Genomic DNA, 57,671 nt, shown 5'->3' with positions numbered 1-57,671 from the left:
TGATTGTTCGAAAATCAGATCAAAAAGGAGTTCGGATTACTAAAATTATTGGTGCCGATCTGCCTCTTGAAACCGAGAAAAACGTTTCGGGTGTGGCGGCTTTGGCAATGTTGGCAACTTTACCCGAACTGGATTTTGGATTTGAAATCGAAATTTATAAAAACATCAAAGCCGGAAGCGGAATCGGAAGCAGTGCTGCCAGTTCTGCGGGAGCGGTTTTCGGAATTAATGAATTATTAGGAAGACCTTATTCCCGTAAAGATCTGGTTCAGTTTGCGATGCAGGGCGAAAAATTAGCCAGCGGAAACGCACATGCTGATAACGTTGCCCCTGCCCTTTTAGGCGGATTTACTTTGGTAAGAAGTTATGCTCCACTTGATATTATCAGAATTGACAGTCCTGAAGAATTATACGCAACCGTGGTTCACCCACAAATCGAATTAAAAACATCTGATGCCCGTTCGGTTTTAAAACAGAATGTTTCCCTAAAAAGCGCCATCATGCAATGGGGAAATGTGGGCGGATTGGTAGCAGGGCTTTACACCAAAGATTACGAGTTGATTGGAAGATCGCTTCATGACGAAATCGTAGAACCTTTAAGAAGTGTTTTAATCCCGGGATTTGACCAGATCAAACAAACAGCTTACGAAAACGGCGCTTTAGGTTCCGGAATTTCTGGTTCCGGTCCGTCGATTTTTGCTTTAAGCCGAGGAAAAGAAACCGCTGAAAAAATCGCAAAAGCCATGAGCGAGGTTTACGAAAAAATGAATTTACCGTATGAAATTCATGTTTCGAAGATTAATCCGGATGGAGTAAGAATTTTGTAGAACAGTATTAAGTACGAAGAATTAAGTATTAAGAGTTATACGAGGCGTTTGTCAGGCTGAGCGAAGTTGAAGCCTACGCCAAGTACAGACACAAAACATAACCGTTCAGTTTGTCATTTCGACGGAGGAGACCCGAGCGATAGCGAATAGGCGAAGCAAATCTCCGCTAGAAGCTCGACAAAGTACAGACGCAAAGCATAACCATAAAGTTTGTCATTTCGAGGAACGAGAAATCTTCGCAAGAAGCTCGACAAAGATTGGACTTTCGTTGCGGAGTTACTTGCGAAGATTTCTCCTCCGTCGAAATGACAAAAAAGCGATTAAAATAGTAAAACATAATTTATTGGAATTTAGAATTTTAGTATTGGAATTTACTTTCTAAAAATCTAAAAATCTAAAGTCTAAAAATCTAAAATAAAAATGAAATACTACAGTTTAAACCATAATGCCCCAAAAGTTTCTTTTCAGGAAGCTGTTATACAAGGATTAGCGAGTGACAAAGGATTATATTTCCCTGAAAATATTACTGCTTTAGATCCGTCATTTTTTGATAAAATCGAAAGTTTGAGCCACGAGGAAATTGCTTTTGAAGCGATCAAACAATTCGTTGGCGACGAAATACCGGCAGAAAAACTAAAAGAAATCATTGCTGATACTTTGGTTTTTGATTTTCCGGTAGTGAAAGTGGAAGACGGAATCTATTCATTAGAGTTATTCCACGGGCCGACAATGGCGTTTAAAGACGTTGGAGCGCGATTTATGTCACGTTGTCTGGGCTATTTTAATAAAGATAAAAAAGACGCTAAAAACACCGTTTTAGTAGCCACTTCCGGAGATACAGGCGGAGCCGTTGCCAGTGGATTTTTAGGCGTTGACGGCGTAGATGTTGTGATTTTATATCCGTCAGGAAAAGTGAGCGATATTCAGGAAAAACAATTGACTACTTTAGGACAAAATATTAAAGCTTTGGAAGTTGACGGTGTTTTTGACGATTGCCAGGATATGGTAAAAAAAGCGTTTTTAGATGAAACTTTAGCGCATAAAAACCTGACTTCGGCAAACTCGATTAATATTGCGCGTTGGTTACCGCAAATGTTCTATTTCTTCTTTGCTTACAAAGCGTTGAAAAGCCAAAACAAACCGTTGATTTTCTCTTGCCCAAGCGGAAACTTCGGAAATATCTGCGCCGGAATTATGGCAAAGAAATTAGGTTTGCCAATTGAGCATTTTGTTGCTTCGACAAACGTAAACGACACCGTACCAAGATTCTTAGAAAACGGAAAATACGACCCGAAACCTTCTAAAGCCACCATCTCTAACGCAATGGACGTTGGAAACCCAAGCAACTTTATCAGGATTCAGGAATTGTACAATAATGACTTAAAAGCTTTCGAAAAAGACTTCTCTTCTTATAGTTATACTGATGAAGAAACTTTAGTTGCTCTAAAAAATATTTATAACACAGACGGTTATATCGCAGAACCGCACGGCGCTGTTGGTTATTTAGGTTTGAAAAAAGAACTTGAAAAACACCCAAATGCAATTGGTATTTTCTTAGAAACAGCGCATCCTATTAAATTCTTAGATGTTGTTGAACCTGCTTTGGGGATTAAACTTCCTATTCCTGCTCAAATTGAGAGTGTTATTAATGAGGAAAAAGTTAGTGTGAAGATTGGGACTTATGAGGAGTTGAAGGATTTCTTGGGGTAATAATTTTATTTATTATAAAAGAAAACCACAGATTAATACTAAAATAATTAGTATTAATCTGTGGTTTTCTTTTTAATTGGAATTAGTTTTTTGTAAGATAAATTATTATGTTTGAAATGACCAAAAAACTAAAAATATCTAATCAAAATAATACAAATTAATGGCTAATATAAAATTACCTGAAAGATTTAAAAATGCACTCGAAAAAAATCAAGAATTAGATGGAATTATAAAAACAACACTTGCTACTTTTGGCGAAATATTAGAAGAAAATAAACTATTCTTTTTTTATGAATATACTAATCATGGGATTAAACACATTGAAGATGTTTTAGCTTCATCCGACAATTTAATTACAGATGAAACTTTTACAAATGTATTAAGCGTAAATGATATTGGCTATTATATTTTATCTGTCATACTTCATGATATTGGGATGCATTTAGATTTGGAAGGTTTTAAATGCCTTATAAATGGTGACCATGATGACATTTTGATAACAGAATTAGACTCACAAAAATGGTCAGATTTATGGTTGGACTACGTGAATGAAGCTCGAAAGTTTAGCGGTAAACAACTAATTTCAATTTTTGGAGATGACGATACTATTATACGCCTGCCTCCCTTTTCAAAACCCGGTGAAATCACTGAAAATGATAAAAGACTTATTGGAGAATTTATTAGAAGGCACCATGCAAGAATTGCACATGAAATTGCTATCAAAGGTTTTCCTGCAAAACCTAACTCGATTAATTTTGCAAATTCGTTAAACTTAAAAACACGATCAATTATTGGCTTAATTGCAAGAAGTCATGGGATGAATCTTCGAAAATGTTTAGATTACATAGAAAATACGTTTGGAAGGGAAAGCAAAAGATTTCCAAATGGAATTCACGCAACATATCTTATGATTCTTTTAAGAATTGCCGATTATATTCAAATAGATAGTTCACGTATCTCAAAAGTTCTTCTAAAGTCTAAAACTTTTTCCAGTCCGATTTCTAAAATGGAAAATTATGCGCATTATTCTATAGACAATGTTGATGATAAATGGCACGATGATCCTGAAAGAATCTTTGTAACTGCATCTCCTGAAGACAGTAAAATGTTTATAAAATTGAAAAAACTTTTTAAGGATATTCAATATGAATTTGACATTTCCTGGGCGGTACTTGGTGAACTATATGGAAATTCAGAAGGAAGAGATAAGCCAAAGATAAAATTTAGAAGAATTACTTCAAATTTAGAAACAAATTCATTTATCGATAAACAAAGCTATGTTGCTGATAGTTTTTTATTCAAAACAAATGACGAAATAATTAAATTATTAGTTGCTCCTCTTTATGGAGATAATATTACGTATGGAGTTAGAGAACTATTACAAAATTCAATAGATGCATGCAAAGAAAGGGAGTTTGTAGAGAAAAAAAAAGGTGTAAATAATTATGAATCCTTAATTAATATCAATATTGAAAAAGAAGAGGATGGTTTCACATATTTTAAAATAAGAGACAATGGCTTGGGAATGGATATAGAAATAATAAAAAACTATTTCTTAAGTGCTGGTGCATCCTATAGGAAAAGTCTTGAATGGCGTAAAGAATTTCTAGACGAAAAGGGAAAAGCAAAAGTAAGAAGAAGTGGTAGATTTGGTGTTGGCATTCTTTCAGCTTTTTTAATTGGTAAAGAAATACACGTAGAAACAAAAAAAAATAAAGGCCATCAAGGATATAAATTCAGTGCCAATCTTAATACTGAACTAATTAATGTTTTGAAAGACTCTAACGTAAATGAAGGTACATATATAAAAATAAAAATCGACAAAAATAAATTAAAAGAATTTGAAAAGACAGATTTTGAATGGACTAAATGGTATACACTGTCTAGACCAATAATTAAATATTCATTACATAAAAAGGTATTAATTCCCTACAAAATCACTAATCCTGAAAATAGTGATCCATTACCAATTGAATGGAATTCAATAGATTCCGTAGGCTATGATAAAATACTTTGGACATATAGTAATGATTTCGCTAATGTGCCATTTACTTGTAATGGAATTTTAATTCCTTCAAAATCGTATAATTTTCCTGGATTATATGTTAATTTAATGTATAGAATTCCTCAAGTAAGTGTTTTTGACAATAATGCGGTCTTACCATTAACTCTTGATAGAAATTCAATTTCGGAAAGATTGAGTTTTAATTATGACTTGCTAGTGGATGTGTATAAAGATTTTATTGCCTATTTGTTAGTTTTTAATAAAAATAGTTCTATAGATGATGATAAAATTTTTCTAAATAGCTCAAAATTGAACCACCCAAGTGTTAATGATTATAGCGGAGTAGCTTCATATGAATTCTTATATGGGATTAATAGATATTCCAATAATAATTTTAATTTAAAAGAATTTTTAAACACAATTCTTATTTCAAAAAAAGGTTTTATAATTAATTATAATTATTTTATTCAAAAACTAAAAAAAATTAATGTTGCATTAATTCAACTTAATACCTATCCAGAAGAGGGACTAATATTAGATATTGATGATCGATTTATTTTATTCTCAGAAATAAAAGCAAACTCAATTCCCGATTATTTATCTGCAATTGAGCCTAATACTCCATGGAATGAAAAAACTCAACAAATAGATCCTTATGATTCAAGAATTTTTATTAAAACAGAAAAATATAATTATTTATTTAATTCAAAAATAAAAAGAGCATCAACTTGGTTAAAAAATAAATGTAAAGTACAATATGAACAAGATGGTTTTACATGTTTACATTTAGACAGTCCTCCATCAAGTATAATTAAAGAAGAATTTTTAAGCAAAAATTCTAATAACATTCATTTTATAAGAGAATATGAAATAACATGTTCTGATGAAGGAGATGAAATATTAAACACTCTTTTGCAAAAGTATATTGGAGATGATATTGTCATACCATTTTCTTTAGAGGAAAGAAAGAAAAAATACCCATTAGCCTTTGTAGAATTGGCAAGATATATGGAAAAATACTCTAATAAAAAAAATGATATTGGAGAAGAAGTTTAAAATTATTTTTTTTTTATATAACAAATCTCAATTAAAAAAATAATTGTAGCATTCGCATACTATGATTGAAAAAGAAATTCAATAAATTGGAACATGCAAAAGCGAGACGCTCTCGCTAGCAATTGAAATAAATAAAAAAAGAGACCTTAATTTAAGATCTCTTTTTTATTTTATATATTTCTAAAAACGCTTACTTCCCACTTAATAACTTCTCCAAATACTCAACCTTATCTTTTTCAGCTTGCACCAAACGTTCGTAAAGTTCAACAACCTTATCTAAAGGATTAAAAGTGCAATTTGTGGCAAAAATACTGCCTGTTGTAACAACATTATCATGAAAACTATTAAAGTAATTAATAACGCCTTCATCTGAAAAGCTTTTAATTGCTTCAACAGAAACTTCAAGAGCTTTTGCCACTTCAATTAGTTTTTGTTCGTCTACAGTTTCGCTGTTTTCAATAGCAGAAACTGCCTGCTGACTTATTCCTAAAGCCTGTGCCAGTGCTTCCTGTTTCATATCTTTAAGCTCTCTGATACGGCTTATATTTCTGCCGATATGTTTTGGTTTTGTTGCTGTACTCATAATTCAAAGATATTTAAAATTCTTAAACGAAACTCAATTTTGGTAAAAAACAAAGCTGTTTTTGTAAGATACTATTTTCGTATTTTATGTCAATTATTGTTTATCAAGTTTACAATTAAACAAATCTAAAAATTATTTCCACGTCCCAAACAAAAAATTGAATGTGTTATTAATAAACAAAAAGTAAGTCCGAAGATTAGGACTTCATTAGTTAAATATTTAATACATTTAAAAAAAAAATTGTCCCCTTCCAATTGATTATAAAATGAAAAAAACTGCTTTATTATTTTTAGCCACGGTCTTATTCTCCTGTTCTGAGAAAAATAATAATTATAAGAAAGTCGATTTAGAAACATATTCAGAATATAAAACTATCGATACTTTATTGAGTAAAGAAAATTTATTAATTACAATGGGGCAAAATTCGAGATATCCGCAGATCAGTCAAATATTGTGCAAGAAAGATAAATCCTATTTTGTTTTTGATACAAATTGTTATTTAGAAAATGATTCTGTAATCATTGCTTACGCGCCACCATTAAAATCAGATTCAGATACTGGCAGCTTTCAGAAAAATGGTATTTGGTTTTATTCTGAACATTATGAAGATAATAAAAAAGGGAATTCTGTGTATTCAGTTTCTGATGTAGGGGCAAAACTTAGTGTTGATTCTGTACCCAAAAACTTAAAAATAAAACAACTTCCAAAATCTGAAGGTATTTACTTTTTTGAAAACAATACGCTTAAGCAAATTTCTTCTATTCAGTCTGAAGATGCTTTCTACAAACTCAATAAAAATGGATTCTACTTTTTACCCAATACAGGAAGGTTATTTGAGCATATAAAAATCAGCTCGATTGAGTAATATTCATTTTGTCCGATATAAATTTGATGTTTTTCTATAAATTTAAAACCACCATTACACCGATTATCTTAGTGTAGTTTATGGTTTTTATTTAGGAATAGTTTCTTATGTTTGACCCTAATTGCTTTAATCAAAAAATAAAACATTAAACCAAATTATGAACATAAAAATTCTCGTTCTTATAGCCGTAATACTCATTTTAATTTTAAATTATAAAAAAATCCTATCGTACATTGAATATATTAAAGAGCAAAGAGTAATCGAGTTTAAGAAGAGAACCAATCTTAATTTAGATGAACTTTACAGACTCTCTGCTCCTCCTGCACTTTTTTTATTTGGTTTAGAAAAACGTTTATTTCCAAAACCGGTTCTTTACTTTGATGCAAATAATCTGTATAGCATTACATTAAATTTACCCGTAGTTCAACATCCATTATCATCTATTACTGAGGTTCAAAGAACTGCTGTAATGATAAACGAAAAAAGGGTTTGGAAAATATTTGTAAAAGATAATGATAAGCAAAGGGTTTATAAATTTAGAACTTATCGTAATCTGAACCTCTTTTTAGAAAAAGTAAAAGAGAATCCAAATGCAATTGTAGACGATAGGTATATTTTGGGGATATTTGAGTAACACACTATATAAAAACCTAAATAAATAATTTAAAAAAAATATAATATGAGATTATCCCGAATAACATTATTGATATACACTATTTCATTATTATTGTTTTCATGCGATAGAAAAGACCCAAATAAACAAGTTGACGAAGGAACTTTAAAAGGAGAAATATATAAAAGTAGAGAAATTGGCTGGGAGATTCGAGTTCCAACTGGTTGGTCAATTGTTTCAAAAGATATCACAGAGCAACAGGAAGAAAAAGGGCAAAAAGCAATAGAAAAATCATCAGGACAAAAGATGGATTTGAAGTCTTTAAAACACTTAATTAGTTTCCAAAAAAATCAATTTAATTTGTTTGCTTCAACATCAGAGCCATTCAAAGAGGATTTTTCCGGGCAATATGAACAAACTAATAAAGATTTAAATGCATTAATTTATCAAACCTATGTTGATCAGGGTATAAAAGTAGATTCTTCATCAGGAAAAGAAATAATCCAAGGAATTAAATTCAGTACTTTTTACACTACAATTTATGCTCCGGACGGAAAAGTAATTCTTAATCAAATTTTATACAGCAAACTGATAAATGGTTATGATTTTGGTGTGAATATTAATTATAATAATGAGGAAGATAAGAAAACAATGATTGATGCCTGGAAAAAATCAAAATTTGAGAACAGATTAAAGAAACAGTAGTTTCAATTTTACTTCATCGTCCCCAACTTTTGTATAAAATCGAACTCGACATCTGACATTTCACAATTTACATTTCACAAAAAAATGATTACAAAAGCATCACTAGAAGATATTCCGGCATTAGTATCTCTAATCAACTCCGCTTACAGAGGCGAAACTTCCAAAAAAGGCTGGACAACCGAAGCCCATTTACTCGAAGGAAAAAGAACCGATGAACAAGAAATGACCGAAATTTTTCTGGATCCAAAAAATACTATTTTGAAGTTTACAGAGAATAATACGATTATCGGTTCGGTTTTATTAGTCGAAAAAGGATATCAATTGTATTTAGGAATGCTGACCGTATCGCCAGAACTTCAAAACAGCGGCATCGGGAAAAAGCTTTTGGCAGAAGCCGAAAATCAGGCGAAAGCTTTGGGATTATCGAGTATTATTATGACCGTTATTTCGGTTCGTGAGGAACTTATTGCCTGGTACAAACGCCATGGTTATGTGGATACTGGTGAGCGTGAGGCATTTCCTGAAAGTAAAATTCATGTTACGGTTTCTGATGAACCATTGGAGTTTATATTTTTAGAGAAGAAACTTTAGAGTTTTACCGCAGAGATTCGCAAAGGGTTACTCAGAGATTCGCAAATTTTTTTTTAATCTCGCAAAGGCGCAAAGTTTTTTCACGCAGATTTAAAAAAGATTTAAGCAGATTATCTTTTTTAAATCTGCTCAAATCTGCAGAATCTGCGTGAAATAAAACTTTGTGACTTCGCGGGATTTTTTTATATATAAAAACTTAAACTAATCTGTATATCAAAAACTTAGCATCTTTTCTTAATCTTTGATAAAAACTCATGAGAGACTCCAAGATACGAAGACAAATTTTTATTATTTATTTTCTGCACCTTGTGAGGATAACGCTCCTTAAAATCAAGATAACGCTGTTTGGAAGTTTTATTTAAAACATCAAGAAGGCGCTCCTGAATAGCTACATTGGCACTTTCGATCATTAGTACATGAAACTGAAAGAGTTTAGGTACTTTTGCAAATAACTGTGCTTTTTCTTCTTTATTGATGACTACTATTTCGCTATCTTCAATAGCTTTAATATTATACGTGGTGGGCTTTTGATGATAAAAACTCTGCAGGTCACACATCCATTCGTTTTCAAACGAAAAGAAAATAACACTTTCTGTTCCATTTTCGTTTAACGCGTACGTTTTAAACAGTCCTTTTAAAATAAATCCCTGATAACTGTTGTAGGAATTTTGAATTTGAAGAAATTGATTCTTTTTTAGTTTAATAAGTTGTGTTTTTGAGACAATAATGTCCCATTCCTGATCAGTGAGCGGAATTTTTCGCTCAATGCTTTTTCTTAGTAGGTTGTACATGTTTATATTTTTTTAAGTAAACGTGGTTTTTCGATGACTGTCAGATTCGGGGGAAAAAACAGTGTAATCGATTACGCAAAAGTATATTATTTGTTCTTTTTTGTAAATCAAAAATTGTTAAAAAAACCATTTAGCTTATTTTTTTTACAAAAGTTTGAACTTATTCATTTTTTTTACAAAACAATATATAGAGATTTGTACTGTTAAATATTTATAAACCCCCAAATTTACATTATGAAATTTAAATCAACATTATCCATTTTTTTAACTGCAGTAGTTTTCTGTTTTACAGCGTGTAATTCTGAAGAAATTGCTTCATCAAATGAAGCAGCAACTATTGAAGGAAACATTGAAACAGGTAGTATTTCGACATCAAAAATCGGAAATTGCTCAGAAGTACCTGGCTGGGCTTCACAAAACGGAAACACAACCGGAGGAGGTTCTGCAGCTGAAACAACTGTAACAACTTATGCACAGTTAAAATCTGCTATTGAAAGCAGTTCTGTAAAAGTTGTTAAAGTTTCCGGAACTATTACCGTTACAACACGATTATCATTACAGGATCAAACCGGAAAAACTATTTACGGAGCAAGCGGAGCAAAATTGGTTTCTAATAATCAAACTAAAGACGGTTCCGGTATTATTAACATTAAAAGATGTAAAAATCTAATTATCAGAAACTTAATTTTTGAAGGTCCTGGTGCTTATGATACAGATGGCTGGGACAATGCCATCTTAGACGACTGCCAAAACGTATGGGTTGACCACTGCGAATTTAGAGATGGTGTTGACGGAAACTTCGACATCAAAAACAAATCTGATTATATTTCGGTTACATATTCTAAATTTCATTATCTAAAAGCGCCAAAAGCTGGTGGATCAGGAGGTTCTGATGATCACAGATATTCAAATTTAATTGGTTCAAGCGATGGTGCAACAGCCGATCGTGGAAAATTAAGAATCACTTTTGCAAGATGCTGGTGGGCTCCGGGATGTAAAGAAAGAATGCCTAGAGTTCGTTTTGGAAAAGTGCATTTGGTTAACAATTTCTTCAATAGTACTGTAAGCAACAAATGTATTGCTGCCGGTGTTGAAGCTGATATTCGTATAGAAAGTAACGTTTTTGAAGGTGTAAAAACGCCAATCGATTTAATGAGTGGTTATACTGCTGTTACTGAAACCGACAATGTTTTCACGAATACAACAGGAAATAAAGCAGGTAACAAAACAGCTTTTACACCTCCTTATACTATTGTAAAACTTAATAAAACAGCTGTCAAAGCAGATATTTCTTCTAATGCAGGAGCTACTTTAGGCGGTAACATTTGCGGTTCATTCTAAGAAACCAAAATAGAAAAAATTTAGTTTCGTTTTTAACCACGGATTGCAGTTGTGCAGTTCGTGGTTTTTTTGTTTAGCTGGAAATCAAATAAGTTTCTTATGTTTATTTTACAGTTTATAGTATTTTAAGTGCTTTTTTGTTTAACGCAGGATTTTAAAAAGATTTAATCTGATGAAATAAAGCCATTTTTATCCATTAATATGTAGATAAAAAACTTTGCACGATTTTAAAATATTGTATCAGACGGAAAATACCTCTTTGAAGAAAACGTTTGAACCTTTTAATCTCAAAAGCTAAAGAACCAAATCCTCGAACAAACGCTGAATCGTTTTTTCCAGATCCTCACACATTCCGGGATGTGGCCTTGAGGTTTGAATGGCAGAACTTCGAATCGCTGTCAGCCATCTAAAACGTGACGGAATATCCATTTCTCCAATGGGTCCGCCGTCTTTGTCACCTGTTGCAATTTTCTTAAGTGCTGTTATATTGCAGTGCAATTGTTCTACATCAAAATCATTCGAAAGGGCTTGTATTTTGGCATCATCAATATGTGACAATACTTTTATAAATTTGGCTTTTTTGCAAAACAAAATGATTCCAATATTCAGGAACTCTTCGCGCTCTACCCTTGGCACCACACGAATTACGGCGTACTCATATAAGTGACTATCTTGCATTTTGAGCCTGATTTACAAAGATTTCTGAATGATTTAATCGGGTCTGCAAAAATTGTAAATACACATTTCGCAAGGCTTCAGGTGTTTCATCTGTGTCTTCCCATTGCAGCCATTCCAGCGGAATCGTATTGACTATTTCTTCAACTATTTGCGGAGTTAAAAGTGCTCTGAATTCGGCATCAACTTCTTTTAAAAGTGAAGCCTGAGGCAATAATACATGATCCTTAATTAATGCAAACGGACTTTTGGCATGCTGTTCCCAGTTATTCCAGGAATGATGAAAATACAAACACGCACCGTGATCGATCAGCCATAGTTCTTTATGCCAGATCAGCATATTGGTATTTTTAAAAGTACGGTCGACATTGGTAATATAAGCGTCCAGCCAAACAATTTGCGAAGCCAGCTTATCGTCAACGGTTGTTACGACCGGATCAAAAGTAATGGCGCCTGATAAAAAGTGAAGTGCCAGATTTAATCCCTGACTTCCCTGCAGTAAATCCTGAATCTCCTCATCGGCTTCGGTACGTCCAAAAGCTTCGTCGAGATTCGCGAAAACCAATTCCGGGAGCTGTAGTTTTAAGGCTTTTGCAATCTGCCCACCAATCAATTCGGCAATCAAAGCTTTTACACCGTGACCTGCCCCTTTAAATTTCAGGACATATTTAAAATCGTCATTAGCTTCTGCCAAAGCAGGCAAAGAACCTCCCTCGCGCAAAGGCGTGATATAACGCGTAACATTTACCGTTCTGAGATCGAAATTGTTTTTCATATAAGTACAATATATTTCATAAGCAGTATTTCCTATTCTACAAACTTAGTCTTTTAGATCATTAGATTTTTTATACTTAATCAAATTTTCGATTTCAAAATTCCCACAAAACGAATGAAAAGCATTAAAAAGCAAAAGCTCCATCAGGAGCTTTTAAAATATTAGAGTAAATTATCAAATTGACAAATTGCCACATTATCTAATTATTCCTCCACATCCTCAACATGATGTGATTTCGAATAATTACGCCATTTTTCAAGGCAATCCTGAAAGTCCTGCGGCAATTCGGTATCAAAACGCATCAGTTCTTTTGTATTCGGATGCACAAAACCAAGCGTTTTCGCATGTAAAGCCTGGCGTGGCAAAGCTTTAAAACAGTTTTCGATAAACTGTTTGTATTTGGTAAAAGTAGTTCCTTTTAAAATTAAATGACCTCCGTAACGTTCATCATTAAATAACGGATGCCCAATGTGCTTCATGTGCGCACGAATCTGATGCGTTCTACCTGTTTCCAGTTTACATGAAATCAAAGTCACATAACCAAAACGCTCCAGAACTTTATAATGTGTTATGGCAGGTTTTCCAATTTCAGGATCAGCAAAAACCGCCATTTGCATACGGTCTTTTAAATGTCTGGCCAAATTTCCTTCAATGGTTCCGCTTTCTTCAGCAACATTTCCCCAAACAAGAGCGACATATTCACGTTCCGTCGTTTTAGCTTCAAACTGTTTGGCCAAATGTGTCATGGCTGCTTCCGTTTTGGCTATAATCAAAAGTCCTGATGTATCCTTGTCAATTCTGTGAACCAGACCAGGGCGTTCACTGCTGTTCATTGGTAAATTTTCAAAATGAAATGCCAAAGCATTCACCAAAGTTCCTGTATAATTTCCATGTCCAGGATGCACTACCAATCCGGGTGGTTTATTGATAAGCAAAAGCGCCTCATCCTCATAAACGATATCCAACGGAATATCCTCCGGATCTACTCTGTTTTCAAACGGAGGATGCGATAACATCACCGTAATGATATCAAAAGGTTTTACTTTATAATTTGATTTTACCGGAATCTCATTAACAAAAACACTTCCTTCACTGGCAGCATTCTGAATTTTATTCCGGGTTGCATTCGGAATCATATTCATCAAATATTTGTCAATACGCAACAGCGCCTGACCTTTAGGCACATCAAACCTGAAATGTTCGAATAACTCGTCTTCCAGATCTAAATTTTCTTCACTATTATTGTTCATCAGCTGGGGTTTCTTCAATTGGCGCAGCAGTACTGTCTACAGCCTCACTTTCATCTACATAAGTTGCTTTTCCGTCACCTAAAACCAAATCAATTTTAGACGCTTTTAGTACACGATCACCTGCTTTCAGGTTTCTACCTTTATAACGAAGTTCCAAAACCATATCTTTTCCAAGGTTCGGGATATACGTAATCGTTCCTTCCTGAAGTCCTAACGCTTTCAGTGTTGGAACTGCTTCACGATACGTTTTATCAATTAAATCAGGAATTCGAACAGACGAAAATCCCGATGCATTAATTTTTATATATATTTTTCTTCCTACTTTTACCATCGTTCCCGGCAATGGATCCTGCTCTACTACGCTAAATTTAGGAAACTCGCTTCTATAATCAACACTATCCAAAAGCACATAATCCAGATCCAGCTCATCCAGTTTTTCTTCTACTTGTTCTTCCGTTAGTTTAGCTAAATTCGGAACTGTAATTTCATGTCCATGATCTGTTGTAAACGTTAGCCAATGCATAAACAAATAACCCAGAACCGCAATAATAGCAGCTGCACCCAACACTTGTAAAAAAAACACACGGCTCGTTAAATACTTACGTAAACTCATAAATTTATTTTTAGATGAACGCAAAGATAAAGCTATTTCGTTTGAAAAAAAATGATAATTTTGTTTTAAGCAAGAAAGTAACACGATGTTATTAATGTTGAAAACAAAGATTATTGGAATTTCAATTTTCAGAAGCTGTTTCCTGCTGTCCGCTGTATCTTTTGCGCCGAACCCCGGCACAAAAGGATGCCGCTACCATCAGGGCTAGGGCTTTTGGTTTCATAAGAGCATTTTCGTCACTATTATTGACAAAAAAGAAATTGTAAAACATGACACGAGGCTTTAGCCGAATTGGCGTAGCAAACAAAGAAAACCTGAAACCTCAAACAAAGAAAATTAACGATTAAACACATAAACACCAAAAAATGAAAAACATAGCCATCATCATGGGCGGATATTCAAGCGAATATAAAATCTCTCTAATCAGCGGAAACGTAGTAAAACAATACCTTGACAAAACAAAATACAACGGATTCCGAATTCATATTTTCAAAGAAAAATGGGTTTATGTAGACGAAAATGATGCTGAATTCCAAATTGACAGAAACGATTTTTCCGTAACTGTAAACGGCAAGAAAATCAAATTTGACTGTGTTTTCAATGCTATTCACGGTTCTCCGGGCGAAGACGGACTCATGCAGGCATATTTCGAATTGTTAGGAATTCCACAAACTTCCTGCGATTATTATCAGGCAGCTGTAACCTTCAATAAACGTGATTTATTATCCGTTCTAAAACCATACGGAATCAAAACAGCCATCTCTTATTACCTAAATAAAGGAGACGAAATCAATACAGCCGAAATCGTAAAAAAAGTAGGTTTGCCTTGCTTCGTAAAACCAAACAAAGCAGGTTCAAGTTTCGGAATTTCAAAAGTAAAAACCGAAGCTGAATTGCCAATCGCTATTGAAGTAGCCTACAAAGAAGACAACGAAATCATCATCGAAAGTTTCCTTGACGGAACTGAGGTTTCTGTTGGCGTTATCAATTACAAAGGAGAAATCATCGTTTTGCCAATTACCGAAATCGTATCAGACAATGATTTCTTTGATTACGAAGCCAAATACGAAGGAAAATCTCAGGAAATCACACCAGCGAGAATTTCAGATGAACTAACACAAAAAATAGGCGAAACCGCCAAACGAGCTTACGAAGTGTTGAAAATGAAAGGATTCTCACGAAGCGAATTCATTATCGTAAACAACGAACCGCACATGCTGGAAATGAACACCATTCCGGGATTAACAACAGAAAGCTTAATTCCGCAGCAAGCCAAAGCAGCCGGAATTTCTTTGGAGGATTTGTTTACGAATGCTATTGAGCTGGCTTTAGCGTAAGCTTGTCAAGATATTAGAGGTGCTGAAATTTTAGAATCTCAGCACCTCATTTTTTTAATAAAATGTCACACATTAATTTATGATGATTTTAGTTGGAACACGGGATTCAAACATAAAAAATGGAACAATTTTAAACGAAAAATGTCCAAAATGTAACGAAGAAAACACATTACATTTTAGTATTTACAGAAAATATATTTCTCTTACCTTAGTTCCTTTGTTTCCGGTTGGTAAAACGGTCTTTATTAATTGTAATCATTGCGATGAAAATTTAGATTACGAAGATTTAACTGAAAGTATTCAACTAAAACTGAGAAATGAAAAATTAGATGCTACACCCTGGATGTTTTTGGGTTCCATTATTTTAATTGCATTCATTATTTTTTCAATCAGTAATTATTTTGAAGAAAAGGACGAGACCAGTATTCTAATAAAAAATCCAATTGAGGGAGACGTTTATAATTTAAAGTTCTCTAACGGTTATTATTCGAACATGAGAATTGACAAAGTAACCAAAGACAGCATTTATACTACCCATAATGATTTTGAGGCCTATATGCCATACGAAATCGATGATTTGGATAAACCAGAAAATTTTTCAGATCAAAAAGTGTATTATTCCAGAAAAGATATTTTAAAACTTTATCAGGAAGATGAAATAATAAAAATAAGGCGAAAATAATAGTTTAATTTTCCAATAAAAACTCAGTAACTTAGTTCATCATAACCTTAGCACCTCAACAAATGAAAGAAATCTTTGAATGGAACAGAGTCTTATTTAACGAACTGCCGGGAGTTTTCCTTCTGGAAGTAATCTTTCGTTCAGCCGTAATGTTTACGGTTTTATTACTGACTTTAAAACTAGCCGGAAAAAGAGGCGTAAAACAATTGTCGATTTTCGAAACCGTAATTGTAATTGCTTTAGGCTCTGCAGCGGGAGATCCGATGTTTTATGAAGATGTCGGGATTGTACCGGCTATTATTGTTTTTGCCGTTATTATGATTTTGTATCGGACTGTAACCTGGCTGACCGGAAAAAGCAAAAAATTTGAAGAATTTATTGAAGGTAAAACTGAGTGCCTTATTAATGATGGGAAATTTTCTGTAACCAGTTTTAGAAAAGAGACATTGGCCCAGGATGAATTTTTCTCTGAACTTCGTGTGAAATCAATTGAACATCTGGGACAGGTTAAACACGCTTTTATAGAACCCAGCGGTGAAATAAGTGTCTTTTTTTACGAAGATAAAGAAGTAGGATACGGATTGCCGATCTTACCCGCTTTATTTACTGAAAAAAACAAAATTATTCCAAAAGAAGGAACTTACTCCTGCAGTTTCTGTGGACATACTGAAAAACAAAAACCAGGAACTGCAAAATGCAAAATCTGTCAAAAGGACGAATGGGTTGCTTCAATAAATACGTTGCGAATAACCTAGATTCAATATCAATTTCAAATATCAATTTCAATATCAAACTCAAAATTCAATAAAAAAATTGGGCTCTGTTTGCCGAAACCTGAATTTCAAAAATAAAAAAATGAGAAAAGCTATATTTCCGGGATCGTTTGATCCTATTACTCTTGGACACGAAGACATTATTAAAAGAGGAATTCCATTGTTTGATGAAATTGTAATTGCAATTGGTGTGAATGCCGAAAAAAAATATATGTTTTCACTTGAAGAAAGAAAACGTTTCATTGAAGAAACTTTCAAAGATGAGCCAAAGATTTCTGTAATTACTTACGAAGGTTTAACAATAGATTTATGTCATAAACTAAAAGCAAATTTTATTTTAAGAGGATTGCGGAACCCGGCCGATTTCGAATTCGAGAAAGCAATCGCCCACACCAACAGACGTTTATCTAAAATTGAAACCATCTTTTTACTGACCGCTGCACAAACTTCCTTTATCAGTTCAAGTATTGTTCGTGATGTATTGCGAAATAACGGTAAATATGAAATGCTGGTTCCGGATGCAGTCAGGATTAAGAAATAATTTCAATATGCAGTAAGTTTACTTTTGTTAGTGTTATTGCTTCGTTCCTGGCAATGACAAACAAAATATAAATTTGTAAACCATACAAATTAAAACTAATTTCGCCTTCTCAAACAAACACCAAACAATGAGCATCGAAAGAGAATTAAATAAACGCAGCGGATCTAAATGTGAACTTTGCGGAGCCCAAGAAAACTTAAAAGTATATACCGTTTTACCCACTCAAAAAGGCGGTATTGATGAAGCTGTATTAGCCTGTAGCACTTGTATTGACCAAATAGAAAATCCGGATAATGTCGATTTAAATCACTGGAGGTGTTTAAACGACAGCATGTGGAATGAAAATATTGCTGTTCAAGTCGTAGCTTGGAGAATGTTAAGCCGTATGCGTTCAGCTGGCTGGCCACAGGAACTGCTTGATATGATGTATTTAGACGAAGATACACTTGCATGGGCAAAAGCAACCGGTGAAGGCGAAGATGACGAAAACAAGATTATTCACCGTGACAGCAACGGTGTTATTTTAGAACATGGAGATTCTGTAGTTTTAATCAAAGATTTAAAAGTAAAAGGATCAAGTATGGTGGCCAAACAAGGAACTGCTGTTCGTAACATTCGTTTAGACCATGAAAATGCAGAATATATCGAAGGAAAAGTCGATGGTCAGCAAATTGTAATCATTACCCAATACGTTAAAAAGATATAACTAAAAAAAGTCACCCTTTTATTGTATTAACAAAAGGGTGATTTAAAAATTTGTAAAAAATCTATTTAATTAACCTTATTATAGTTTTTACATTTTTGGCAACAATACAGTATCTACTACATGTATTACACCATTTGACTGATTAACATCTGCAATGGTAACTTTCGATTTATTTCCGCTTTCATCAGAAATATACAAATCTTTCCCGTCCATCCAGGCAGTTAAAGTTCCGCCGCTAACTGTTTTAAGAGTTGCTTTTCCTTTACCCATTTTTATTGCTTTTGCAATATCCGAAGCATTCATTTTTCCTGCTACAACATGATACGTCAGGATAGTTTGTAATGTTTTGATGTTTTCAGGTTTCAATAATGTTTGAACAGTTCCTTCAGGCAGTTTGTCAAAGGCTTTGTTTGTAGGCGCAAAAACGGTAAAAGAACCTTTGCTTTGTAATGTTTCTACTAATCCCGCTGCTTTTACTGCAGCAACCAAAGTAGTGTGATCTTTTGAGTTCATCGCATTTTCAATAATATTTTTATTTGGATACATTGCTGCTCCGCCTACCATTACTGTTTTTTGAGCATTTGATGTAAATGCAAATCCTAAAGCTAAAACTGCTGTTGCTAAAAATTTTCTAGTTTTCATAATGAATGTTTTAAGTTATAAGGTCATTTACGGAGATAAACCCATTTTGGTTTTCAAAAGAAAAATACCTGATAACAAAAAATGCAAAAAACCAGCAGTAAGCCTTGTAAACAAGGCATTAATAAATTATTTTGTTTTTTATTAAATTTCTAAAGATGCATCATTTTTATATTCATTTTATTATTAACTTTAGAATCAAAACATATCATTTATGGAAAATATGCCTAAAAAAGTCAGAAGCCGAAAACTAAATACCAAAGTTGATTTAACCGCTATGGTTAGTATTTCTTTTTTACTGATTATATTTTTTATGGTTGCAGCTGAATTAAGGAAACCAAAAATAATGGATTTAGGTTTGCCTGATTATGATGCAGATATATCCAGATTTGGTTGTGGTGCCGGTTTACCAAATCGCACTTTAACTGTTTTACTTGATGATAAAAATAAAATTATATCCTATTTTGGTCTGCTAGGTTTTTCTCATGAACCACCAAAAAAAATAAACTATGGCAAAGAAGGTATTCGAAAAGAGTTAGTAACTAAAACTAAACAAATTCAGGAATACACTGGAGACTACAGAAAAAGCATCATAGTAATCATAAAGCCCAGTAAAAAATCTAATTACGGAAACTTAGTAGATATTTTGGATGAAATGGCAATAACGAAAATTGATACTTATGTAATCGTAAATGATTACACTCCGGAAGAAACAAAACTATTAGCATCCAACTAAATTCTTAAAAATATGGAAATTAATAGAAAAGTCAGAAGCAAAAAACTAAATACAAGAGTTGATTTAACAGCAATGGTCAGCGTTTCATTTTTACTAATTGTATTCTTTATGGTTACAACTGAATTGGCCAAACCGAAAATTATGGACTTAGATTTTCCTGATCACGGATGTTGTGACTGTCGACCTTATAGGGATCATGGAGAAAATAGATCTCTAACTATTTTATTAGGTGAAAATAACAAGCTAATATATTTTGTAGGTCTTTTAGATAACCCAATAAAGAAGCCTCAAAAAATTGCATATGGAAAAGAAGGAATACGTAAAGAGTTATTAATTAGAAATAAATTTCTATTAGACCATTCTGCAAAAGCAGGTAAATTAGGAAGAGGAATCACAGTAATAATAAAACCCAGCAAAAAATCTAATTACGGGAATCTGGTTGATATCCTTGACGAAATGAATATTACCGGAATAAATAATTATTCGATTATTGATGATTTTATGCCAAAAGAAACTGAATTATTAGCTGCTAATTAATTAATTTATTTATTCTAAAAAAAATTATCTAAAATTAAAACAATAAAAAAGTCCTACACTGCGTAGGACTTTCTATTTAATGAAATATTCTTTTATTTCTTTATAAACTTCATACTCGAACTTCCTTTATCTGATTTAACTTTTATAAAGTAATTCCCCGTTCTAAGCTTAGAAACATCAATATTAGAAACTGATTTTGCATTTGGAACAGCAATTACCAATTGCCCCAAAATATCGTAAATCTCTAATGATTGTAGTTCTATATCCTGTTTAGCATTAATATTCAAAACATCATTTACAGGATTTGGATATAAGGAAAAGTAATTAGAAAATTCAAAATCAGGATTACTTAAAGTCGTTTGAAATTTTGATGTGGCTTTATTGGTCAGTATCGGGAAATTATAATCAAAATAAATATTAGCCTCGTTAGCAAATGTATCTCCAACTTTTAACGTTGGCTTAGTTTTGATTTTAAAAGCAACATAACCGTCATTATTAGCATCATCAAAAGGAAGATTGATGTTTTCGAATATAAATTCTACTTTATTACCTTCTGAAATTTTAGTTACAAAAGAATGGTTTGAACTGGTTGGAATTAAACTTGAAATATCAAATTTTGATAAATCAATCATATCTTTTACGACGATATTTTGTGCAGCATACGTTCCTGTATTCTCAAAGCGGATCATGTAATGTACATACTCACCTATTAAACTTGGCGTAATAACCGAACCTTCTAAACAGGTTTTGTCATTTGGATCGTAAGAACCAACTACTGTTTGGTTCAAAGTAAATGTATTGTCATTTGGGGTTTCGTCCGTTTCTTGTGAGGCAATCGTTGTTTTTAATTTTAAAATATCCCCATTATTCGCAGCTGGATTATCAGTTGGTTTATTCACTTTTAATGTAAATATAATTTCTCTGAGTTCAAATGGTTTTAAATCACTAAAATTCCATGATAAATTACTTAATGTTTGAGTTGTAATTACTGAAGTGGAAGAAATAAAATCTAAAAGGTCATCATTAAAATTTACATTTATATTTCCTGATTCAGTTGTATTTCCTTTATTTTTATAGACAATTTTATACTTCGATTCAAACCCTGGTCTTGCTGGATGTAGTGGAATTAAAGTAACTTCTAAATCTGAATGAATACCATTGGGAGTAAAACAAAAATCTTGAATAAAGGGGCTGGTTTGTGTTGGAAATGTAACTGAAGCATTTGTTGGGGAAACTAAAAAATAGCTAGGATTTTCTAAAACAGGAGTTATAATATAAGTATTTTCCTTTAAAGGAATACTCAATGATCCCGTACCGTCAGAAACTACACTTCCTGTATTATTAACTTCTTTAATATCATATTTCATGTTGCGATAAACATTATCGAGTAAATCACATCCATTTTTATCACTATCAATCTTAGCAATACATTTAATTTCATAACTTGTTCCACCCGGCTTAAAACTACAATAGGAATTAATTTCAACAGAAGACAAAGGCAATTCACTACCCTGAACTCTAGATTTGAAAAAATCATATTGATCATTTTCAACACAAATGTATTTTAAATTAGGATTAAGGTGAAAAAAAATATCTGGTGATTTCCATTCATAGCCATTTTTTACTATTAAACTAGTCAAATTGTTGCTCCAACAATGTAATAATGTTAAGTATTTCTTGTCCGATACATCTAAAACTCCACTTAATTTATTACGAGAACAACTAAGTTTTTTAAGTTTAGTACAGCTAGATAAATCTAAACTAGTAATTTCATTATAGGAACAATTCAATTCTTCCAGATTATTTAATCCTGATAACTCAAGTTTTGATATGTAATAAGGTGTAGTTTGATATACATCTGAACCACAATTTAATACCTTTAACGATGGTAGGTTTTTCAACGACAGATTCTTTAATATAGTTCCTTTAATTAAAAAATTTTCCAATTTATTCAAGCCTGCTACGGATAAGCTTTTCAGACCGGTTCCATCTAATATAAAATCTTTTAGATTAATGCATGGTGATAAATCCAAAGCAGATTTAATTCCTAGGCTACAATTCAAATATTCTAAGTTTGTTAAACCTGTAAGGTCAATGGAATCAAAATTAGTTCTTTGACAGCTTAGTTTCTTAAGATTTTTCAATCCTGCAACATTTAAACTCTCCATGTAGTTCTCATCACAATTCAACTCTTGAAGATTTTCTAATTGCGTAACATCAAGATACCTAACATTACAATCCCTACAATTTAAATAGGTTAAATTCGTAAAAGCTTCAATACCATTCATTCTACCATATGTAAAAAAAACTTCTCCTTTATACAAATCATCGATATTGAGTTGATAAACATTTAGTGCCTCGGTAACCTGTATCTCTCCATCACCATTTATATCAACCTTGATATTTTTTCCATTTTTATCTTTTGCTATACTTGAATTTGTAGATGTTTTATATACCAATATATCCTTAAACTCCTGACTATAACTAAAAAAAACATTTTGAGCATTTCCATTAAAACACATTAATAATATCAAAACCAAAAAGTAAATTTTCTTCATATATATAAATTTTCACACAAAAGTAACTTTTCAAAACAATAACACAACTTTATTTGTTAAAAAAAGAAATTATAAAAACAAAAAAAGTCCCACATCACTGTGGGACCTTCTATTTATAAAAATCTAAGAATTATTTTTTCTCAGTTTTTTCCATTTTAGCTTTCAATGCAGCTAATACATCATTGTTATCTCCTAAAGTTGCAGCTGGTGCATTTGTAGTAGAGTTAGATGAAGTATTTTCAGTTGCAGCTTTCACATTTTTCTCTTCTTCTTCACGGAAGATAGCAGTGTGAGAAGCAACTACTCTTTTGAATTCTTTATTGAATTCGATTACTTTGAAATCAGCAGTATCACCTTTTTTCAATTTCTTTCCGTCTTCTTTTTCAAGGTGACGAGTAGGAATGAAAGCAACGATATCATCTCCGAATTCTACAGTAGCTCCTTTGTCAACGATTTCAGAAATCTCACCATTGTGGATAGTTCCTACAGCGAAAGAATCTTCGTATTGATCCCAAGGATTAGCAGTAGTTTGTTTGTGACCTAAAGATAATTTACGTCCGTCAACATCTAATTCTAATACAACTACATCCAATTTCTCACCAACATTTACAAATTCAGATGGGTGTTTGATTTTCTTAGTCCAAGATAAGTCAGAGATGTAAATTAATCCATCAATTCCTTCTTCTAATTCTACGAAAATACCAAAGTTTGTAAAGTTTCTAACGATACCTGTATGTTTAGAACCTACTGGGTATTTAGAAGTAATGTCAGTCCATGGATCCTGAGTCAATTGTTTGATACCTAATGACATCTTACGATCATCTCTGTCTAAAGTTAAGATAACTGCCTCAACAACATCTCCAACTTTCACGAAGTCCTGAGCAGAACGTAAGTGAGTAGACCATGACATTTCAGAAACGTGGATTAAACCTTCAACACCTTCAGCAACTTCGATAAATGCACCGTAATCAGCGATTACAACTACTTTACCTTTTACTTTATCACCAATAGTTAAATTAGCATCTAAAGCATCCCATGGGTGAGCGTTTAATTGTTTCAATCCTAATTGAATTCTTGTTTTCTCATCATCGAAATCAAGGATTACAACGTTTAATTTTTGGTCTAATTCAAGAACTTCACTTGGGTGGTTGATTCTGCTCCAAGAAAGGTCAGTAATGTGAATTAATCCGTCAACACCACCTAAGTCAATAAACACACCATAAGAAGTAATGTTTTTAACAACACCTTCTAATACTTGTCCTTTTTGTAATTGACCGATGATTTCTTTTTTCTGTACTTCGATATCAGCTTCGATAAGCGCTTTATGAGATACAACAACGTTTTTGAATTCGTGGTTAATTTTTACCACTTTGAATTCCATCATTTTGTTTACATATACATCGTAGTCTCTAATTGGCTTAACGTCAATTTGAGATCCTGGTAAGAAAGCTTCAATTCCGAAAACGTCAACGATCATACCACCTTTAGTTCTGCATTTAACAAAACCGTTAACGATTTCTCCAGTTTCATTAGCTGCAATAACTCTATCCCAAGATTTGATAGTACGTGCTTTTCTGTGAGATAATACTAACTGACCTGTTTTGTCCTCACGGATATCAATTAATACTTCTACTTTGTCACCTACTTTTAAGTTTGGGTTGTAACGGAATTCATTTAAAGAAATAACACCTTCAGATTTAGCATTGATATCAACGATAACGTCTCTATCTGTAATTCTAACAACAACACCTTCAACTACTTCTTCCTGATCTGTAGCGATGAAAGTTTTTGATACTAGTTCTTCAAACTCTTGTAAGTTTTTCTCATCTACTGCGTCGATTCCTTCTTGGAAGTTATGCCAGTTAAAATTTGCTAAAAACTCTTCTTGTGATTTTAATTGTTCAGACATGCTGATAAAAAATTTGTATTCTGTTTCCCTCGAGTTTCATAAAGCAGTAGAAAAAACAGAAGTTGTTTTACATAAATAGTTGATTCCTAATGGAAACTCTTCTCTGCCAAAAGGACTGCAAAAATAATACATTTATTTGTAACAGCCAACTAAAACCCGCATGATTATCAGTTAATGGGTCAGAAGCAGACGTTTTTAGGGTTTTCAAGACCAAAAGTCCCGCTTTCGCTCTTATCTTTTATGGCGAACCCCGCCATAAAAGGATAACCGCTCTATCGGGGCTAGGTTAGAAATTTATCATTTCATAACAACAACAAACCCGACAGATTAAAAACCTGTCGGGTTTGTATAAAATTTTATTTTTCAGACTTAAGACCTAAACCAGCCAGCCACTAATTCATCCTCAAAAGAATTAGCATTTTTGTGGATAAACTCATTTGTATTTTTATCATACAAATAATCTAGTTTCCAGTTTTCATGGTTTTTAGCCAAGTCTTTGATGCTTTCACAAACAAAAGCAATTTCTTCATTCGTTGTCGTTGGGTGAATCGACATTCTGATCCATCCCGGTTTTTTGATTAAATCACCAATCGTAATTTCATCAACCAGTTTATTGGAAGTTTCCTGATCAACATGCAGTAAAAAATGCCCGTAGGTTCCTGCACAGCTGCATCCCCCTCTGGTTTGAATTCCGAATTTATCATTCAGTAATTTTACACCTAAATTAAAATGCAAATCATCTATAAAAAACGAAATAACGCCCAAACGCTCCTGATGATGTCCTGCCAGAATTTTAATATTCGAAACAGGATTCAATTCGTTAAAAACAAAATCTACAATCTCATGCTCACGTTTCAGGATGTTTTCAATTCCCATTTCTTCCTTCAGCTGAATCGCAAGCGCCGTTTTAATCACTTGTAGAAACCCTGGAGTTCCACCATCTTCACGGTCTTCAATATTATCGATATATTTATGTTCTCCCCACGGATTTGTCCAGCTAACAGTTCCTCCGCCTGGACAATCCGGAATCATATTATTGTATAATTTTTTATTAAAAATCAAAACTCCTGAAGTCCCGGGACCTCCCAAAAATTTATGTGGCGAAAAGAAAATCGCATCCAGATAGGCTTCCGGATCTTCAGGATGCATGTCAATCTGCACATATGGTCCTGAACAGGCAAAATCGACAAAACAAACCCCATTGTACTGATGCATTAATTTTGCCACTTCATGAAAAGGGGTCTTTAATCCGGTTACGTTTGAACATGCCGTAATTGAGGCAATTTTGATTGTTCTGTCTTTATATTTTTCTAATAATTCTTTTAAATTATCCAGACTAAAAAGCCCTTTTTCAGTTTCAGAACACGGAATAATTTCAACATCTGCAATCGTTTCCAGCCAAGAAGTCTGATTAGAATGGTGCTCCATATGCGAAATAAAAACAATTGGCTTTTTCTCAGCCGGAATGACGGTAAAAGCTTTCAGGTTTTCAGGAATCTTTAACCCTAAAATTCGTTGAAACTTATTGATAACACCTGTCATTCCGGTACCATCTGTAATCAAAACATCATCAGGACTGGCATTTGTATGACGCTTGATAATATGTCTGGCATGATGATATGCTTTTGTCATGGCAGTACCTGACACAGTCGTTTCTGTGTGAGTATTAGCCACAAAAGGCCCAAATTCGTTTAGAAGTTTCTCTTCAATAGGGCGATAAAGCCTTCCGCTGGCCGTCCAATCTGTATAAATAATTTGTTTTTTCCCGTATGGAGAAGTAAACTCCTGATTAATTCCAATAATATTTTTTCGAAAATTATTAAAATACGCTTCTAAAGTCATGGTATTATTTTTGCGGTACTTGGATGTACTTTTTATTTGACAGCAAATATATTGTTTTTTACCAAAATTGCAGATTTATCAATAATAAACTTCAAATCAAAATTATATCTTTAATATTTTTAATAAAATCGCCTTTTTACAAACAATTTATTAATTTACCCTACATAACTAATAGGTTAAATCGATAACTAAAAAATAATAAATGAAAAATTTATCCGTAGCAACCTTTGGTGGTGGCTGTTTTTGGTGTATTGAAGCTGTAATCCAGCGTTTAAAAGGAATTGAAACCTTAAAATCCGGTTATTCTGATGGTCAGATTAAAAATCCGGCATACAGAGAAGTCTGTACCGGCAGAACCGGACATGCAGAAGTGATACAGGTTGTTTTTAATCCTGACATAATTTCATATCATGACTTAATTACCATTTTCATGACAAGTCATGATCCCACAACTCTTAATCGTCAGGGTGCCGATCAGGGAACACAATATCGTTCTATTATTTTATATCATGATGAAACACAAAAAGCGATTGCTGAACAGGTTTTCAATGAATTAAAATCTGTTTTTCCGGACCCAATCGTAACACAGCTAAAACCTTTTCAGGTGTTTTATGAAGCCGAAGAAGATCATCAGAATTATTATAATGACAACCCGAAGCAGGTTATTGCCGAATGGTTATCGATCCTAAAGTGTACAAATTAAAAAAAATGTACGCTGATAAATTAAAAGATTGAAAAATTAAAATGAAAAATTTAAAAATACATAATCGTTTTACAACTGAATTACCGGCTGACCCTAATGAAAACAACGAAATCCGCCAAGTTTCACAAGCCGTTTTTTCTTATGTAAGCCCAACAAAACCCTCGAATCCTAAACTGATTCATGCTTCAGAAGAAGTTGCGGAATTGGTTGGAATCTCAAAAGATGAAATTCAGTCAGAACAATTTGTAACTATTTTTTCCGGTAAAGAAATTCTGCCGGAAACGAAACCTTATGCTATGTGTTATGCGGGACATCAATTTGGAAACTGGGCCGGACAATTAGGCGATGGCCGGGCGATTAATTTAACCGAAGTTGAACATAATAATCAATATTTTACTTTACAACTAAAAGGAGCAGGAAAAACACCGTATTCCAGAACAGCAGATGGTTTAGCGGTTTTACGCTCTTCAATCCGTGAATATTTATGTGCCGAAGCGATGCATTATTTAGGCGTTCCCACTACCCGATCACTTTCTTTAATACTTTCAGGCGATCAGGTACTTCGGGATATTTTGTACAACGGAAATCCTGCTTACGAAAAAGGAGCTATTGTATGCCGTGTCGCACCATCATTCATACGTTTTGGAAGTTTTGAAATGCTTACTGCCCGAAATGAACTAAAAAACCTGAAACAATTTGTAGAATATAACATCAAACATTATTTCCCTGAAATTACAGGCGAACCAAAAGAACAATATTTACAGTTTTTTAAAACCGTAGCTGATACAACCAGAGAAATGATTCTGCATTGGCAGCGTGTAGGCTTTGTTCATGGTGTGATGAACACCGATAATATGTCGATTCACGGAATAACAATTGATTACGGGCCTTATGGCTGGCTGGAAAATTACGATCCAAACTGGACACCTAATACAACCGACAGCCAAAACAGAAGATATCGTTTTGGAAACCAGCCTCAGATTGCTCAATGGAATTTATTTCAATTAGCGAATGCGCTTTATCCTTTAATCAATGAAGCCGAGCCTTTGGAAAAAATATTAGAATCATTTATAACCGATTTTGATTCCGATTATAAAAAAATGATTTTAGGAAAATTAGGCATCATTTCCCAAGCGGATAACGATGATGAATTTATAGCCTATCTGGAGTCAAATCTGCTATTATCTGAAACGGATATGACTATTTTTTATCGTAATCTGAATAAAATTAGAAAAAGTGATTCGGCAGAAAAAGCATTGCAGTCTATTGAAGATGCCTTTTACAAACCAGAAGAAATAAAAGAAACCATTAAAAACAACTGGCTATTATGGTTTACCGATTATCTGGAACACCTCAATCAGGAAAACACTTCAGATGACGAACGAATTACACTTCAAAATTCAGTCAACCCTAAATATGTATTACGAAATTATATGGCGCAATTAGCGATTGATGCTGCTAATAAAGAAGATTATTCCCTAATTACGGAATTATATGAATTACTTAAAAATCCTTATGATGAGCAGCCTGAATACGAAAAATGGTTTGCAAAACGACCAGACTGGGCGAGGTCAAAGGTAGGATGTTCTATGCTTTCGTGCAGTTCTTAGTTATTAGCAATATTATCGCAGAAATAGGGAATTAAAAAAATTAAAGAAATTTTGATGAAGTCAAAACTTAGTATAACTGAATTTAGAAACAGATTAAAAGACAATACAAAAATTGGCAGATCTGATATACAATTATCACTTGGAATATTCTCAGTCTTTTTTTTAAGTACAAAAAAATTTTATGGAACGTTTGACGATTCAACTTTTCGACTCACAATAAATTATAATTTTACTTCAGGTTTTTACATCCTAAAGGGTAAATATCAAAACATTGACAACAAACTAAAGCTAAATTATATTATTGAACCTATGAGCAGAATAGGAATTATTTGGATAAAATGTTTTCCATTTGTTGCTCTGATTGGTTTTAATTGCTTTTACTTTTTTAATTTAAAAAACGTACCAAATGAAATAAACATACTTTTTAATTCATTCATCGCGTTTATCATATTCTTTTCGCGATGGGACATGAAAAGGAAAAAGAAAAATTTGGAACAAAAATTCATTGAAATATTCGAAATAAATGAATAATAAAAACACAACTACCAACAATCGTTTTTTAAAACCCTAAATGTCAGTTTGAGCGGAGTCGAGAACCTTTAATCTTTAAAGCATTTCGACTCCGCTCAATGTGACAATTGTAATTAAAACTTTTATTTTGAAGTAATATAATCCACAATCATAGTGGCATGGATACGTGAATTTTCTATAAACCATTTATGCGTCTGCATGCCGCCGCAAACCACACCTGCCAAAAATAATCCTTCAACATTCGTTTCCATCGTTTCAGCATTATAAGTTGGTATTTTCAATTCATCTTTGGATAACTCAATGCCCATTTTTTCAAGGAAAGACAAATCAGGTTTATAGCCCGTTAATGCTAAAACAAAGTCATTATTAATCGTTATTTTACCATTTGGAGTTTCTACTTCTACTTCGTTCTCCCTGATTTCAGTAATATTCGATTCAAAATACGCTTTAATACTTCCTTCATCGATTCGGTTTTCAATATCAGGCTTTACCCAGTATTTTACTCTATTATTGATTTCGGTTTTGCGAATTACCATCGTTACATTCGCTCCTTTTCGCCAGCATTCCAAAGCGGCATCCACAGAGGAATTATTTGCTCCCACAACAAGAATATCCCTAAAAGCATATTCATGCGCTTCTTTGTAATAATGACGAACTTTAGGTAACTCTTCACCTTTTACATTCATTTCGATTGGAATATCATAAAACCCTGTTGCGATAACTAAATTTTTGGTTTCGTAAAGACTTTTATCTGTTGTGATTTTAAAAATATGATTTTCAAGTCTCTGAACTTCTGTGACCTTTTCGAATAAATTAATATTGAAATTAAAATAACGGTGAATATTTCTATAATATTCCAAAGCCTCCTGACGACCCGGTTTGGGAGCCAGACAGTTGAAAGGAATATTGCCTATTTCAAGCCTTTCCGCAGTAGAAAAAAACGTCATATACAAAGGATAATTGAAAATACTTTTTACAATTGCCCCTTTCTCGATAATCAGGTAATTCAGGTTTTTCTTTTGAGCTTCAATTGCACATGCAAGCCCGATTGGACCTCCTCCCACAATAATCAGATCGTATGGATATGTCATAAAATTGTTATTTTTGCCAGTCTTTAAAAGGATTTTTGCTTAAATAAGCATTGTAGTATCTTTCATCATTTGTAACCTCATCACCCAGCCAATCCGGTTTTTCAAAAGTTTCCGTTTCAGATTCCAATTCTACTTCTGCCATTACCAAACCTTTATTTTCTCCATAAAATTCATCCACTTCAAAAACATGTTTGCCTGATTGTATTTCAAAACGTGTTTTTTCAATCTTTCCCTTCTCACATAATTTAAGCAATTCCTGTGCTTCGTCTAACGGAATTTCATTCTCCCACTCAAAACGCGTCATTCCGCCATGCTGACCGATTCCTTTTATCGTAATGAATCCTTTTTCGCCTTTAATTCGAACGCGGACAGTTCTTTCAGGAAGCGAACTCAAATAGCCCTGAGCGATTTTGTTTTGGGCGAAAGCCTGTGCCTTAAATTTGTCTGATTTTACAAGAAACTTTCTTTCAATCTCAACCATTAGTTCTGCAAATTAAATTTTATGCAAGTTACTTAATTTAACGCTAAACTGAATTCGTTGGGTCGGATTTTGAGAATTAAAAAAAGTGATTTCATCAGGCCTTTTCTAAAAAAGCCGAATCCCAGTTTTTAGTTTTACTGTACCACAATTGTCCGTTCAAAACTTCCAATGGGCAATCAATATTATTCGTATAAAGTGCTCCGGTACCCAATCCCTGAGGCATGTTAGAATTTAGTAAAAATGTCCATTGTGCGATGGCATTTAAACCAATATTGCTTTCCAGTGCTGAGGTAATCCACCAGCCAATAGTATATTTTTCTGCTAATGTAATCCACTCCTGAGTCCCTCTGAATCCACCAACAAAACTTGGCTTCAAAATGATATATTGTGGCTTGATTGTTTGCAAAAGTGCTTCTTTTTCTTCAAATGAAAATACACCAATCAGTTCCTCATCCAAAGCAATAGGAAAAGGGGTGTTTTTACATAACCCTGCCATACTGTCAGTATTGTTTTTTTGAATAGGCTGCTCTACACTATGTAATTCAAAACCAGATAATTGATTTAATTTATCTAAAGCTTCATTTAAAGGGAAAGCACCGTTCGCATCTACCCTGATTTCTATTTGATCGGAAGTAAAATGAGTCCTGATAAAGCGTAATAACTCAAGCTCTTTTTGAAAATCTATGGCTCCGATCTTGAGTTTTATACAAGTAAAACCCTGTTGCAGTTTTTCTTTGATCTGCTCTTTCATGAAGGTTTCTTCTCCCATCCAGACCAAACCATTTATGACAATTGATTTTGAATTATTCGTGAAATCTGAAGGAAATAATAAATACGGATTTTCACTTTTCAGAGATAAAAAAGCCATTTCGATTCCGAATTGAATGGAAGGAAATTCGAGTAATTTTTCCCAAAGAACATCCTCACCTAAATCAATATTTTGGCAAGCCCAATTTAATTTGGCCTCATAATCTTCCCTGTCGTCAGCACTTAGTCCTCTTAAAATACCACACTCTCCTATTCCTTTTTTACCGTTTTCTTCCAGAATTATAAACCAGGTTTCTTTTTCGGTCATAATACCTCTGGACGTTCCAGAAGGACGTTTGAATTCGAGCATGTATTTATGGTAAGTAGCTTTCATAGGTGATGCTTTTTTAAACCATATAAGTGATTATAAGAAAATTTAAGTTAGCTTTTTGGGCAAATTTAAATAAACCTGTAATCACTTATATGGTGAAAATATTTTTAATTATATAATTTCAAGATCCTCTCAAAGTCGGATGAAGGCAATCCTGCTTTTTGAAAAAGAGCAAAATCCTGTTTAGTTTTGTCTGTCCAGCTTAAACTATCAGTAACGTTTTGGGACTGGTACTTTTTGTAAATTGCTTTTGCATCACCGTAATTATCACTAACCAAATAGGCATGCGCTAAATTTAATTTTACAAGTAATTCAGTATCATCCAGTTTTTCACCTTCTTTTAAAAACTTTATCGCTTTTGCGTATTGTTTGGTCAAAATATAACTGTAACCAATAGAACTGTAATCAAGTGCTGTGGCTTTTCCTGCGGTGATTATTGTATTTAATTTAGGAATCGCTTCGTTGTATTTTTGAAGTCTAATTAGAGTATTTGCCTGAGTACGCAAATCATTATAAACGTTTTTAGAAATAGAAGCGTCATTATAACAGGAATTTCCAAAATCCTTATAAACCTTAGTTTTCTCTATGGCAAGCAATTTTTGAAACTCGCCATAACGGTATTGCTTCATGATTTTATCTAAGATACAGACGCAAAAATCGTCAGAATTTGCCATTTTTTGTGCCATTGTAGAGGTTTTGCACAAGCTGACAATTTCGTTTTTATTATCCTGATTCCATCCACGGTTTAGTTTTGTATCAACCCAGGGCACAACTTCTAAAACTATTTTTTGTTTCAATAGCCAGTTTTTGCTTTCGAAGCCAAACCAAATTGTAGTGGTGTTTGCATTAAGGCAAGAAGATTTGTCTATTGACAAACGTTTAGCATCTTTACTTACTGGTTCTGTCTGGGCATAACAGGCATCATTTACTTTTCCGTTATCAATGTATTTTTTTGCATTTGTATCTGAGGTAAAAACTGCATAAATACATTTATCATCACCTGAAATTTTTGACATTATTAATACTGCTCCTGCAGAACCCTGGCCTATTCCGTAAGGATCAGGAATAGCTTTTAGTACAGAAACCAGACTATTTGCCATTTGCTGATTCTCATCCAAAAGTGTTATTCTGTAAACAATTTCAGTTGTACCAATAGGTAAATCTTCAGTTTTAACATTGATTCTGTCACCTGCAGACACGAGTATTTCTTTTGTAGTGGCACGCTCTTTATCCCAATATCCATCTTTTTGAGCGGAAACATTATAAAAAAAACTAATTAAAAATAAAACTAAAATTTTCTTCAAATTCATCTTTTTCAATATCAAATTCAATAACAAAAATCAATTTCAATGCCTGCAAATGTCAACAATCAATTTCAATTTCAATGCAAAAATCAATTTCAATATAAAACTGCAATACGCTTCGTTTTTGCTTGACATTTTTAACTTCGAACATTAAACCTGAAACTAAAAATTTTATCAATCCGGTTCGTTCATGATTTTTTCACGATACTTTTTGCCAATAAGCAAGATCATGTTTTTCTTGTAATCTTCAACCAGCCATTCGCGGTAATTTTTACTGCATTGACTCAAACATTTCGCATAACGTTTAATTCGGCATTCGATATCATCATCCAGCTCTTTGCCTAATGCTTTTGCTTCCTGAAGTGTTTCGGTATTATCAACGCACATTCCCGCGTGCTGTTCCAGCGATTTATCCAAAACAATCTTAGAACGTAAATTTTGCTTAATGGCTAATTTATGTTCTTCATCAACATCAAAAGTTACATCAGCAGTTTTACTGAATTTTGCACGCAACTCTGGTGGCATATTGTACTTGAAATACAATTCGATTTCGGTATCATCGCGCAAATTCTCCAAATAAAATTCGGGTGATTTAAAGATGTGCTGCCAGTTTACAGGCTCACTCCACAAACCAAAACGGGCTGCATTATTACCTAAATCGATAACTGTAAACTCATCTTTGCCTGGCAATTTACGAGACCCGCGACCAATCATCTGGTAATACAATGTCAGTGATTTTGTGGCTCTGTTAAGGATAATAGTTTCAACTGTTGGCTCATCGAAACCTGTGGTTAAGATTCCGACAGAAGTTAAAATAGCATCAGGCGTTTTTTTGAACCAGGCCAAAATATCCTTACGTTCTTCGGCACTGCTTGTATTATCAAGGTGTCTGATGTCGTAACCGGCTTCTCTAAAGGTTTCATAAACATATAACGAAGTATGAATACCGTTATTGAAAATCAGGGTTTTTTTACCCAATGAGCGCTCTGTGTATGCATGCAAAAGTTTTTCCTGCATGATAGTATTAGTATACAAATCATCAGATGATTTTACGGTATAATCTCCGTTGATCCCCACTTTTAGAGAGGTCAAACCTACATCATAGCTGTAAGTTGTAGCACGTGCCAAAAATCCTTTATCGATTAATGAACTAATAGTATCTCCCACAATAAGTTCATCATAACTCTGGTGCATTGGTAATTTTATATTCGAACTCAAAGGTGTTGCCGTTACTCCAAGAATAAAAGCGTTTTTGAATGAGTTTAATAGCTTTCTGAATGAATTGTAATGGGCTTCATCAATAATCACCAAACCAATATTATCAAGATGTAATTTCTCGTCATTAATACGGTTTTTTAAAGTTTCAACCATCGCTACAAAACATGAGTAATCATTTTGATCCGGTAGTTCTTTTACTTTACTATTGATAATTTTATTGGAAACCCCAAACCCTTTCAGCATTTTCGAAGTCTGCTTACAAAGTTCAATACGATGTGTCAGAACTACCACTTTTTTATCGTTATTAGCTAAATAACGACGAACTATTTCGGAAAAAATCACCGTTTTTCCACCACCTGTAGGAAGCTGGTATAATAAATGATGTTTTGAGGGAGCATTGTCTAAACGTTCAAAAATGGCGTCAATATCACCTTTTTGGTATGCATAAAGTTCTTTTTTTCCTTCTCTTTCTATTTCTAAAGTGTTTTGAAGCATTGTAATTTTTGGATTTTTGCAAAAGTACACCTAAAAAACAGTTATTCATTGTATTTTAACGTAAAATAAATTACGCTTTTTAATAAGATTTTTTATGGGAAGTGTTTTTATATGTCGATTTTGTCTAAAATTGTCTCAAATTCATATCTGATTTTCCACTTTTGTTGAATAGTTTCTTGTTGAATCGCTACAATTCTTGCTTTAAATTCATTTAAAATCCCGTTGGAAATCACAAAATTTACTGCCTGTTCAAAAGAATTAAGCATGCTTTTATAAAATAGCTCCTGTTTTATAAAATTTCCTGACGAATATGTTTGTGCAATTTCAATATTATAGAACATAATATCTGCAATTACAAACGGGTCAACTCCCAATAAAATAAAATGCTTGATAATTTTTTGAGCCACAGAACGGCGCATTTTTGCTTTTGGACGCCATTTTGCCCCAGGTTTTTTTACGGGGAAATATTCGTGTGAAATCTTCGTCTTGCTTTCCTGTAAAAGTTTATCTTCTTTCGGATTAAAAACAAAATCATAAAAGACTTTTACGGGACTAAATTTCTCATATAACTCAATAATTTGTTCTTCGAGCTGTTCCTTATTTAATTCTCCTAAATATTTTTTTAAATCCCGCTTACTCATACTCAAAGTTTAAGATTACAAAAGTAAATTACTTTTATTATAAATACTTCAATAATCAGCTATAATACTTAATTTTGCTGCTATAATCTCAAAAAATATATACATGCTTAAGATTTTTAAAGTTACAGCTATTTTAGAAGGAATCTCTTATTTAGTATTAATTGCTAATATGCTTATTCTTAAATCAAACAACCCCGAGCTTTATCATACAATTGTACGTCCTTTTGGAATGGGACACGGAATTTTATTTATTGGCTATATTGTATTGGCTGCTTTATTAAAAAAATCTCAGAACTGGAATTTAAAAACTTTCGGAATTATTCTTGTTGCTTCGCTTATACCGTTTGGAACTTTTTATGTTGAGAGAAAATATTTAGAAAACAATGCATAAGTTTTTGGATAAAATATTCAATTTTTTATATCCGCTTTTCAGAGATTGGGGAATGAGCCGCAGCTTTGCGTCTTACATCAGCCTTGTCTTTAATATTGCTATTATGATAGCACTGGCTTTTGCCATTTATTATATAGCGAAGTTTGTTCTGGTAACACTGACAGCCATTTTTGCTCAGCGAACCAAAACCAAATTTGACGATTATTTAATTCACAATAAGACCACAAAATATACGGCTTATTTAATTCCGTTCTTCTTTATCTACAAGGCAGTGCCAATTATTTTGGACAGATATGAGTATTGGGAATTGCTTTTTGGAAAAATAGTTGGAATTTATATCGTTTTGATCAGTTTGTGGATTATCAGAACAATTTTTAATGCATTACGTGATTATTTAAAAAACAAACCTGAATACAGCGATAAACCTATTGACAGCTTCGTTCAGGTAATTATGATTGTGCTTTGGATTTTCGGAGTTGCCATGATTATTTCGACTTTATTCGGAATCAAGAAAGGAGAACTACTAACGATTCTGGGAACACTTTCGGCTATCATTATCTTAATTTTCAGAGATACCATTTTAGGATTTGTTTCGAGCGTTCAGGTAGCAATTAACGATATGGTTCGTATTGGTGACTGGATTACAATGGATAAATTTGGTGCCGATGGAGATGTAATCGAAATTAACCTGACAACTGTAAAAGTCCGGAATTTTGATAATACCATTACCACGATTCCAACCTATGCTTTAAGTTCAGATTCTTTTCAGAACTGGCGTGGCATGCAAAAATCAGAAGGAAGACGTATAAAGAGACACGTTTTGATCAAGAGCAGCTGCGTTCGTTTTTTAAATGATGATGATTTGAATGAGATGAAAAAGGTGCAGCTGATAAGTTCTTACATTGAAACCAGACAAGCAGAAATTGAGAAGTACAATCACTTGCGCGGTATCGATAAATCTCTGGCCCTTAATGGCCGAAATATGACCAATCTGGGACTGTTTAGAAAATATATTATACAGTATTTAGTTAATTATCCGGGATTGAATAAAAATATGCATATTATCTGCCGTCAGCTACAATCTACAGAACATGGAGTTCCTTTAGAAATTTATGCCTTTTCGAGTGATAAACGCTGGGCCAATTATGAATATATTATGGCAGATATTTTTGACCATATTATGGCTTCTGTAGTATACTTTGATTTGGAAATTTTTGAATTACCTTCTGCAATTGGTCATTTGGACAGGTAAATAAGTTTCAGGTTTCAGGCTGAACATCTTTAAAAAATCTGAAACCTGAAACTATTTTTTTGCTTCTTTAAAAACATACTCCGGGTTTTTATAATTAAGAGTTCCCGGCAAAAAGCACGGAAGACTCATATAAGTTCCCATTACACCGTTTCCTAAAAACAGTTTATTTTCTTTTTTTAATAAAGCCAATGGCTCCCTTTTCCAACTACCTCCATTTGATATATAATGAAAATCCCCTCTTAAAGTATCCCCTCTAACTTCTCCCCTTACATCTCCGGAATCTTTACCATTTCTGTAATATGATCGTTCATAACGCCCGTAAAAACGTTTTTCGTTTATTTGAATAGCCAAAATTGCGCTGTCTTTATTATTTACAGCCAGATAGACAATATGATTGTATTTGTCTTTTTCTTCCTTAGAATTGCAGGACATTAAAAAAGCAAATAATAGAGAAACAGTTACAAAATTTTTCAGCATTTTCTAAGAGTTTTTTTTTACCATATAAATGATATAAGTTCATGTAACTTTAAGCAAAGTTTATATTTACTTACTTAACTTATATGGTGGGAAATTTATTTTACAAACGATCCTTTACGAATTCAATTTTGGTTTTTCCATGTGGTTTTGGCTTTCCGTCCTCGCCTAAGTTAACCATAGTGGTGTGATCAATTGTAATGATAATTTCACGTGTCATCATATTTCTTACGGCACATTTAAGAACTAAAGAAGTTGTACCAAATTTCACCACATCGATTCCAATTTCTACAATATCACCTTGTCTGGCAGAACTTTTAAAATTGATTTCGGACATGTGCTTAGTTACCACCCGTGGATTCTCTAATTGTACAATTGAATATAAAGCCAGCTCTTCGTCAATCCAGGCTAATAGCTGACCGCCGAATAAAGTTCCGTTTGGATTTAAATCCTGGGGCTTAACCCATTTTCTGGTATGGAATCTCATATTTTTATTTTATACGGGTAAAAATAGTTTTTTACTCCCATAATCGAATTATGTTTTTTTATTAATCTTTAAGATTTCAATAATTCGAAAATTTGCTGCTGAATTATTTCAAAAATCATTTTTAAAAGTCCAAAATATTAAAATTACAGTCAACGAAATATTTTAATTTATGAACTTATTTTTTGTAGATTTTGTCAGTAACTAAATCCGGGGAAGATATTTTTATAAGAGATATTTTTATAATTTTAAAGAAAAACCATGGCAGACAGAAACACTTTTTTAAAAGAATTCAGAGGCGAAACTTTAGGAACTATCAGCGCTCAGTCATCTGCTGATGAGTTATTTCAAAATCAAACCATTAGACCCATTTTAAAACTTCAGAACGATTTGTTTATTGCGGTTTTTATTAATTATGTCAATAAAAATAAGGCTGATTTTTATTCTTATACTGTCGAAAAAAAACTGCAGGTCATCGAAAATTCCATTCAGAAAGATATTAAGTTCAGAAATTCTTTAAAAGGAATCGTAATGGCACTTTTTACAATTGAAGAATATGATACTTACATTCAAAACTCTTCAAGCTTAAACAAAAGGATGATGAATTTATTGACTGACAGATTGAAAAGTCAGGTGCAGTTGTTTGAAATTGAAACCACATAATTAAATACCAAACTGCAGCTTTTTTTGCAGAAAAAACAACTTGGAAAAATTAAATAAATTAAAAAAAAGATAGATTTGTCCGGAATCATTGCGGTCTAATAATATGAAAAACATCTCAACATTAAAAAAAGCCATTATAATAATATATGTTTTTGTCTTTATTTTTTTTTCATTAGTTGCCAGAAGTATGCTTTATGTTTGTCTGCCAAATGAATACACATTAATAAAAAATATTAAAATTGATTCGATCAGCACTAATATGAAGAAACACGGTACCTCTTTTATCCTGACATTTAAAGATGGTAATAAAACCGATTATGTTACTCTTGCCGATGATACTGAAATGAATATACGAACCTTTAGAGCTATTATGACTTATGGTAGAGGGACTATTGATTTAGTAAGAATGGAAAATTGCAAAATTTTAGGAAAATGTCCTGAAGAGTACCTATTATATGACGAAAGATTTTTATGCGACTCAAAAAATCAATGCAATTATAAGGATGAACATGTAAAAAAATATATTTTCCTTCTATTAATTACACTATTTATTTTTTTTATGATCAGCTACGGCTTTTATAAACTTTTTAATAGCAGGTTCGTAAATGAAAACCCCAAATCTGATATTCAGAAGTAAACTACTTATATCAGTTATTTATTTAGAAAACAAACAAAACCAATGTTTAATCAATTCCAAAATAAATTCCTCATTGATGATTCAAAATGGAATGAATATACAAGCTATTTCAAACGCCTTGAAGTTCCTGCAAAAACAATACTTTTAGAAGAAGGCGAAATCTCAAAAAGACTTTTTATAATCGAAAAAGGCTGTATCCGGGTTTGGTTCAACAATAACGGCAAGGATCTTACTACCCAGTTTTTTTTCGAAAACCAAAGCGTAGCTTCCATCGAAAGTTTTATTAAAAAACTCCCAAGCCCTGTATTTATTGAAACCATTGAACCTTCTGTTTTATGGTGGATCCATAAAAGTGATGTTGATATAATACTGGAAGAAATTAAGGAAATTCCCGAATTAAGAGATCAGTTTATTGACAAGATTTTTCAGCGCACTTTCGATTATATACACCATTTTGTTTCTTTTATAAAAGATTCCCCTTCTCAGCGATATTTAAATTTAACTGAGGAAAATCCTCAAATTATTCAACGTGTTCCACAGCATTATATTGCTTCTTATCTTGGTGTAAGTACAGTTCATTTAAGCCGGATAAAAAGCAAATTACTTCAGAAAAAATAATCGGGTCAATTTGATAACAAATGTTATCGCCTGTCTTTAAACTGCTATTTAGCTTTGTATCATAAAATTTAAACTTATGAAATGAGCATAACCTTAAATTGTTCGTAAGCACCAATAAAGATATGCGAATTACATATGACCGATAAAAATCAATAAATATCAACATATGAAAGCAGCAGTAATTTACAAAAAAGGCGAAATGCCAAAATATGCAGAATTTGCAGATCCAATTCCACAAAATGAAAACGAAATCTTAATTTCGGTCAAAGCAGTAGCTATTACCAATCTGGATAAAGCAAAAGCCAGCGGCAAACATTATTCATCTGAAAATGAAAATCAAAACGGGACCGTAATAGGAAGTGACGGTGTTGGTTTATTAGAAGATGGCACAAGGGTTTACGCAAGAGGAATTACGGGAACAATTGCTGAGAAGGCAATTGTTGAAAAAAACAGAATGGTGGCGTTACCGGAAGGAATTAATAATACAACAGCAGCGGCAATGCCTAATGCAATTGCAGGATCAGCTATGGCATTACGCTTTCGGGCCGGAATGAGACAGGGAGAAACTGTTTTAATAAACGGAGCTACGGGCTTTACAGGCCAAATGGCTATTCAGCTTGCAAAACATTACGGAGCAAAAAAAATAATCGTAACCGGACGAAATGAAAAGACACTTGAAAATCTTTTAAAATTAGGTGCTGATGAAATCATTTCTTTTAAACAGGATGATGAATCGATACTCAGTCAACTTAAAGAAATCCATCAAAATACGCCAATTGATATTATTCTTGATTATTTATGGGGACATTCTGCTGAATTGATTTTATCAGCATTAAAAGGAAACGGGGGCTTTACAAATAAAGTTAGATATGTTTCAATTGGTTCCATCTCAGGCGACACTATTCAATTATCATCGGGAATTTTAAGAAGTGTGGATCTTCATTTATCAGGTTCCGGATTAGGAAGCTGGACTAGAGAAGAAGTGAAATTACTTTTTTCAGAAATACTTCCGGAAATGTTTCTTCTTGCAGCTCAAAATAAATTGAAAATAAATATTGAAGAAGTTAGTTTGATCGATATTGAAAAAATATGGACTAAAGATGTCTCTGATGGTAAACGTCTGGTTGTAACTATCTAAAAAAAAAGGTTTGATAAGATAATTTAATCTCGTCAAACCCTTTTAAAGGATCTATCTATTCTTTAGACAACATCAATTCTTTAATATATTTTACCGGTGCGCTTCCAAAGCTCAGGAATTTTTCGTGAAATTGTTTCAAATTAAATTTATCACCTTGCTCTTTTTTAAGTTCTTCTCTTAAGTTATAAATTTCAGTATAGCCTGTAAAATAAGAACATAATTGTACTTGCGATAAAGTAACACGTTTCCATTTTCCTTCAGCTTCCGCCTTTTGCTGAAAAGCTTCGTTGATAAGCAAATCCAAAGCAGCCTCTTTAGACATATTTTTAGTATGAACACTAATATCCAAAATTGTATTGCAGGTTGCTCTTAAATTCCATTTATAATACATCAACCACATTTCATCAGAATTTTTATAACCGCTTTCCAACATCATTTTCTCTGCATATACAGCCCAGCCTTCAATCATGGCACCATTTCCTAAAATAGATTTGATAATACTTGGCGACTGATTACTGTAAACCAATTGTGTATAATGTCCCGGAACAGCTTCGTGAATATTTAAAATCTGTAAAATATAATCATTGTATTCACGCAGATAACTCTCGGCATTTTCGGCTGTCCAGCCAGACATGCTGCCTACATTATAATAGGTATTTGCATTTTTATCATAAGGTCCTGGTGCTGATATTGATGCTCCTGCAACTCCGGCCATATATGCTGGTTCTTTACGAACTACTAATGGTTTTGACGGATCAATGTATAATAAATCTTTGGCTTTAACATAGGCCGTTAACTCCGGAATTTGTTTTTCTATTTCAGACTGAAATTTCTCAGGAGTTGTATGTTTTAGCGAAATCTGATCAATTACCTGTTTAATTACTGACAGTTTATCAATTGGCTTAGGAGTGTTCCCTTTGTATTTTGACCAAAGCTTATCGGCAAGGGCAAACATTTTATCATGCAGGTCTTTTTTATGATCAATAGCAATTTTATAAATTTCATCAGCTGAATAACCGGATTGAATATCAAGATTGAATTTTTTAGCATATAAAGCTTCCCCTAATCTAAAAGAACGTGGCGTTTTATTAGGCAATGCTTTTAACCAGTCTGTATAATCTTTAATTGCTTTTACAGCAACTTTAGCCTTGTCAAGCATTTCCTTTTTTTCGGCATCACTTAATTTGCTCTTTTCTAAAGCTGATCTTAAATCGGCTTCAAAAACAGAAGAACCACCTAAATTTTGAGCAATAGCCAGTTCAGTATGTTCAATAGTTGGATTTTTAATATTCTTTTTGGCAGCCTCATAATAAGTCGGAATAGTATTCATTTTGGTATTAAAAGCACGGAGGCGAATTTCTAAACTGTCATAATTGCCATTTAAAATTTCGGCAAATAAACCACAAACATTATATTCTGATGGATCCCATTCTGATGATTTCAATTCTTTAATATTAAATATTGTGCTTTCCAGTTGATTTTTTATCATATGGAAATCTGTTTTATTCTTATCCGATAAGTCTTCAATATTATATTGTTTTAAAGAATCTAATTGTGCATTTACAAAATCAAGTTGTTTTTTATCAGCCTCCGCATTTGGAGTTACCAAAAGACTGTCTAATTTATGATATCCCACAGCAGATGCCCATTCTGGATTAATTTGCCATAAAGCAGTAACAAAACCATCTTTATAGTTGTCAAATTTTTTATCTGCATCCTCATTGGATTTAGTGCTTTTATTACAGGAAAAAAGCAGAGTAAGTGTAATAATTGAAATAAATATTTTTTTCATGTTTATTAGTTTGTAAAGTATAAATGCAAAATCATCATGGTTTAATATGCCAATAGATCAATAAGTTCTTTTTCGAATTTGTCTTTTGGTAAAAATTGATCTTCCAAAGCTTTTGTAAACGGAATTGGAGAATCTAAACTGGCAACTCTCTTTACCGGTCCATCTAGATATTCAAAACATTGTTCCATTATTAAGGCCGAAATATCACTTGCTATACCGCCAAACAAGGTATCTTCCTGATAAATAATGACTTTTCCTGTTTTTTTAACCGATGCAAAAATAGTTTCGGTATCCAAAGGCTGCAGAGTTCTTAAATCGATTAAATCAGCCTCTATATCAGGATTTTTTTCTAACGTTTCCAATGCCCAATGTACCGTTGCGCCAAAAGCAATAATAGTTATCTTTTTTCCTTCTTTTATCAAGGCTGCTTTTCCTAACGGAATCGTATAATAATCATTTGGAACATCCTGATAAATGCTTCTGTACAACTGTTTATGCTCAAAAAACAAAACAGGATTCGGGTCGTTTATTGAAGTATTTAACAGTCCCTTGGCATCATACGGAAAAGCCGGATAAACTACTTTTAACCCTGGAGTTTTGGTAAACCAGGCTTCATTTGTCTGCGAATGAAATGGTCCTGCCTGAGTTCCACCACCACAAGGCATTCGTACAACAACATCGGCTTTTTCGCCCCAGCGGTAATGGGATTTTGCCAGTAGATTAACAATGGGATTAAAACCTGTTGAAACAAAATCAGCAAACTGCATTTCAACAATCGCTTTATAACCGTTAATTGATAAACCCATTCCGGTTGAAACAACTGCACTTTCACAAATAGGAGTATTGCGAACCCGGGCTTTTCCAAAAAACTCAACAAAACCATCCGTTATTTTAAAGGCACCACCATATTCTGCTATATCCTGCCCCATAATAACAAGGTTTTCATGTCGTTTCATAGATTGCTCTAAACTATTTCTAATGGCATCCAGAAAACGAATATTTTTAGAATCTGATGAATGGTTAATTTCTTCATGCTCATAAGGTTTGTAAACATCATCTAATTCTCCTTCAAGAGTTGGCACAATTTCAGGCTCTGCATTTGCTATCGCTAAATTATCCTCAATTTCCTGTTTGATTTCGTTATGAAGCTGTTCATCAAATTCGGCTGTCAAAATACCCGTTTCTGTCAAAAACTTTCGATAATTTGTAACGGGATCTTTTGCAGCCCATTCATCCATTAATTCCTGAGGAACATATTTTACACCGCTCGCCTCTTCATGACCGCGCATTCTAAAAGTTTTAAATTCTAATAATATAGGATGAGGATTTTCCTGCATTGAAGCTTTTAGTTCAGATAATTTAGTATAAACTTCCAGAATGTTATTTCCGTCAATAACATGGCTTTCCATACCATAACCTAGTCCTTTATCAGCCAGATTTTCACACAAATACTGTTCATTCGTAGGGGTCGAAAGCCCGTAACCGTTATTTTCAATAATAAACATAACAGGCAGTCTCCAGACTGCGGCAATATTTAAAGCTTCATGAAAATCACCTTCGCTGGTTGCGCCTTCACCGGTAAATACAGCTGTTATCTTTTTATTATTTTGAAGTTTATTGGCTAAGGCAATTCCGTCTGCAATGCCTAACTGTGGACCAAGATGCGAAATCATTCCGATAATTTTGTATTCCTGTGTTCCAAAGTGAAAACTCCGATCTCTCCCTTTTGTAAAACCATTCGCTTTTCCCTGCCATTGCGAAAACAGTCGATGCAGCGGAATATTTCTTGAAGTAAAAACGCCCAGATTTCTATGCATTGGCAATACATATTCAGATTCATCCAAAACAGCTGTAACACCAACTGCAATAGCCTCCTGACCAATTCCGGAAAACCATTTTGATACTTTTCCCTGCCGGATCAAAATGAGCATTTTCTCTTCGATTAAACGAGGCTTTAGTATTTTTTTATATAAATCTAATAATTGAGCGTCAGTAAGGTCTTGTCTGTAAAAGATCATTGTAGTTATTTTTATTTCAAATATATAAAAATACAACAATCCTAATTGCATTTGTTAAACAATTAATCATTGAAAGATCATTAATAAATGAAACTTTATGGTACTATCTTTAAATCATTAAGGTAAAATTCATTCATCGTAATTTCTTAAGGCTTTTTTAAACTGCAAAATACGGAGTGAGAATATCTTCAAAATTAAACAACCCTTCTTTTTTATCCCTTAGATTTTCGGCAACGAAGATTACACCGCTTCCAAAAGCCTCACGTGAAATACTTTCGTGTACCAGCCTTACGGTCTGAAACGGAAATCCGAAAACAACTTCATGCTTACCAACAATTCCGCCAGCTCTAACAGAATTTATCTCATCTTTTTCTACCTCCAGTGCTTCTGCGATCTTTAAGGCTGTTCCGGAGATTCCGTCTTTTCCTTTAAAATGTTCTTCAATAATTTCAATATCCACCCATGGAGCGATTTTCTTTAAAAATTTGGAAGCAAACAGTAAATAATTTACACCTAAAGTTATATTTGGGCTCCAGAATACGGTTGTCATTTTAGAAAGTGATTCTATAAAATCTTTTTCTTTTTTTGTATAATGTGAGATTGCAGAAATTATCTTGATTTTTCGCTTACTTGCTGCTTCACCATAAGTGTAAATGCCGGTACCAGATGAAAAGTCAATTATTACATCAACTGGCTGACTGTCTAATAATTCTGCAATTGGAGTTGTTTCGCTGGAATATATTCTTCCTGTCTCGTCAGAATCGATTCCCAGATATTCCGCTGTATTACGATTCTCTAAAGTATGGTTTCTTTTCATTACCCATTTAAGAGAAAAATTTTTTTGATTATCCGTAATTACTCATAATTGAATAAAAAGCCTTATTTTTGATAAAAAAAAGCGATGAATATATTCAATTTTACTGCAAATTTTGGAAGCGAAGAATCTTGCCGACTTCATTTTAAAGAAGAAAGAGATAAGATCGGAGTTCAATGTAAATGCGGAAGCACAGAACATTTTTGGATAAAAAGCAGATGGAGCTATGAATGTAAAAAATGTAGAAGTCGAATTTCATTACGTAGTGGAACGATAATGCAAAGTTCGAATTTATCATTTTTGGTTTGGTACAAAACTATATTTTTATTAACGGCAACAAAAAAAGGATTTTCGAGTAAAGAAATTCAAAAACAATTGGGATTGAAACGTTACGAGCCAGTTTGGTCTATGGTTCATAAACTTCGAAAAGCAATGGGAAATAGAGATGCACGCTATACTTTGGAAGGAATGATTGAATTTGACGAGGGTTATTTTACAATTGAATCTACTGAAATAGAACAAGAAAAAGGAATTCGTGGACGTGGTGCTGTTGGGAAATCTAACGTTGCAATTATGGCAGAATCTACCGTTTTAGAAGATATAGAAACGGGTGAAAAATCAAATCAGTGCAGGTATTTTAAAGCAAAGGTTTTAACGGATCATACATCGGAGCAAATAAATCAAACTATACAGGAATCTATTTCTGAAAAAAGTATCCTTTTTACAGACAAGAGTACTTCATATATAGACATTGCAGAATATGTAGAAATTCATATAACTGAAAAATCCAATAAAGAAACAACCACAGAAACTTTAAGATGGGTTCATATTGCAATTAGTAATGCAAAAAGAAATTTCCTAGGAAATTTCCATAAAATTAAAGGAAAATATCTTCAATTATACCTAAATGAGTTCGTTTACAAGCTTAATAGGAGGTATTTTGAGGAAAAATTATTCGACAGGCTAGTAATAGCAAGCATCACAGGGTTATGACTAAAAACGGATAATCAAAAAATTTTTGTTTTGCAATAAAACCGAAGCCACTGCTTTTCCTGTTTTTCCAAATCCGATTAGTCCTATTTTCATAATGTTCTTTTTCATAAAAATAGAGTTTTCTATTTAAAAATTCATGTTTTTCAGAATTATTAACATGTTTTTAATGCAAAATAAGTCTGAAATTAAATTTTAATCAAAATTGTTTTTCTTTCTTTATGTTAAATTATTGCAGGAAAAATCCAATTTTATGCTATTTTTTAAAATTCAAAACTAAAATATTCTATACCTTTGTTATGAAAAGGCCTGAGACCTTTTTTTCTTAAATAAAAATGTAAAGTATGCAAAACATTCCTAGTGTAGACTTACGTGATTTCCTTTCGGACAACCCGGAACGTAAACAAAAATTTGTAAATGAAATCGGCAGTGCATTTGAAAACATTGGCTTCGTAGCCCTAAAAGGTCATTTTTTGGATGACAAACTGGTAGACGAACTGTATGGCGAAATTCGAAAATTTTTCGCCTTGCCAGTAGAAACCAAACACAATTATGAAATTCCCGGAATAGGCGGGCAAAGAGGGTATGTTTCTTTTGGAAAAGAACATGCCAAAGGACGTAAAGAGGGAGATTTGAAAGAGTTCTGGCATTTTGGTCAATACGTTGACAAAGATTCAAAATACGCTGCAGAATATCCGGATAATGTTGAAGTAAAAGAATTACCCCGTTTTAATATTATAGGAAAAGAAGCCTATCAAATGTTGGAAAAAACAGGTGTTTATGTACTAAGAGCACTTGCTTTGCATTTAGGTCTGGATGAATTTTATTTTGATCAATATGCTAAAGAAGGTAACTCCATTTTAAGACCAATACATTATCCTCCAATCACTTCTGAGCCAGAGAATGCTATTCGTGCAGCTGCTCACGGCGACATTAACCTTATTACCTTATTAATGGGGGCGCAAGGAAAAGGATTACAGGTTCAAAATCATGATGGAGAATGGATTGATGCCATAGCAGAAGATGATGAATTAGTAATTAATGTGGGTGATATGTTGTCAAGACATACCAATAATAAACTAAAATCAACTATACATCAGGTAGTTAATCCACCTAGAGAATTATGGGGAACATCCCGATATTCGATTCCGTTTTTTATGCATCCGGTAAGCGATATGCGTCTGGATTGCCTGGAAAACTGTATTGATGCTGAAAATCCGAAGAAATTCGAAGACATTACAGCAGGAGATTATTTATACGAACGTTTGGTAGATTTAGGTTTAATAAAAAAATAATCTTTAAATTTACGATAAGTAATAAAAAGACATTGAGTTCATGCTTAATGTCTTTTTAATTTTAAAAAATGACACAATGGACTTTAAAGACCAACTCAAAAATTTATTTCCCGATCACATAGAATCAAACGAACCCGAAGAAGTTCAGGAACAGGAACATGTACTTTATGTTCAAAAAGAGCCCATGATTTGTAAATTTGAAAAACGAAAAGGAAAAGCTACAACTATTATTGAAGGTTACGAAGGAAGCGATGAAGACTTTAAAATTCTGGCTAAAGAAATTAAAACAAAATTAAGTGTTGGCGGTACTTTCAAAGATGCCTCTATCATCATTCAAGGTGATTACCGTGATAAAATTATGGCAATTTTAAAAGAAAAAGGATTTAAAACAAAAAGGGTCGGCGGTTAAACAATTGTTGATTTATGAAATTTGGAATTTCTTAGACAATAGCATAAAAACAGACACTGTGTACCTCTCCACAAAAAACTTAGAAACTTAGAACCTCAAAAAAAATGATACAAGCATCAGAATTAATACTCAACCCAGATGGAAGTGTATATCACTTAAACCTTCGTCCTGAACATATAGCTCACGATATAATTTTTGTTGGAGATCAAAACAGAGTTGAAAAAATTACCCAGTTTTTTGACTCAATTGAATATTCTACCCAAAAAAGAGAATTTAAAACCCAAACCGGAATTTACAAAGGCAAAAGAATCACTGTAATGTCAACGGGAATTGGACCTGACAATATTGATATTGTTCTAAACGAATTAGATGCTTTGGTTAATATTGATTTAGAAACCCGTCTGCCAAAAAAAGAACTGACATCTTTAAATATTATCCGAATTGGAACATCAGGTTCCCTACAGTCTGATATACCTGTAGATAGTTTTGTGATGTCTAAATTTGGTTTAGGATTGGATAATATGCTTCGCTCCTATTTGGTTGATGGCGTCTCAGAAAATGCACTGGAAGATGCTTTCATAATGCATACTAATTGGGATATTAGAAAAGGAAGGCCATACGCAATCCCGTGTTCTGAAACATTAGAAAAGATCATTGAATCCGATAAGATATTTAAAGGAATAACAGCTACAGCCGGAGGCTTTTACGGTCCACAAGGAAGAATTTTACGTTTGAATATTCAGGACGAAGAATTAAACAATAAAATGGATAATTTTGATTTTAATCATAACCGTATCACAAATTTAGAAATGGAAACTGCGGCTATTTATGGGCTTTCAGCATTATTAGGACATAATGCTTTGTCATTGAATGCGATTATTGCCAATCGTGCTTCAGGAACTTTTAGCGAAGATCCATATAAAGCTGTCGATGAATTAATTTCGTATACATTGAATAAATTGGCAGCTATATAATGTTTGGTTTTTTAATTGATCATATAATTTTTCAACCAATAAGAAGATTTACTTTAGGCATGGGAGGTTTATTTAGATGGAGTTTTTTTCAACTTCTAAATGTTTCTATTGAGGAAAAATATCCTAAAAATCTAGAATATTATTGGGATAACCAGAGTGACAATATTGATAAAAATGGTTTTACAACAGCTCAGAAAAATTTATTTGTCGGTTTTATGCTTTTCATTTGTTTTATAATTTTAATTGAAAAAATAGAAGGATGACTTTAAGAGTTGCACGGCATACAAATGATCTAAAGAAAATTGAAGACTTTTATATCAATATTTTAGGGTTTCAAAAACTCGGTGGTTTTCAAAAACATAATAATTATGATGGTATTTTTATTGGAAAGCCCGATTTAGACTGGCAATTTGAATTTACACAATCTCAAACAAAAGCAAATCATATTTTTGATGAAGATGATATAATAGTACTTTATCCGGATACAATTGCAAAATATAATAGTTTACTTGAAAATCTTTTAAAAAATAATATTCAAAAGATAACTGCAATGAACCCATATTGGAATGAAAACGGGCAAATGTATCTCGATCCGGATGGTTATCGTATTGTAGTATCGCCTTTAAAAGCACAAAATTAAATTACAGAATGGCAGAAACACACAAAAAAATCCTATTTAGATATTATAGTGATTTATTAGAAGATACAGTTGTAGAAACTATGTGGGCAGAAATTATTGATTTAGAAAAAGGATATTTCAAATTGGATAATATTCCTTTTTTTGGGCCTTTGATTGCCACAGAGGATATTTTCTTTGCAGAATATGATGAAGATGAAGAACGTCTGGTTTACAGAAAAACAATTGAAAGCTTTGGCAATTCAATTCTTCAGGTAGTAATTTTAGAGAAAGGATTTGATAAAGAAATAATCAGAGAAGAATTAAAATTAATTAATTGTGCATCAGAAAGTCTAAACGAAACCTTATTTGCAGTAGAAGTTGCAAAAGATACAGATTATTCTATTGTAAAAGACCTTTTAAGCCAATACGAGTTACAGGAAATAATAGAATTTGCAGAACCTTGTCTTTCTGAAAAGCACAGGACTGATTTGTTAAAAAATTAAACAAACAAACAAACAAACAAACATAGAATACGCATACCCAAACAACTTAACTTAAACTTAAAACTAGAATGAAAACTGTAAAAATTGTAGGTGTTCCTGAACACTTCAATTTGCCATGGCATCTTTGCATTGAAAATGGCGAATTTGAAGCTGAAAATATAGATTTGCAATGGAAAAATATTCCTGAGGGTACTGGCAAAATGTGTCAGATGCTTCGTGATGGTGAAGCTGACATTGCTGTTATTTTAACCGAAGGCATTATAAAAGATATCGTTGCCGGAAATCCAAGCAAAATTGTACAGATCTATGTACAATCACCTTTAATCTGGGGAATTCACGTAGCCGCTAAATCTGATTTCAAGACAATAAAAGACCTTAAAAATAAAAAAGCTGCGATTTCCAGATTGGGATCGGGATCACAATTAATGGCATACGTAAATGCAAATGAACAAGGCTGGGAAACAGATAATTTAGAATTTGAAATCATCAATACAATTGATGGCGCTGTCGAAGCTCTGACAAACAAAACTGCTGATTATTTTATGTGGGAACGTTTTATGACCAAACCGCTTGTTGATCAGGGTATTTTCAGACGTGTTGGTGACTGTCCTACTCCATGGCCTTCATTTGTAATTGCAGTTCGGGAAGAGTTTTTGAAAAAAAATCCTAAAATAGTAGAAAAAATCCTTGAAACGATTAATAGTACAACACATGATTTTACTCTAATTCCAGATATCGATAAGACATTAGCCGATATATTTAATCAAAAACTCGAAGATATTCAGGAATGGTTAAAGTTAACACAATGGTCACAAAAAAATTTAACCGAAAAAGCCTTTATTAAGATTCAAAATCAGTTATTTGATCTGGGAATTATTGATAAAAAAATTACTTTTGTTGAAATCGTAAAAGCTTTGTAAAGCACTGCTTTTAATTATTATGATAAAAATCCCAAAAATTGACTTTCCGCAATTAAAATCCAAATTACAGGTGAAATCTCCCTGGGATAAGATTATTATTATGGTATTAAGTCTTTTGATTACCATTCCGGTTTTTATCATATTGCACCAAAACCTGATTGATTTAAAATGGCCTTTAAATTTAGACCGCATCTTTATTTTTTTATTTGTTTTTGCTGCAATTTTCTTTCTTTTGATGTTGTTACGTACCATCATTATAATCTGTATTGCTCTATACATATTAGTGTTAGTTTACGGTAGTGTTATTGGAAATTATGGTTTCAACGAAATTTCCGAAGATTATAATTCAATGATTTACACGATGTCTGATAATCCTTTTCCGCAGGATATTATTGTGGCAAAACTATTGCCTTTTCCAAATAAATCAAAAATCATTAATGCCATAGAATATCAGAATCCAAAGGTTCGAAACTTCGCTATTATGGCAACTACAAAGCATTTTAAAGGTATAAAAGGATACTCAGATTACAGAACTATAATTCAGTGTTTTGCCGTTTTTAAGGAAATCAATGATCGATGGAATTACGTTAACGATCCAAAAGAAGGCGATTACATTGCCACAGCCAGTGAATCATTAGAATATTTTTCCGGAGATTGTGACGATCATTCTATTTTGATGGCTGCTGCGGTTCGTTCCATTGGCGGAACACCACGATTAATTCACACCAAAGGGCATATTTATCCCGAAATACTGATTGGGTCTTTAATCGATCTGGAGAAAGTCAATTATTTAATTAAGAATGTCCTTTTTGTAAAAGAAAGTAAAGGAAAAATAATTCATTATCATATCGACGAACGCGGTCAGGTCTGGATGAATCTGGATTACACTGCCAAATATCCTGGCGGTCCCTTTATGTACGAAGAAATTTTAGGGGCTTTAACCCTTAATTAAAAAATAAAAAGCCTGTCAGGAATTTAAATTTCTGACAGGCTTTTTTTAATCGATTTACTAAAAACTACTTCTGACGTTTCTTCAAAACTTCAATTACATCATTTAACTGATATCCTTTTGCCTGTAATAAAATCAGGTAATGAAAAAGCAAATCAGCGCTTTCGCTGAGGAATAAATCATCGTTATCGTCTTTGGCTTCAATAACTACTTCTACTGCTTCTTCTCCTACTTTTTGAGCAATTTTATTGATTCCTTTTTCGAATAGTGAAGCTACATAACTTTTCTCCGAATCAGCATTTTCTCTGCGGGTTTTGATTGTATTTTCTAACTGGGAAATAAAACCATAATTAGCCTCATTTGGTTCCTGCCAGCAAGTATCCGCACCAGTATGGCAAGTTGGTCCAACAGGTTTTGCCTGAATTAAAAGCGTGTCACCATCGCAGTCATTTTTTATACTTACCAGATTCAAAAAATTTCCGCTCTCCTCGCCTTTTGTCCAAAGCCTTTGTTTGGATCGGCTGAAAAAAGTCACTTTTTGGGTTTTGATTGTTTTTTGAATTGATTCTTCATTCATGTAACCCATCATTAGGACATTTTTCGTTTCTGAATCCTGAATAATCGCCGGAATCAATCCGTGGGAGCTTTTTATATCGATGTTCATTTTTATTTTAGATTTTTGAGTTTAGATTTTAGATTCTTGACCCTTATATTAATTTTTTCTAGTTTTTACCTGCTTGAGTTTCTTCAAATTTTTGCATTAATATATCTTTCAAATCATTAAAAGATATTTTGAGTCCATTAACTGAAATACTAGCAGGAGAGCCTGATTGCTTTAAATTCATTTTCATCATATTTCTTTTAATCACATTAGTTTCTTTACTTATATAATCTTCAGGATTTTTAAGATAAATCTTAATGAATTTTTGATTTACAACTGTAATCTCTTTAATTGCATCAATGTCTTCCCATAAAATTCTTCCAAGCGATACTGCTGATGAATTATCTACAATTCCAATAGCATCAATAACAACGACTGGTTTTTTATCAAATAACTTTTTTGTAGTGAAATAGATTCCAAACAATCCCATGAATAGACCTAAAATTGAAGCAACATTTTTTATTATAAAATTATTAACGATTACATTGCGAACAGTAGGTTGATATACTAATATCCAAAGGCTGACAATTAAAAATAAGATAGAAAAAAACAATAGTTTTATTAATTTACCCGTACTTCCAAAAATTTGTATACTTTCTTTATCTTTCATAAACAATTATTATCTGATTATCTAAAGTCTAACTTCAATACCATTATTCCTAAGTTCTTGTTTCAAAGCTTTTATCTCAATTTCTTTAAAGTGAAAAACACTCGCTGCCAAAGCCGCATCTGCTTTTCCTTCTTTAAAGGAATCTACGAAATGCTGAATATTTCCAGCACCTCCCGAAGCAATAATTGGAATATTGATTAACGTTGATAGTTTTGCCAAAGCCTCGTTTGCAAAACCATTTTTGGTCCCGTCATTATCCATCGAGGTGAATAAAATTTCACCGGCACCACGCTGAGCTACCTCAACAGCCCAGTCAAATAAATTCAATTCTGTTGGTACTTTTCCGCCCACCAAATGTACGATCCATTGTCCGTCTATTTGTTTAGCATCAATTGCTACTACAATGCACTGACTTCCAAATTTCTGTGCCAGATCATTAATCAATTGTGGATTTTTTACTGCCGATGAATTAATCGAAACTTTATCAGCTCCGTTATTCAAAAGGATTTCAACATCTTCAACAGATGAAATTCCCCCGCCAACTGTAAACGGGATGTTGATTTTCTCCGCAACACTTCGCACCATGTTTACCAACGTTTTACGTCTTTCTTCTGTAGCCGAAATATCCAGAAAAACCAATTCATCCGCACCTTCAGCTGAGTATATTTCAGCGAGCTCGACAGGATCACCCGCATCACGCAAGTCAACAAAGTTAACCCCTTTTACAGTTCTTCCGTTTTTTATATCTAAGCAGGGTATAATTCTTTTTGCTAACATTTATCTAATGTGTTAATTAGATAATTAGATAATTAGATAATTTTTACATTGTATTTAAATTATCTAATTATCTAATTATCTCATTTTCTAATTATAAAATCTTCGAGTTGCTTTAATGTAATTCTTCCCTCGTAAATTGCTTTCCCGATTATCGTTCCTTCGCAGCCTAATTCAGCCAATTTTGGTAACTCGTCGAAAGTTGAAATACCTCCCGAAGCGATAAGTTTTACAACTTTGGCTTCTGCTAAAATTTTGCCATACAAGTCAAAACTTGGTCCTTCCAGCATCCCGTCTTTTGCAATATCAGTGCAAATAACGTACTGGATTCCTTTGGTTTGATAATCCTGAATAAACGGAATCAAATCTTCATCAGAATCTTCCAACCAGCCTGAAACTGCAATTTTCTCGTCTTTGGCATCAGCACCTAAAATGATTTTATCGGAACCATATTCAGCAATCCATTTTTCGAAAATAGCTCTGTTTTTTACTGCAATACTTCCTCCGGTAATTTGGCTTGCACCGCTTTCAAAAGCAATTCTCAAATCATCATCCGATTTTAAACCGCCTCCAAAATCAATTTTCAAACCGGTTTGCGTTGCAATTTGTTCTAAAATTTTATAATTGACAATTTTACTCGATTTAGCACCATCAAGATCTACTAAATGCAGGTATTCAATTCCGTGAGCTTCGAATGATTTCGCTACTTCAAGCGGATTTTCATTATAAATTATTTTGGTATCATAATCCCCTTTGGACAAACGAACGCATTTTCCGTCAATGATATCTATGGCTGGTATTATTCTCATTTATTTTTAAGTCTTAAAGTTTGAAAGTGTTGATTTTTGATTGTCGATTAACGATTTTTGATTTCAGATTTTCTAAATTGATATTGTAATTGATTTTTGAAATTGCTATTGAAATTTAAACCTTTACATTTTCAGGAAGTTTCCCAAAATTTTCTCCCCAACATCACCGCTTTTTTCAGGGTGAAATTGTGTTCCGTAAAAATTATTTTTTTGCAATGCCGATGCATATTCTACATCATAATTTGTTGTAGCGATGGCTTCAGCGCAATTTGGAGCGTAAAAACTATGAACCAGATACATAAATTCATTCTCTGAAATTCCATTGAACAAATCCGATTTTAAATCATAAATCTGGTTCCAGCCCATTTGGGGTACTTTTACTTTGTTTGAAAATTTGATTACATCGACATCGAAAATCCCTAAACCTTCAGTATTTCCTTCTTCTGTTGAATTACACATCAACTGCATTCCTAGACAAATTCCGAAAACAGGCTGTTTCAAGTTCGGAATTAAGGTATCTAAACCGCTTTCTTTCAGTTTTTTCATGGCGTAGCTTGCTTCTCCCACACCCGGAAAAATCACTTTATCTGCCGTCTGAATTTCTTCCGGATTATTGCTCAGAACGGCTTTAAAACCCAGTCTTTCAATAGCAAACATAATGCTCTGAATATTTCCTGCTCCGTAATTTATAATTACTATTTTCATTCTCTTTTGTTTCAGGTTTCAGGTTTCAAGTTTCTCAGCAGCACTTAAAATCTGAAACAATTTTTATTTTTTTACAAATCAGTATAATGAGCGATCATTTTATTTACCAATCCGTTTTCATCAAAAAACATAACTTCGATTGCCATTTTATTCATAACCGACTTATAGTAAAGCGCCACAGAATCAATCCCTGATGTAACTTCTATCAGTTCAAAATGCAAATCCGGAATTTTAGTCAAAGCTTTCTGCCAATATGCCCTTACCTGCTGTTTTCCCTGCAGCGAACCGCTCTCAATTCCGGCAGCCAATTTTAACATTGGTGTTGTAATTTCAATTTCTTCTGAATAATGCTTCATGATATCATCTAAATCATGAGAATTCCAGGAATCAATCCATTCTTTGGCAAACTTTTTCGCTTCCATTTCATTTTTTGTTTCAGGTTTCAGGTTTAAAATTACACGTTACTCAACAGAACTTGAAACTTTAAACCTGAAACAACCTCTTTTTACAACATTCCCTTTGTACTTGGCAGAATCATTTTTTCGGTATCTCTTTTAACGGCCACTTTTATGGCTTTAGCGAAAGCTTTAAAAATTGCTTCAATCTTGTGGTGCTCGTTATCACCTTCAGCTTTGATGTTGATATTTGCTTTTGCACCGTCAGAGAATGATTTAAAAAAGTGAAAGAACATTTCTGTTGGCATTTTGCCTACCATTTCACGTTTGAATTCGGTTTCCCAAATCAGCCAGTTTCTTCCTCCAAAATCAATGGCAACCTGAGCTAAACAATCGTCCATTGGCAAGCAGAAACCGTAACGTTCAATACCTAATTTATTTCCTAATGCTTTTGCAAAAACTTCTCCAAGCGCAATTGCTGTATCTTCAATCGTATGGTGTTCATCAACTTCTAAATCGCCTTTTACCAAAATTTCCAAATCCATTTGACCGTGACGTGAAATTTGATCCAGCATATGGTCGAAAAAAGCAATTCCGGTATCTATTTTACTTTTTCCGGTTCCGTCCAGATTCAAATCTATAAAAATGTCAGTTTCATGTGTTTTACGTGTAATCGAAGCAGAACGTGCCTCTAATTTCAAAAACTCATAAATTGTTTTCCAGTCCGTTGTCTGCAGAATAATCGTTTCATCTAATTCTTCACGTTTTGATGAAATTTCGGCACTTCCAGCTCCGTCAGTCAAATTCATAAAAATAGCTTTTGCACCCAGGTTTTTAGCCAGCTCAACATCAGTCAGACGATCTCCCAGTACAAAAGAGTTTCCTAAATCGTAATTCGGATTGTC

The 57,671-nt window shown here is 33.2% G+C and carries 59 protein-coding genes and 1 pseudogene (2 of these 60 cut by a window edge); 32 read left to right on the top strand and 28 right to left on the bottom strand.

What is annotated here, in order from left to right; translation table 11 throughout:
• The 3 genes from BXU10_RS23320 to BXU10_RS23310 all read left to right on the top strand — a co-directional run.
• Window positions 1-827, top strand: partial view of a homoserine kinase gene (locus tag BXU10_RS23320; RefSeq protein WP_078229838.1) — the 3' portion only. It extends 94 nt beyond the left edge of the window; the window shows 827 of its 921 coding nt (coding positions 95-921); the start codon falls outside the window, past its left edge; its stop codon occupies window positions 825-827.
• Window positions 828-1,247: 420 nt separating this feature from the next.
• The gene (thrC, locus tag BXU10_RS23315; protein WP_078229837.1) at window positions 1,248-2,537 is read left to right on the top strand and encodes a threonine synthase; all 1,290 of its coding nucleotides are present in this window, start codon (window positions 1,248-1,250) and stop codon (window positions 2,535-2,537) included.
• Between the two features lie 160 nt (window positions 2,538-2,697).
• Window positions 2,698-5,598, top strand: coding sequence for an ATP-binding protein (locus tag BXU10_RS23310; protein WP_078229836.1), 2,901 nt, complete (start codon window positions 2,698-2,700; stop codon window positions 5,596-5,598).
• A 190-nt stretch (window positions 5,599-5,788) separates the two neighbouring features.
• Here BXU10_RS23310 and BXU10_RS23305 read toward each other — a convergent pair whose 3' ends face one another.
• Complete coding sequence (locus tag BXU10_RS23305) at window positions 5,789-6,181, bottom strand: helix-turn-helix domain-containing protein (RefSeq protein ID WP_078229835.1); 393 nt, start codon at window positions 6,179-6,181, stop codon at window positions 5,789-5,791.
• Window positions 6,182-6,446: 265 nt separating this feature from the next.
• Between BXU10_RS23305 and BXU10_RS23300 the strand changes: the two genes are divergently transcribed.
• From BXU10_RS23300 to BXU10_RS23285, 4 genes are all read left to right on the top strand, one after another.
• Window positions 6,447-7,046, top strand: coding sequence for a hypothetical protein (locus tag BXU10_RS23300; protein WP_078229834.1), 600 nt, complete (start codon window positions 6,447-6,449; stop codon window positions 7,044-7,046).
• Window positions 7,047-7,203: 157 nt separating this feature from the next.
• On the top strand, window positions 7,204-7,680 hold the full coding sequence (locus BXU10_RS23295) for a hypothetical protein (RefSeq protein WP_078229833.1): 477 nt from the start codon (window positions 7,204-7,206) through the stop codon (window positions 7,678-7,680).
• 45 nt (window positions 7,681-7,725) lie between these two features.
• The gene (locus tag BXU10_RS23290) at window positions 7,726-8,364 is read left to right on the top strand and encodes a hypothetical protein (RefSeq protein WP_123922085.1); all 639 of its coding nucleotides are present in this window, start codon (window positions 7,726-7,728) and stop codon (window positions 8,362-8,364) included.
• A gap of 84 nt (window positions 8,365-8,448) precedes the next feature.
• Entirely contained in the window at window positions 8,449-8,955 is a 507-nt protein-coding gene (locus BXU10_RS23285) for a GNAT family N-acetyltransferase (protein ID WP_078229831.1), read from the top strand.
• 221 nt (window positions 8,956-9,176) lie between these two features.
• Here the strand turns inward: BXU10_RS23285 and BXU10_RS23280 are convergent, their stop codons facing one another.
• Complete coding sequence (locus BXU10_RS23280; RefSeq protein WP_031455394.1) at window positions 9,177-9,746, bottom strand: Crp/Fnr family transcriptional regulator; 570 nt, start codon at window positions 9,744-9,746, stop codon at window positions 9,177-9,179.
• 234 nt (window positions 9,747-9,980) lie between these two features.
• On the opposite strand from BXU10_RS23280, the gene BXU10_RS23275 reads away from it, so the two are divergent.
• Window positions 9,981-11,087, top strand: coding sequence for a polysaccharide lyase family 1 protein (locus BXU10_RS23275; RefSeq protein ID WP_078229830.1), 1,107 nt, complete (start codon window positions 9,981-9,983; stop codon window positions 11,085-11,087).
• A 294-nt stretch (window positions 11,088-11,381) separates the two neighbouring features.
• Here the strand turns inward: BXU10_RS23275 and BXU10_RS23270 are convergent, their stop codons facing one another.
• The 4 genes from BXU10_RS23270 to BXU10_RS23255 form a co-directional block, all read right to left on the bottom strand.
• A complete protein-coding gene (locus BXU10_RS23270; RefSeq protein ID WP_031455392.1) occupies window positions 11,382-11,765 on the bottom strand; it encodes a DUF3037 domain-containing protein in 384 nt (127 codons plus the stop codon).
• Window positions 11,755-12,537 carry a HipA family kinase gene (locus tag BXU10_RS23265; protein WP_078229829.1) on the bottom strand — a complete coding sequence of 261 codons (783 nt, stop codon included), beginning with the start codon at window positions 12,535-12,537 and terminating at the stop codon, window positions 11,755-11,757. Before BXU10_RS23265 ends, BXU10_RS23270 begins: the two co-directional genes overlap by 11 nt.
• Before the next feature lie 203 nt (window positions 12,538-12,740).
• Entirely contained in the window at window positions 12,741-13,787 is a 1,047-nt protein-coding gene (locus BXU10_RS23260; RefSeq protein WP_078229828.1) for an RluA family pseudouridine synthase, read from the bottom strand.
• The gene (locus BXU10_RS23255; RefSeq protein WP_078229827.1) at window positions 13,777-14,400 is read right to left on the bottom strand and encodes a PASTA domain-containing protein; all 624 of its coding nucleotides are present in this window, start codon (window positions 14,398-14,400) and stop codon (window positions 13,777-13,779) included. The genes BXU10_RS23260 and BXU10_RS23255 overlap by 11 nt, the downstream gene beginning before the upstream one ends.
• Before the next feature lie 365 nt (window positions 14,401-14,765).
• On the opposite strand from BXU10_RS23255, the gene BXU10_RS23250 reads away from it, so the two are divergent.
• From BXU10_RS23250 to BXU10_RS23230, 5 genes are all read left to right on the top strand, one after another.
• Window positions 14,766-15,737, top strand: coding sequence for a D-alanine--D-alanine ligase (locus BXU10_RS23250; protein ID WP_078229826.1), 972 nt, complete (start codon window positions 14,766-14,768; stop codon window positions 15,735-15,737).
• A gap of 79 nt (window positions 15,738-15,816) precedes the next feature.
• Window positions 15,817-16,419, top strand: a complete 603-nt coding sequence (locus BXU10_RS23245) for a hypothetical protein (RefSeq protein ID WP_078229825.1) — start codon at window positions 15,817-15,819, stop codon at window positions 16,417-16,419.
• Between the two features lie 62 nt (window positions 16,420-16,481).
• Complete coding sequence (locus tag BXU10_RS23240) at window positions 16,482-17,174, top strand: DUF421 domain-containing protein (protein WP_078229824.1); 693 nt, start codon at window positions 16,482-16,484, stop codon at window positions 17,172-17,174.
• Window positions 17,175-17,274: 100 nt separating this feature from the next.
• Entirely contained in the window at window positions 17,275-17,733 is a 459-nt protein-coding gene (gene coaD, locus BXU10_RS23235; RefSeq protein WP_078229823.1) for a pantetheine-phosphate adenylyltransferase, read from the top strand.
• Window positions 17,734-17,860: 127 nt separating this feature from the next.
• Window positions 17,861-18,439, top strand: a complete 579-nt coding sequence (locus BXU10_RS23230) for an alkylphosphonate utilization protein (RefSeq protein WP_078229822.1) — start codon at window positions 17,861-17,863, stop codon at window positions 18,437-18,439.
• Between the two features lie 87 nt (window positions 18,440-18,526).
• Here the strand turns inward: BXU10_RS23230 and BXU10_RS23225 are convergent, their stop codons facing one another.
• Window positions 18,527-19,081: a fasciclin domain-containing protein gene (locus BXU10_RS23225; protein ID WP_078229821.1), complete on the bottom strand. Its 555-nt coding sequence runs from the start codon at window positions 19,079-19,081 to the stop codon at window positions 18,527-18,529.
• 211 nt (window positions 19,082-19,292) lie between these two features.
• Here BXU10_RS23225 and BXU10_RS23220 point away from each other — a divergent pair, with 211 nt between their 5' ends.
• Window positions 19,293-19,814, top strand: coding sequence for a biopolymer transporter ExbD (locus tag BXU10_RS23220; RefSeq protein WP_078229820.1), 522 nt, complete (start codon window positions 19,293-19,295; stop codon window positions 19,812-19,814).
• 12 nt (window positions 19,815-19,826) lie between these two features.
• On the top strand, window positions 19,827-20,351 hold the full coding sequence (locus BXU10_RS23215) for a biopolymer transporter ExbD (RefSeq protein ID WP_078229819.1): 525 nt from the start codon (window positions 19,827-19,829) through the stop codon (window positions 20,349-20,351).
• A 92-nt stretch (window positions 20,352-20,443) separates the two neighbouring features.
• Here the strand turns inward: BXU10_RS23215 and BXU10_RS23210 are convergent, their stop codons facing one another.
• From BXU10_RS23210 to BXU10_RS23200, 3 genes are all read right to left on the bottom strand, one after another.
• A complete protein-coding gene (locus BXU10_RS23210) occupies window positions 20,444-22,909 on the bottom strand; it encodes a T9SS type A sorting domain-containing protein (protein ID WP_078229818.1) in 2,466 nt (821 codons plus the stop codon).
• Window positions 22,910-23,039: 130 nt separating this feature from the next.
• Entirely contained in the window at window positions 23,040-24,818 is a 1,779-nt protein-coding gene (gene rpsA / locus BXU10_RS23205) for a 30S ribosomal protein S1 (protein ID WP_078229817.1), read from the bottom strand.
• A 369-nt stretch (window positions 24,819-25,187) separates the two neighbouring features.
• Window positions 25,188-26,660 carry an aminotransferase class V-fold PLP-dependent enzyme gene (locus tag BXU10_RS23200; RefSeq protein ID WP_078229816.1) on the bottom strand — a complete coding sequence of 491 codons (1,473 nt, stop codon included), beginning with the start codon at window positions 26,658-26,660 and terminating at the stop codon, window positions 25,188-25,190.
• A gap of 202 nt (window positions 26,661-26,862) precedes the next feature.
• Between BXU10_RS23200 and msrA the strand changes: the two are divergent.
• Together msrA and BXU10_RS23190 are read left to right on the top strand one after the other, a co-directional pair.
• A pseudogene (msrA, locus tag BXU10_RS23195) lies at window positions 26,863-27,395 on the top strand (peptide-methionine (S)-S-oxide reductase MsrA).
• 9 nt (window positions 27,396-27,404) lie between these two features.
• Window positions 27,405-28,973, top strand: a complete 1,569-nt coding sequence (locus BXU10_RS23190; protein ID WP_078229815.1) for a YdiU family protein — start codon at window positions 27,405-27,407, stop codon at window positions 28,971-28,973.
• A gap of 653 nt (window positions 28,974-29,626) precedes the next feature.
• On the opposite strand, the gene BXU10_RS23180 is transcribed toward BXU10_RS23190, so the two are convergent.
• The 6 genes from BXU10_RS23180 to BXU10_RS23155 all read right to left on the bottom strand — a co-directional run bounded on the left by BXU10_RS23180 (window position 29,627) and on the right by BXU10_RS23155 (window position 35,872).
• Entirely contained in the window at window positions 29,627-30,595 is a 969-nt protein-coding gene (locus BXU10_RS23180; protein WP_078229813.1) for a YpdA family putative bacillithiol disulfide reductase, read from the bottom strand.
• Window positions 30,596-30,602: 7 nt separating this feature from the next.
• Window positions 30,603-31,076, bottom strand: a complete 474-nt coding sequence (locus BXU10_RS23175) for a CYTH domain-containing protein (protein WP_078229812.1) — start codon at window positions 31,074-31,076, stop codon at window positions 30,603-30,605.
• Between the two features lie 94 nt (window positions 31,077-31,170).
• Window positions 31,171-32,217, bottom strand: a complete 1,047-nt coding sequence (locus BXU10_RS23170) for an o-succinylbenzoate synthase (protein WP_078229811.1) — start codon at window positions 32,215-32,217, stop codon at window positions 31,171-31,173.
• A 104-nt stretch (window positions 32,218-32,321) separates the two neighbouring features.
• Window positions 32,322-33,524 carry a M48 family metallopeptidase gene (locus tag BXU10_RS23165; protein ID WP_078229810.1) on the bottom strand — a complete coding sequence of 401 codons (1,203 nt, stop codon included), beginning with the start codon at window positions 33,522-33,524 and terminating at the stop codon, window positions 32,322-32,324.
• A 168-nt stretch (window positions 33,525-33,692) separates the two neighbouring features.
• Window positions 33,693-35,231: a DEAD/DEAH box helicase gene (locus BXU10_RS23160; RefSeq protein WP_078229809.1), complete on the bottom strand. Its 1,539-nt coding sequence runs from the start codon at window positions 35,229-35,231 to the stop codon at window positions 33,693-33,695.
• Between the two features lie 107 nt (window positions 35,232-35,338).
• Complete coding sequence (locus BXU10_RS23155; protein WP_031455367.1) at window positions 35,339-35,872, bottom strand: DUF6155 family protein; 534 nt, start codon at window positions 35,870-35,872, stop codon at window positions 35,339-35,341.
• A gap of 103 nt (window positions 35,873-35,975) precedes the next feature.
• On the opposite strand from BXU10_RS23155, the gene BXU10_RS23150 reads away from it, so the two are divergent.
• Both BXU10_RS23150 and BXU10_RS23145 read left to right on the top strand, forming a co-directional pair.
• A complete protein-coding gene (locus BXU10_RS23150; RefSeq protein WP_078229808.1) occupies window positions 35,976-36,263 on the top strand; it encodes a DUF3817 domain-containing protein in 288 nt (95 codons plus the stop codon).
• A complete protein-coding gene (locus tag BXU10_RS23145; RefSeq protein WP_031455365.1) occupies window positions 36,256-37,515 on the top strand; it encodes a mechanosensitive ion channel family protein in 1,260 nt (419 codons plus the stop codon). Before BXU10_RS23150 ends, BXU10_RS23145 begins: the two co-directional genes overlap by 8 nt.
• Before the next feature lie 51 nt (window positions 37,516-37,566).
• On the opposite strand, the gene BXU10_RS23140 is transcribed toward BXU10_RS23145, so the two are convergent.
• Together BXU10_RS23140 and BXU10_RS23135 are read right to left on the bottom strand one after the other, a co-directional pair.
• Window positions 37,567-37,992: a hypothetical protein gene (locus BXU10_RS23140; protein ID WP_078229807.1), complete on the bottom strand. Its 426-nt coding sequence runs from the start codon at window positions 37,990-37,992 to the stop codon at window positions 37,567-37,569.
• 100 nt (window positions 37,993-38,092) lie between these two features.
• A complete protein-coding gene (locus BXU10_RS23135; RefSeq protein WP_025571465.1) occupies window positions 38,093-38,476 on the bottom strand; it encodes an acyl-CoA thioesterase in 384 nt (127 codons plus the stop codon).
• Between the two features lie 258 nt (window positions 38,477-38,734).
• On the opposite strand from BXU10_RS23135, the gene BXU10_RS23130 reads away from it, so the two are divergent.
• The 4 genes from BXU10_RS23130 to BXU10_RS23115 all read left to right on the top strand — a co-directional run bounded on the left by BXU10_RS23130 (window position 38,735) and on the right by BXU10_RS23115 (window position 41,529).
• Complete coding sequence (locus tag BXU10_RS23130; RefSeq protein WP_078229806.1) at window positions 38,735-39,136, top strand: glyoxalase; 402 nt, start codon at window positions 38,735-38,737, stop codon at window positions 39,134-39,136.
• 103 nt (window positions 39,137-39,239) lie between these two features.
• On the top strand, window positions 39,240-39,773 hold the full coding sequence (locus BXU10_RS23125) for a hypothetical protein (RefSeq protein WP_078229805.1): 534 nt from the start codon (window positions 39,240-39,242) through the stop codon (window positions 39,771-39,773).
• Between the two features lie 42 nt (window positions 39,774-39,815).
• Window positions 39,816-40,391 (top strand): Crp/Fnr family transcriptional regulator, encoded by a 576-nt coding sequence (locus BXU10_RS23120; protein ID WP_078229804.1) that lies wholly within the window; start codon window positions 39,816-39,818, stop codon window positions 40,389-40,391.
• Between the two features lie 166 nt (window positions 40,392-40,557).
• On the top strand, window positions 40,558-41,529 hold the full coding sequence (locus tag BXU10_RS23115; RefSeq protein ID WP_078229803.1) for a zinc-binding alcohol dehydrogenase family protein: 972 nt from the start codon (window positions 40,558-40,560) through the stop codon (window positions 41,527-41,529).
• A 55-nt stretch (window positions 41,530-41,584) separates the two neighbouring features.
• Here the strand turns inward: BXU10_RS23115 and BXU10_RS23110 are convergent, their stop codons facing one another.
• From BXU10_RS23110 to BXU10_RS23100, 3 genes are all read right to left on the bottom strand, one after another.
• On the bottom strand, window positions 41,585-43,321 hold the full coding sequence (locus BXU10_RS23110) for a DUF885 domain-containing protein (RefSeq protein ID WP_078229802.1): 1,737 nt from the start codon (window positions 43,319-43,321) through the stop codon (window positions 41,585-41,587).
• A gap of 41 nt (window positions 43,322-43,362) precedes the next feature.
• A complete protein-coding gene (locus BXU10_RS23105) occupies window positions 43,363-45,339 on the bottom strand; it encodes a thiamine pyrophosphate-dependent enzyme (RefSeq protein ID WP_078229801.1) in 1,977 nt (658 codons plus the stop codon).
• A gap of 157 nt (window positions 45,340-45,496) precedes the next feature.
• Window positions 45,497-46,195 carry a 4-hydroxy-tetrahydrodipicolinate reductase gene (locus BXU10_RS23100; RefSeq protein WP_223255560.1) on the bottom strand — a complete coding sequence of 233 codons (699 nt, stop codon included), beginning with the start codon at window positions 46,193-46,195 and terminating at the stop codon, window positions 45,497-45,499.
• 45 nt (window positions 46,196-46,240) lie between these two features.
• On the opposite strand from BXU10_RS23100, the gene BXU10_RS23095 reads away from it, so the two are divergent.
• The 9 genes from BXU10_RS23095 to BXU10_RS23055 all read left to right on the top strand — a co-directional run bounded on the left by BXU10_RS23095 (window position 46,241) and on the right by BXU10_RS23055 (window position 52,815).
• On the top strand, window positions 46,241-47,146 hold the full coding sequence (locus BXU10_RS23095) for an IS1595 family transposase (RefSeq protein WP_078226492.1): 906 nt from the start codon (window positions 46,241-46,243) through the stop codon (window positions 47,144-47,146).
• Between the two features lie 341 nt (window positions 47,147-47,487).
• Window positions 47,488-48,438 (top strand): isopenicillin N synthase family oxygenase, encoded by a 951-nt coding sequence (locus BXU10_RS23090; RefSeq protein WP_031455356.1) that lies wholly within the window; start codon window positions 47,488-47,490, stop codon window positions 48,436-48,438.
• A 76-nt stretch (window positions 48,439-48,514) separates the two neighbouring features.
• The gene (locus BXU10_RS23085) at window positions 48,515-48,847 is read left to right on the top strand and encodes a translation initiation factor (RefSeq protein WP_031455355.1); all 333 of its coding nucleotides are present in this window, start codon (window positions 48,515-48,517) and stop codon (window positions 48,845-48,847) included.
• A 104-nt stretch (window positions 48,848-48,951) separates the two neighbouring features.
• Complete coding sequence (locus BXU10_RS23080) at window positions 48,952-49,821, top strand: nucleoside phosphorylase (RefSeq protein WP_078229799.1); 870 nt, start codon at window positions 48,952-48,954, stop codon at window positions 49,819-49,821.
• Window positions 49,821-50,084, top strand: coding sequence for a hypothetical protein (locus BXU10_RS23075; protein ID WP_078229798.1), 264 nt, complete (start codon window positions 49,821-49,823; stop codon window positions 50,082-50,084). Before BXU10_RS23080 ends, BXU10_RS23075 begins: the two co-directional genes overlap by 1 nt.
• The gene (locus BXU10_RS23070; protein WP_078229797.1) at window positions 50,081-50,461 is read left to right on the top strand and encodes a VOC family protein; all 381 of its coding nucleotides are present in this window, start codon (window positions 50,081-50,083) and stop codon (window positions 50,459-50,461) included. Before BXU10_RS23075 ends, BXU10_RS23070 begins: the two co-directional genes overlap by 4 nt.
• A gap of 8 nt (window positions 50,462-50,469) precedes the next feature.
• Window positions 50,470-50,943: a DUF4265 domain-containing protein gene (locus tag BXU10_RS23065; RefSeq protein ID WP_078229796.1), complete on the top strand. Its 474-nt coding sequence runs from the start codon at window positions 50,470-50,472 to the stop codon at window positions 50,941-50,943.
• Between the two features lie 68 nt (window positions 50,944-51,011).
• Entirely contained in the window at window positions 51,012-51,863 is an 852-nt protein-coding gene (locus tag BXU10_RS23060; RefSeq protein WP_031455350.1) for a substrate-binding domain-containing protein, read from the top strand.
• 19 nt (window positions 51,864-51,882) lie between these two features.
• Entirely contained in the window at window positions 51,883-52,815 is a 933-nt protein-coding gene (locus BXU10_RS23055; protein WP_031455349.1) for a hypothetical protein, read from the top strand.
• Between the two features lie 64 nt (window positions 52,816-52,879).
• On the opposite strand, the gene hisIE is transcribed toward BXU10_RS23055, so the two are convergent.
• From hisIE to hisB, 7 genes are all read right to left on the bottom strand, one after another.
• Window positions 52,880-53,482, bottom strand: coding sequence for a bifunctional phosphoribosyl-AMP cyclohydrolase/phosphoribosyl-ATP diphosphatase HisIE (gene hisIE, locus BXU10_RS23050; RefSeq protein WP_304529080.1), 603 nt, complete (start codon window positions 53,480-53,482; stop codon window positions 52,880-52,882).
• A 52-nt stretch (window positions 53,483-53,534) separates the two neighbouring features.
• A complete protein-coding gene (locus BXU10_RS23045) occupies window positions 53,535-54,083 on the bottom strand; it encodes an STM3941 family protein (RefSeq protein ID WP_078229794.1) in 549 nt (182 codons plus the stop codon).
• Window positions 54,084-54,104: 21 nt separating this feature from the next.
• The gene (hisF, locus tag BXU10_RS23040; RefSeq protein ID WP_078229793.1) at window positions 54,105-54,860 is read right to left on the bottom strand and encodes an imidazole glycerol phosphate synthase subunit HisF; all 756 of its coding nucleotides are present in this window, start codon (window positions 54,858-54,860) and stop codon (window positions 54,105-54,107) included.
• An 80-nt stretch (window positions 54,861-54,940) separates the two neighbouring features.
• Window positions 54,941-55,666, bottom strand: a complete 726-nt coding sequence (gene hisA, locus BXU10_RS23035; protein ID WP_078229792.1) for a 1-(5-phosphoribosyl)-5-[(5-phosphoribosylamino)methylideneamino]imidazole-4-carboxamide isomerase — start codon at window positions 55,664-55,666, stop codon at window positions 54,941-54,943.
• Window positions 55,667-55,789: 123 nt separating this feature from the next.
• The gene (hisH, locus tag BXU10_RS23030; RefSeq protein ID WP_078229791.1) at window positions 55,790-56,371 is read right to left on the bottom strand and encodes an imidazole glycerol phosphate synthase subunit HisH; all 582 of its coding nucleotides are present in this window, start codon (window positions 56,369-56,371) and stop codon (window positions 55,790-55,792) included.
• A 71-nt stretch (window positions 56,372-56,442) separates the two neighbouring features.
• The gene (locus BXU10_RS23025; RefSeq protein WP_078229790.1) at window positions 56,443-56,793 is read right to left on the bottom strand and encodes a nuclear transport factor 2 family protein; all 351 of its coding nucleotides are present in this window, start codon (window positions 56,791-56,793) and stop codon (window positions 56,443-56,445) included.
• An 83-nt stretch (window positions 56,794-56,876) separates the two neighbouring features.
• Window positions 56,877-57,671, bottom strand: the 3' portion of a protein-coding gene (gene hisB / locus BXU10_RS23020; RefSeq protein ID WP_078229789.1) for a bifunctional histidinol-phosphatase/imidazoleglycerol-phosphate dehydratase HisB. The gene runs 342 nt beyond the window's last position; the window shows 795 of its 1,137 coding nt (coding positions 343-1,137); its start codon lies off the right edge, out of view; the stop codon is at window positions 56,877-56,879.

The sequence above is a fragment of the Flavobacterium sp. LM4 genome (genome assembly GCF_002017935.1).
GTDB classification, from domain to species: Bacteria; Bacteroidota; Bacteroidia; order Flavobacteriales; family Flavobacteriaceae; genus Flavobacterium; species Flavobacterium chungangense.
Note: the sequence above shows the minus strand (reverse complement) of the source record. Positions and strands in the feature narration are given on the sequence as shown.

Excerpts from the sequence above, each read along its gene's own strand:
- thrC (WP_078229837.1), top strand. The coding sequence starts at position 1,248 with ATGAAATACTACAGTTTAAACCATAATGCCCCAAAAGTTTCTTTTCAG.
- BXU10_RS23310 (WP_078229836.1), top strand. The coding sequence starts at position 2,698 with ATGGCTAATATAAAATTACCTGAAAGATTTAAAAATGCACTCGAAAAA.
- BXU10_RS23305 (WP_078229835.1), bottom strand. The coding sequence starts at position 6,181 with ATGAGTACAGCAACAAAACCAAAACATATCGGCAGAAATATAAGCCGT.
- BXU10_RS23300 (WP_078229834.1), top strand. The coding sequence starts at position 6,447 with ATGAAAAAAACTGCTTTATTATTTTTAGCCACGGTCTTATTCTCCTGT.
- BXU10_RS23295 (WP_078229833.1), top strand. The coding sequence starts at position 7,204 with ATGAACATAAAAATTCTCGTTCTTATAGCCGTAATACTCATTTTAATT.
- BXU10_RS23290 (WP_123922085.1), top strand. The coding sequence starts at position 7,726 with ATGAGATTATCCCGAATAACATTATTGATATACACTATTTCATTATTA.
- BXU10_RS23285 (WP_078229831.1), top strand. The coding sequence starts at position 8,449 with ATGATTACAAAAGCATCACTAGAAGATATTCCGGCATTAGTATCTCTA.
- BXU10_RS23280 (WP_031455394.1), bottom strand. The coding sequence starts at position 9,746 with ATGTACAACCTACTAAGAAAAAGCATTGAGCGAAAAATTCCGCTCACT.
- BXU10_RS23275 (WP_078229830.1), top strand. The coding sequence starts at position 9,981 with ATGAAATTTAAATCAACATTATCCATTTTTTTAACTGCAGTAGTTTTC.
- BXU10_RS23270 (WP_031455392.1), bottom strand. The coding sequence starts at position 11,765 with ATGCAAGATAGTCACTTATATGAGTACGCCGTAATTCGTGTGGTGCCA.
- BXU10_RS23265 (WP_078229829.1), bottom strand. The coding sequence starts at position 12,537 with ATGAAAAACAATTTCGATCTCAGAACGGTAAATGTTACGCGTTATATC.
- BXU10_RS23260 (WP_078229828.1), bottom strand. The coding sequence starts at position 13,787 with ATGAACAATAATAGTGAAGAAAATTTAGATCTGGAAGACGAGTTATTC.
- BXU10_RS23255 (WP_078229827.1), bottom strand. The coding sequence starts at position 14,400 with ATGAGTTTACGTAAGTATTTAACGAGCCGTGTGTTTTTTTTACAAGTG.
- BXU10_RS23250 (WP_078229826.1), top strand. The coding sequence starts at position 14,766 with ATGAAAAACATAGCCATCATCATGGGCGGATATTCAAGCGAATATAAA.
- BXU10_RS23245 (WP_078229825.1), top strand. The coding sequence starts at position 15,817 with ATGATGATTTTAGTTGGAACACGGGATTCAAACATAAAAAATGGAACA.
- BXU10_RS23240 (WP_078229824.1), top strand. The coding sequence starts at position 16,482 with ATGAAAGAAATCTTTGAATGGAACAGAGTCTTATTTAACGAACTGCCG.
- coaD (WP_078229823.1), top strand. The coding sequence starts at position 17,275 with ATGAGAAAAGCTATATTTCCGGGATCGTTTGATCCTATTACTCTTGGA.
- BXU10_RS23230 (WP_078229822.1), top strand. The coding sequence starts at position 17,861 with ATGAGCATCGAAAGAGAATTAAATAAACGCAGCGGATCTAAATGTGAA.
- BXU10_RS23225 (WP_078229821.1), bottom strand. The coding sequence starts at position 19,081 with ATGAAAACTAGAAAATTTTTAGCAACAGCAGTTTTAGCTTTAGGATTT.
- BXU10_RS23220 (WP_078229820.1), top strand. The coding sequence starts at position 19,293 with ATGGAAAATATGCCTAAAAAAGTCAGAAGCCGAAAACTAAATACCAAA.
- BXU10_RS23215 (WP_078229819.1), top strand. The coding sequence starts at position 19,827 with ATGGAAATTAATAGAAAAGTCAGAAGCAAAAAACTAAATACAAGAGTT.
- BXU10_RS23210 (WP_078229818.1), bottom strand. The coding sequence starts at position 22,909 with ATGAAGAAAATTTACTTTTTGGTTTTGATATTATTAATGTGTTTTAAT.
- rpsA (WP_078229817.1), bottom strand. The coding sequence starts at position 24,818 with ATGTCTGAACAATTAAAATCACAAGAAGAGTTTTTAGCAAATTTTAAC.
- BXU10_RS23200 (WP_078229816.1), bottom strand. The coding sequence starts at position 26,660 with ATGACTTTAGAAGCGTATTTTAATAATTTTCGAAAAAATATTATTGGA.
- BXU10_RS23190 (WP_078229815.1), top strand. The coding sequence starts at position 27,405 with ATGAAAAATTTAAAAATACATAATCGTTTTACAACTGAATTACCGGCT.
- BXU10_RS23180 (WP_078229813.1), bottom strand. The coding sequence starts at position 30,595 with ATGACATATCCATACGATCTGATTATTGTGGGAGGAGGTCCAATCGGG.
- BXU10_RS23175 (WP_078229812.1), bottom strand. The coding sequence starts at position 31,076 with ATGGTTGAGATTGAAAGAAAGTTTCTTGTAAAATCAGACAAATTTAAG.
- BXU10_RS23170 (WP_078229811.1), bottom strand. The coding sequence starts at position 32,217 with ATGAAAGCTACTTACCATAAATACATGCTCGAATTCAAACGTCCTTCT.
- BXU10_RS23165 (WP_078229810.1), bottom strand. The coding sequence starts at position 33,524 with ATGAATTTGAAGAAAATTTTAGTTTTATTTTTAATTAGTTTTTTTTAT.
- BXU10_RS23160 (WP_078229809.1), bottom strand. The coding sequence starts at position 35,231 with ATGCTTCAAAACACTTTAGAAATAGAAAGAGAAGGAAAAAAAGAACTT.
- BXU10_RS23155 (WP_031455367.1), bottom strand. The coding sequence starts at position 35,872 with ATGAGTAAGCGGGATTTAAAAAAATATTTAGGAGAATTAAATAAGGAA.
- BXU10_RS23150 (WP_078229808.1), top strand. The coding sequence starts at position 35,976 with ATGCTTAAGATTTTTAAAGTTACAGCTATTTTAGAAGGAATCTCTTAT.
- BXU10_RS23145 (WP_031455365.1), top strand. The coding sequence starts at position 36,256 with ATGCATAAGTTTTTGGATAAAATATTCAATTTTTTATATCCGCTTTTC.
- BXU10_RS23140 (WP_078229807.1), bottom strand. The coding sequence starts at position 37,992 with ATGCTGAAAAATTTTGTAACTGTTTCTCTATTATTTGCTTTTTTAATG.
- BXU10_RS23135 (WP_025571465.1), bottom strand. The coding sequence starts at position 38,476 with ATGAGATTCCATACCAGAAAATGGGTTAAGCCCCAGGATTTAAATCCA.
- BXU10_RS23130 (WP_078229806.1), top strand. The coding sequence starts at position 38,735 with ATGGCAGACAGAAACACTTTTTTAAAAGAATTCAGAGGCGAAACTTTA.
- BXU10_RS23125 (WP_078229805.1), top strand. The coding sequence starts at position 39,240 with ATGAAAAACATCTCAACATTAAAAAAAGCCATTATAATAATATATGTT.
- BXU10_RS23120 (WP_078229804.1), top strand. The coding sequence starts at position 39,816 with ATGTTTAATCAATTCCAAAATAAATTCCTCATTGATGATTCAAAATGG.
- BXU10_RS23115 (WP_078229803.1), top strand. The coding sequence starts at position 40,558 with ATGAAAGCAGCAGTAATTTACAAAAAAGGCGAAATGCCAAAATATGCA.
- BXU10_RS23110 (WP_078229802.1), bottom strand. The coding sequence starts at position 43,321 with ATGAAAAAAATATTTATTTCAATTATTACACTTACTCTGCTTTTTTCC.
- BXU10_RS23105 (WP_078229801.1), bottom strand. The coding sequence starts at position 45,339 with ATGATCTTTTACAGACAAGACCTTACTGACGCTCAATTATTAGATTTA.
- BXU10_RS23095 (WP_078226492.1), top strand. The coding sequence starts at position 46,241 with ATGAATATATTCAATTTTACTGCAAATTTTGGAAGCGAAGAATCTTGC.
- BXU10_RS23090 (WP_031455356.1), top strand. The coding sequence starts at position 47,488 with ATGCAAAACATTCCTAGTGTAGACTTACGTGATTTCCTTTCGGACAAC.
- BXU10_RS23085 (WP_031455355.1), top strand. The coding sequence starts at position 48,515 with ATGGACTTTAAAGACCAACTCAAAAATTTATTTCCCGATCACATAGAA.
- BXU10_RS23080 (WP_078229799.1), top strand. The coding sequence starts at position 48,952 with ATGATACAAGCATCAGAATTAATACTCAACCCAGATGGAAGTGTATAT.
- BXU10_RS23075 (WP_078229798.1), top strand. The coding sequence starts at position 49,821 with ATGTTTGGTTTTTTAATTGATCATATAATTTTTCAACCAATAAGAAGA.
- BXU10_RS23070 (WP_078229797.1), top strand. The coding sequence starts at position 50,081 with ATGACTTTAAGAGTTGCACGGCATACAAATGATCTAAAGAAAATTGAA.
- BXU10_RS23065 (WP_078229796.1), top strand. The coding sequence starts at position 50,470 with ATGGCAGAAACACACAAAAAAATCCTATTTAGATATTATAGTGATTTA.
- BXU10_RS23060 (WP_031455350.1), top strand. The coding sequence starts at position 51,012 with ATGAAAACTGTAAAAATTGTAGGTGTTCCTGAACACTTCAATTTGCCA.
- BXU10_RS23055 (WP_031455349.1), top strand. The coding sequence starts at position 51,883 with ATGATAAAAATCCCAAAAATTGACTTTCCGCAATTAAAATCCAAATTA.
- BXU10_RS23045 (WP_078229794.1), bottom strand. The coding sequence starts at position 54,083 with ATGAAAGATAAAGAAAGTATACAAATTTTTGGAAGTACGGGTAAATTA.
- hisF (WP_078229793.1), bottom strand. The coding sequence starts at position 54,860 with ATGTTAGCAAAAAGAATTATACCCTGCTTAGATATAAAAAACGGAAGA.
- hisA (WP_078229792.1), bottom strand. The coding sequence starts at position 55,666 with ATGAGAATAATACCAGCCATAGATATCATTGACGGAAAATGCGTTCGT.
- hisH (WP_078229791.1), bottom strand. The coding sequence starts at position 56,371 with ATGAAAATAGTAATTATAAATTACGGAGCAGGAAATATTCAGAGCATT.
- BXU10_RS23025 (WP_078229790.1), bottom strand. The coding sequence starts at position 56,793 with ATGGAAGCGAAAAAGTTTGCCAAAGAATGGATTGATTCCTGGAATTCT.